This window comes from Streptomyces sp. NPDC059828 (assembly GCF_042731955.1).
Classification (GTDB): Bacteria; Actinomycetota; Actinomycetes; order Streptomycetales; family Streptomycetaceae; genus Streptomyces.
This window is the reverse complement of sequence record NZ_JBHWIW010000010.1, coordinates 55,957-112,487: the sequence shown is the minus strand read 5'-3', so window position 1 is coordinate 112,487 and position 56,531 is coordinate 55,957. Positions and strand designations below refer to the sequence as shown.

The 56,531-nt window shown below is 70.3% G+C and carries 54 protein-coding genes, 1 tRNA gene and 1 pseudogene (2 of these 56 only partly in view); 20 read left to right on the top strand and 36 right to left on the bottom strand.

Features of this window, described 5'->3' with window-relative positions:
• The 5 genes from rsmA to rsmI all read right to left on the bottom strand — a co-directional run.
• Positions 1–343, bottom strand: the start of a protein-coding gene (rsmA, locus tag ACFV6V_RS09150; RefSeq protein WP_385561351.1) for a 16S rRNA (adenine(1518)-N(6)/adenine(1519)-N(6))-dimethyltransferase RsmA. 530 nt of this gene lie to the left of the window's left edge; 343 of the gene's 873 nt are visible here — the first part of the coding sequence; the start codon lies at positions 341–343; the stop codon falls past the left edge of the window.
• The gene (locus ACFV6V_RS09145) at positions 340–1,665 is read right to left on the bottom strand and encodes a ubiquitin-like domain-containing protein (RefSeq protein ID WP_385561348.1); all 1,326 of its coding nucleotides are present in this window, start codon (positions 1,663–1,665) and stop codon (positions 340–342) included. Before ACFV6V_RS09145 ends, rsmA begins: the two co-directional genes overlap by 4 nt.
• A gap of 111 nt (positions 1,666–1,776) precedes the next feature.
• A complete protein-coding gene (locus ACFV6V_RS09140) occupies positions 1,777–2,658 on the bottom strand; it encodes a TatD family hydrolase (RefSeq protein WP_385561345.1) in 882 nt (293 codons plus the stop codon).
• Positions 2,659–2,752: 94 nt separating this feature from the next.
• Positions 2,753–3,226 carry a hypothetical protein gene (locus tag ACFV6V_RS09135; protein ID WP_385561342.1) on the bottom strand — a complete coding sequence of 158 codons (474 nt, stop codon included), beginning with the start codon at positions 3,224–3,226 and terminating at the stop codon, positions 2,753–2,755.
• Between the two features lie 218 nt (positions 3,227–3,444).
• Entirely contained in the window at positions 3,445–4,302 is an 858-nt protein-coding gene (gene rsmI / locus ACFV6V_RS09130) for a 16S rRNA (cytidine(1402)-2'-O)-methyltransferase (protein ID WP_385561339.1), read from the bottom strand.
• 102 nt (positions 4,303–4,404) lie between these two features.
• Here rsmI and ACFV6V_RS09125 point away from each other — a divergent pair, with 102 nt between their 5' ends.
• The 4 genes from ACFV6V_RS09125 to ACFV6V_RS09110 all read left to right on the top strand — a co-directional run bounded on the left by ACFV6V_RS09125 (position 4,405) and on the right by ACFV6V_RS09110 (position 10,174).
• Positions 4,405–6,135: a dolichyl-phosphate-mannose--protein mannosyltransferase gene (locus tag ACFV6V_RS09125; RefSeq protein ID WP_385561336.1), complete on the top strand. Its 1,731-nt coding sequence runs from the start codon at positions 4,405–4,407 to the stop codon at positions 6,133–6,135.
• A 270-nt stretch (positions 6,136–6,405) separates the two neighbouring features.
• A complete protein-coding gene (locus ACFV6V_RS09120) occupies positions 6,406–7,317 on the top strand; it encodes an LPXTG cell wall anchor domain-containing protein (RefSeq protein ID WP_385561332.1) in 912 nt (303 codons plus the stop codon).
• 228 nt (positions 7,318–7,545) lie between these two features.
• On the top strand, positions 7,546–9,174 hold the full coding sequence (locus ACFV6V_RS09115) for a penicillin-binding transpeptidase domain-containing protein (protein ID WP_385561330.1): 1,629 nt from the start codon (positions 7,546–7,548) through the stop codon (positions 9,172–9,174).
• Positions 9,175–9,322: 148 nt separating this feature from the next.
• Positions 9,323–10,174, top strand: coding sequence for an EamA family transporter (locus ACFV6V_RS09110; protein ID WP_385561327.1), 852 nt, complete (start codon positions 9,323–9,325; stop codon positions 10,172–10,174).
• A 113-nt stretch (positions 10,175–10,287) separates the two neighbouring features.
• On the opposite strand, the gene ACFV6V_RS09105 is transcribed toward ACFV6V_RS09110, so the two are convergent.
• The 4 genes from ACFV6V_RS09105 to ACFV6V_RS09090 all read right to left on the bottom strand — a co-directional run bounded on the left by ACFV6V_RS09105 (position 10,288) and on the right by ACFV6V_RS09090 (position 14,189).
• Positions 10,288–11,460, bottom strand: coding sequence for a serine hydrolase domain-containing protein (locus ACFV6V_RS09105; RefSeq protein ID WP_385561324.1), 1,173 nt, complete (start codon positions 11,458–11,460; stop codon positions 10,288–10,290).
• Between the two features lie 80 nt (positions 11,461–11,540).
• Positions 11,541–12,326 carry an energy-coupling factor ABC transporter ATP-binding protein gene (locus ACFV6V_RS09100; protein WP_385561322.1) on the bottom strand — a complete coding sequence of 262 codons (786 nt, stop codon included), beginning with the start codon at positions 12,324–12,326 and terminating at the stop codon, positions 11,541–11,543.
• Positions 12,323–13,084, bottom strand: a complete 762-nt coding sequence (gene cbiQ, locus ACFV6V_RS09095) for a cobalt ECF transporter T component CbiQ (protein WP_385561319.1) — start codon at positions 13,082–13,084, stop codon at positions 12,323–12,325. The genes ACFV6V_RS09100 and cbiQ overlap by 4 nt, the downstream gene beginning before the upstream one ends.
• 1 nt (position 13,085) lies before the next feature.
• Positions 13,086–14,189, bottom strand: a complete 1,104-nt coding sequence (locus tag ACFV6V_RS09090) for an energy-coupling factor ABC transporter permease (protein ID WP_385561316.1) — start codon at positions 14,187–14,189, stop codon at positions 13,086–13,088.
• A 184-nt stretch (positions 14,190–14,373) separates the two neighbouring features.
• Here ACFV6V_RS09090 and ACFV6V_RS09085 point away from each other — a divergent pair, with 184 nt between their 5' ends.
• A complete protein-coding gene (locus tag ACFV6V_RS09085; protein ID WP_385561313.1) occupies positions 14,374–14,739 on the top strand; it encodes an SsgA family sporulation/cell division regulator in 366 nt (121 codons plus the stop codon).
• A 72-nt stretch (positions 14,740–14,811) separates the two neighbouring features.
• Here the strand turns inward: ACFV6V_RS09085 and ACFV6V_RS09080 are convergent, their stop codons facing one another.
• Both ACFV6V_RS09080 and ACFV6V_RS09075 read right to left on the bottom strand, forming a co-directional pair.
• Positions 14,812–17,100: an MMPL family transporter gene (locus ACFV6V_RS09080; protein ID WP_385561310.1), complete on the bottom strand. Its 2,289-nt coding sequence runs from the start codon at positions 17,098–17,100 to the stop codon at positions 14,812–14,814.
• 111 nt (positions 17,101–17,211) lie between these two features.
• Complete coding sequence (locus ACFV6V_RS09075; RefSeq protein ID WP_385561307.1) at positions 17,212–17,805, bottom strand: TetR/AcrR family transcriptional regulator; 594 nt, start codon at positions 17,803–17,805, stop codon at positions 17,212–17,214.
• A 194-nt stretch (positions 17,806–17,999) separates the two neighbouring features.
• Between ACFV6V_RS09075 and ACFV6V_RS09070 the strand changes: the two genes are divergently transcribed.
• Positions 18,000–21,281, top strand: coding sequence for a S41 family peptidase (locus ACFV6V_RS09070; protein WP_385561304.1), 3,282 nt, complete (start codon positions 18,000–18,002; stop codon positions 21,279–21,281).
• Between the two features lie 87 nt (positions 21,282–21,368).
• Here ACFV6V_RS09070 and ACFV6V_RS09065 read toward each other — a convergent pair whose 3' ends face one another.
• The 4 genes from ACFV6V_RS09065 to ACFV6V_RS09050 all read right to left on the bottom strand — a co-directional run bounded on the left by ACFV6V_RS09065 (position 21,369) and on the right by ACFV6V_RS09050 (position 25,165).
• Positions 21,369–21,605, bottom strand: coding sequence for a hypothetical protein (locus ACFV6V_RS09065; protein ID WP_361281274.1), 237 nt, complete (start codon positions 21,603–21,605; stop codon positions 21,369–21,371).
• Positions 21,606–21,732: 127 nt separating this feature from the next.
• Entirely contained in the window at positions 21,733–22,614 is an 882-nt protein-coding gene (locus tag ACFV6V_RS09060) for an SDR family oxidoreductase (protein ID WP_385561301.1), read from the bottom strand.
• Positions 22,611–23,561 (bottom strand): alpha/beta fold hydrolase, encoded by a 951-nt coding sequence (locus ACFV6V_RS09055; protein WP_385561298.1) that lies wholly within the window; start codon positions 23,559–23,561, stop codon positions 22,611–22,613. The genes ACFV6V_RS09060 and ACFV6V_RS09055 overlap by 4 nt, the downstream gene beginning before the upstream one ends.
• Positions 23,558–25,165 (bottom strand): flavin-containing monooxygenase, encoded by a 1,608-nt coding sequence (locus ACFV6V_RS09050; protein ID WP_385561295.1) that lies wholly within the window; start codon positions 25,163–25,165, stop codon positions 23,558–23,560. Before ACFV6V_RS09050 ends, ACFV6V_RS09055 begins: the two co-directional genes overlap by 4 nt.
• Before the next feature lie 198 nt (positions 25,166–25,363).
• Between ACFV6V_RS09050 and ACFV6V_RS09045 the strand changes: the two genes are divergently transcribed.
• Positions 25,364–26,014 carry a MerR family transcriptional regulator gene (locus ACFV6V_RS09045; protein ID WP_385561444.1) on the top strand — a complete coding sequence of 217 codons (651 nt, stop codon included), beginning with the start codon at positions 25,364–25,366 and terminating at the stop codon, positions 26,012–26,014.
• 67 nt (positions 26,015–26,081) lie between these two features.
• Here ACFV6V_RS09045 and ACFV6V_RS09040 read toward each other — a convergent pair whose 3' ends face one another.
• On the bottom strand, positions 26,082–26,891 hold the full coding sequence (locus ACFV6V_RS09040) for an exodeoxyribonuclease III (RefSeq protein WP_385561292.1): 810 nt from the start codon (positions 26,889–26,891) through the stop codon (positions 26,082–26,084).
• A 49-nt stretch (positions 26,892–26,940) separates the two neighbouring features.
• Between ACFV6V_RS09040 and ACFV6V_RS09035 the strand changes: the two genes are divergently transcribed.
• Positions 26,941–27,417: a GNAT family N-acetyltransferase gene (locus ACFV6V_RS09035; protein WP_385561289.1), complete on the top strand. Its 477-nt coding sequence runs from the start codon at positions 26,941–26,943 to the stop codon at positions 27,415–27,417.
• Positions 27,418–27,547: 130 nt separating this feature from the next.
• Entirely contained in the window at positions 27,548–28,525 is a 978-nt protein-coding gene (locus ACFV6V_RS09030) for a trypsin-like serine peptidase (RefSeq protein ID WP_385561286.1), read from the top strand.
• 74 nt (positions 28,526–28,599) lie between these two features.
• Here the strand turns inward: ACFV6V_RS09030 and ACFV6V_RS09025 are convergent, their stop codons facing one another.
• Positions 28,600–29,802 (bottom strand): PucR family transcriptional regulator, encoded by a 1,203-nt coding sequence (locus ACFV6V_RS09025; protein WP_385561283.1) that lies wholly within the window; start codon positions 29,800–29,802, stop codon positions 28,600–28,602.
• 135 nt (positions 29,803–29,937) lie between these two features.
• Between ACFV6V_RS09025 and ACFV6V_RS09020 the strand changes: the two genes are divergently transcribed.
• Positions 29,938–31,122 (top strand): lactate 2-monooxygenase, encoded by a 1,185-nt coding sequence (locus ACFV6V_RS09020; protein WP_385561280.1) that lies wholly within the window; start codon positions 29,938–29,940, stop codon positions 31,120–31,122.
• On the top strand, positions 31,119–32,105 hold the full coding sequence (locus ACFV6V_RS09015) for a 2-hydroxyacid dehydrogenase (protein WP_385561278.1): 987 nt from the start codon (positions 31,119–31,121) through the stop codon (positions 32,103–32,105). The genes ACFV6V_RS09020 and ACFV6V_RS09015 overlap by 4 nt, the downstream gene beginning before the upstream one ends.
• A 178-nt stretch (positions 32,106–32,283) precedes the next feature.
• Here ACFV6V_RS09015 and ACFV6V_RS09010 read toward each other — a convergent pair whose 3' ends face one another.
• The 3 genes from ACFV6V_RS09010 to ACFV6V_RS09000 all read right to left on the bottom strand — a co-directional run bounded on the left by ACFV6V_RS09010 (position 32,284) and on the right by ACFV6V_RS09000 (position 35,121).
• Positions 32,284–33,240 (bottom strand): aldo/keto reductase family oxidoreductase, encoded by a 957-nt coding sequence (locus ACFV6V_RS09010; protein WP_385561275.1) that lies wholly within the window; start codon positions 33,238–33,240, stop codon positions 32,284–32,286.
• A 26-nt stretch (positions 33,241–33,266) separates the two neighbouring features.
• The gene (locus ACFV6V_RS09005) at positions 33,267–33,671 is read right to left on the bottom strand and encodes a pyridoxamine 5'-phosphate oxidase family protein (protein ID WP_385561272.1); all 405 of its coding nucleotides are present in this window, start codon (positions 33,669–33,671) and stop codon (positions 33,267–33,269) included.
• 286 nt (positions 33,672–33,957) lie between these two features.
• Positions 33,958–35,121 carry a nuclear transport factor 2 family protein gene (locus ACFV6V_RS09000; RefSeq protein WP_385561270.1) on the bottom strand — a complete coding sequence of 388 codons (1,164 nt, stop codon included), beginning with the start codon at positions 35,119–35,121 and terminating at the stop codon, positions 33,958–33,960.
• Positions 35,122–35,216: 95 nt separating this feature from the next.
• Between ACFV6V_RS09000 and ACFV6V_RS08995 the strand changes: the two genes are divergently transcribed.
• Positions 35,217–36,152, top strand: coding sequence for a LysR family transcriptional regulator (locus ACFV6V_RS08995; protein WP_385561267.1), 936 nt, complete (start codon positions 35,217–35,219; stop codon positions 36,150–36,152).
• Positions 36,153–36,318: 166 nt separating this feature from the next.
• Here ACFV6V_RS08995 and ACFV6V_RS08990 read toward each other — a convergent pair.
• The 7 genes from ACFV6V_RS08990 to galU form a co-directional block, all read right to left on the bottom strand.
• Positions 36,319–36,392, bottom strand: a tRNA-Ala gene (locus ACFV6V_RS08990).
• Positions 36,393–36,499: 107 nt separating this feature from the next.
• Positions 36,500–37,522: a hypothetical protein gene (locus tag ACFV6V_RS08985; protein ID WP_385561264.1), complete on the bottom strand. Its 1,023-nt coding sequence runs from the start codon at positions 37,520–37,522 to the stop codon at positions 36,500–36,502.
• A gap of 142 nt (positions 37,523–37,664) precedes the next feature.
• Complete coding sequence (locus tag ACFV6V_RS08980) at positions 37,665–38,270, bottom strand: GNAT family N-acetyltransferase (protein WP_385561261.1); 606 nt, start codon at positions 38,268–38,270, stop codon at positions 37,665–37,667.
• 17 nt (positions 38,271–38,287) lie between these two features.
• Positions 38,288–38,812: a molybdenum cofactor biosynthesis protein B gene (locus tag ACFV6V_RS08975; protein WP_385561259.1), complete on the bottom strand. Its 525-nt coding sequence runs from the start codon at positions 38,810–38,812 to the stop codon at positions 38,288–38,290.
• Positions 38,809–39,312, bottom strand: coding sequence for a cyclic pyranopterin monophosphate synthase MoaC (gene moaC, locus ACFV6V_RS08970; protein WP_385561256.1), 504 nt, complete (start codon positions 39,310–39,312; stop codon positions 38,809–38,811). The genes ACFV6V_RS08975 and moaC overlap by 4 nt, the downstream gene beginning before the upstream one ends.
• A 55-nt stretch (positions 39,313–39,367) precedes the next feature.
• The gene (gene glp, locus ACFV6V_RS08965) at positions 39,368–40,765 is read right to left on the bottom strand and encodes a gephyrin-like molybdotransferase Glp (RefSeq protein ID WP_385561441.1); all 1,398 of its coding nucleotides are present in this window, start codon (positions 40,763–40,765) and stop codon (positions 39,368–39,370) included.
• 19 nt (positions 40,766–40,784) lie between these two features.
• Positions 40,785–41,696 (bottom strand): UTP--glucose-1-phosphate uridylyltransferase GalU, encoded by a 912-nt coding sequence (galU, locus tag ACFV6V_RS08960; protein WP_385561253.1) that lies wholly within the window; start codon positions 41,694–41,696, stop codon positions 40,785–40,787.
• A gap of 95 nt (positions 41,697–41,791) precedes the next feature.
• Here galU and ACFV6V_RS08955 point away from each other — a divergent pair, with 95 nt between their 5' ends.
• On the top strand, positions 41,792–42,403 hold the full coding sequence (locus ACFV6V_RS08955; protein WP_385561250.1) for a 5-formyltetrahydrofolate cyclo-ligase: 612 nt from the start codon (positions 41,792–41,794) through the stop codon (positions 42,401–42,403).
• 45 nt (positions 42,404–42,448) lie between these two features.
• Here the strand turns inward: ACFV6V_RS08955 and ACFV6V_RS08950 are convergent, their stop codons facing one another.
• The gene (locus ACFV6V_RS08950; protein WP_385561247.1) at positions 42,449–45,298 is read right to left on the bottom strand and encodes a penicillin acylase family protein; all 2,850 of its coding nucleotides are present in this window, start codon (positions 45,296–45,298) and stop codon (positions 42,449–42,451) included.
• 193 nt (positions 45,299–45,491) lie between these two features.
• On the opposite strand from ACFV6V_RS08950, the gene ACFV6V_RS08945 reads away from it, so the two are divergent.
• From ACFV6V_RS08945 to ACFV6V_RS08925, 5 genes are all read left to right on the top strand, one after another.
• On the top strand, positions 45,492–47,069 hold the full coding sequence (locus ACFV6V_RS08945) for a potassium/proton antiporter (RefSeq protein ID WP_385561439.1): 1,578 nt from the start codon (positions 45,492–45,494) through the stop codon (positions 47,067–47,069).
• A 329-nt stretch (positions 47,070–47,398) separates the two neighbouring features.
• Positions 47,399–48,670, top strand: a complete 1,272-nt coding sequence (locus tag ACFV6V_RS08940; RefSeq protein WP_385561245.1) for an MFS transporter — start codon at positions 47,399–47,401, stop codon at positions 48,668–48,670.
• 68 nt (positions 48,671–48,738) lie between these two features.
• Positions 48,739–49,083: an FmdB family zinc ribbon protein gene (locus tag ACFV6V_RS08935; protein ID WP_385561242.1), complete on the top strand. Its 345-nt coding sequence runs from the start codon at positions 48,739–48,741 to the stop codon at positions 49,081–49,083.
• 105 nt (positions 49,084–49,188) lie between these two features.
• Positions 49,189–50,067, top strand: a complete 879-nt coding sequence (locus ACFV6V_RS08930) for an S-methyl-5'-thioadenosine phosphorylase (protein ID WP_385561239.1) — start codon at positions 49,189–49,191, stop codon at positions 50,065–50,067.
• Between the two features lie 155 nt (positions 50,068–50,222).
• On the top strand, positions 50,223–50,906 hold the full coding sequence (locus ACFV6V_RS08925; protein ID WP_385561236.1) for an RcpC/CpaB family pilus assembly protein: 684 nt from the start codon (positions 50,223–50,225) through the stop codon (positions 50,904–50,906).
• Between the two features lie 4 nt (positions 50,907–50,910).
• Here the strand turns inward: ACFV6V_RS08925 and ACFV6V_RS08920 are convergent, their stop codons facing one another.
• Complete coding sequence (locus ACFV6V_RS08920) at positions 50,911–51,123, bottom strand: hypothetical protein (RefSeq protein ID WP_385561234.1); 213 nt, start codon at positions 51,121–51,123, stop codon at positions 50,911–50,913.
• Between the two features lie 135 nt (positions 51,124–51,258).
• On the opposite strand from ACFV6V_RS08920, the pseudogene ACFV6V_RS08915 reads away from it, so the two are divergent.
• Positions 51,259–51,504, top strand: a pseudogene (locus ACFV6V_RS08915) (low temperature requirement protein A); the annotation flags it as partial.
• A gap of 151 nt (positions 51,505–51,655) precedes the next feature.
• On the opposite strand, the gene ACFV6V_RS08910 reads toward ACFV6V_RS08915, so the two are convergent.
• From ACFV6V_RS08910 to ACFV6V_RS08880, 7 genes are all read right to left on the bottom strand, one after another.
• On the bottom strand, positions 51,656–52,582 hold the full coding sequence (locus tag ACFV6V_RS08910; protein WP_385561231.1) for a hypothetical protein: 927 nt from the start codon (positions 52,580–52,582) through the stop codon (positions 51,656–51,658).
• Positions 52,583–52,641: 59 nt separating this feature from the next.
• Complete coding sequence (locus ACFV6V_RS08905) at positions 52,642–53,097, bottom strand: NUDIX domain-containing protein (protein WP_385561228.1); 456 nt, start codon at positions 53,095–53,097, stop codon at positions 52,642–52,644.
• 151 nt (positions 53,098–53,248) lie between these two features.
• A complete protein-coding gene (locus tag ACFV6V_RS08900; RefSeq protein ID WP_385561225.1) occupies positions 53,249–54,424 on the bottom strand; it encodes a methyltransferase domain-containing protein in 1,176 nt (391 codons plus the stop codon).
• 10 nt (positions 54,425–54,434) lie between these two features.
• Positions 54,435–54,578: a hypothetical protein gene (locus ACFV6V_RS08895; protein WP_385561223.1), complete on the bottom strand. Its 144-nt coding sequence runs from the start codon at positions 54,576–54,578 to the stop codon at positions 54,435–54,437.
• Between the two features lie 199 nt (positions 54,579–54,777).
• Complete coding sequence (locus ACFV6V_RS08890) at positions 54,778–55,221, bottom strand: hypothetical protein (protein ID WP_385561220.1); 444 nt, start codon at positions 55,219–55,221, stop codon at positions 54,778–54,780.
• A gap of 280 nt (positions 55,222–55,501) precedes the next feature.
• Positions 55,502–55,645, bottom strand: a complete 144-nt coding sequence (locus tag ACFV6V_RS08885) for a hypothetical protein (RefSeq protein ID WP_385561216.1) — start codon at positions 55,643–55,645, stop codon at positions 55,502–55,504.
• The gene (locus ACFV6V_RS08880) at positions 55,642–55,884 is read right to left on the bottom strand and encodes a hypothetical protein (RefSeq protein WP_385561213.1); all 243 of its coding nucleotides are present in this window, start codon (positions 55,882–55,884) and stop codon (positions 55,642–55,644) included. The genes ACFV6V_RS08885 and ACFV6V_RS08880 overlap by 4 nt, the downstream gene beginning before the upstream one ends.
• 134 nt (positions 55,885–56,018) lie before the next feature.
• On the opposite strand from ACFV6V_RS08880, the gene ACFV6V_RS08875 reads away from it, so the two are divergent.
• Positions 56,019–56,531 carry the 5' portion of a helix-turn-helix domain-containing protein gene (locus ACFV6V_RS08875; RefSeq protein WP_385561211.1) on the top strand. The gene runs 342 nt beyond the window's last position, so 513 of the gene's 855 nt are visible here — the first part of the coding sequence; it begins with the start codon at positions 56,019–56,021; its stop codon lies off the right edge, out of view.

Here is a 56,531-nt window from a genome sequence, read left to right as displayed (position 1 = left end):
TGTGCAGGGCGTCGCAGTGGACCAGCGCGAAACGGTCCTTCTTCTGCGGCATCCGCGCGGCGATCGTCGTGGGCAGCGCGGCGGCGAGCACATCGTCGATCTCGACGGCCGTCACCCGGTCCGCGGCCTCCAGCAGCGCGAGGGTGAGCGAGCCCAGCCCGGGGCCGACCTCCACCACCACGTCGTCGGGCCGGACCTCGGCGGTGCGGACGATCCTGCGGACGGTGTTGGCGTCGATGACGAAGTTCTGGCCGCGCTGCTTGGTGGGGCGTACGCCAAGCGCTGCGGCCAGTTCTCGGATGTCGGCGGGGCCGAGGAGGGCATCGGGATCGGTGGTGCTCACCGGTACAGCCTACGGCCGCAGTGCGGCCACGGGTTCGACCCCCGCTGTGAGTAGAGCTTCTTCGCCCGGTACGTCTGCTCGGTGGCAGGGGCGTCCTGGGGCCGCCCCCGGCCGCCCATCGAGCGCCAGGTGCGCTTGTCGAACTGATAGAGCCCGCCGTACGTGCCCGACGGATCGACCGCTCCCGCCCTGCCCCCGGACTCGCACGCGGCCAGCCCGTCCCAGTCGAGGCCCTCGGCGCCACTGACCCTGCCGCCGGACCCGGCGCTGAAGCCGGCCCTGATCTGCTGGTCAGGGAGCCGCCTGGGCCTGGTGCCGACTCTGACCCGCTCGGCGCGCGGCTTGCGCACCAGCTCCTCCGCGATCTTCCGCGGCCGGCCCTCCCGGACCCCGTTGACGGTGCGTACGGCGAAGGTGGTCCGGCGCACACCGTGCCGTCCCCGCTGCTCGACGCGCTCGGTGCCGGAGGCCAGGGCGGGGTCCTCCACCCTGACGGTGGCGTACGGGACGTGCTCCTCGCGGGCCTCCTCGCCGGTGGCGATGCGCAGGACGGTGATCGTCTGGCCGTCGCGCGGGAAGCTGCCGGGCGGCACGGACGTGGCGTCCTCACCGCCGAGGCGGAAACCGGCCGCGCCGACGGCCTCCCGAACGGTGGCCGCGTTGGTGTGGACCGTACGGGCGCGGCCGTCGGCCCGCACGGTGATCTCACGCTCGGTGCGTACGTCGAGGCTGAGGCCCCTGCGCGAGATAGGCCGCGAACGGGACACGGACAGGTACGCGCCATCGGCTCGCACCCCGAGCTGGTCCAGCGCGTCCTCGACCGTGTGGGCCGTGGTCCACACCTGGCGGCGGTGGCCGTCGAGGCTGAGGGTGACGGGGCGGCCGTAGCGGACGACGATCTCGTCCCCGTCGGCCAGGGACGTGCCGGGAGCCGGGGCCACGATGTCGTGGTCGCCGAAGGCCACGCCCTCCTCACCGAGCAGCTCGGCCACGTCACCGGCGAAGGTGTGCAGGCTGCGCGGCACGCCGTCGACGGTGAGCAGCACGGCCTTGTCGGCGGCGACGAAGGCGGAGGTGCCACCGGCGAGCAGGGCGATCACGAGGGCCTGCGGGAGAAGGCGGCGCAGATTCAGATTCAGGCTCAGATTCAGGGTCCGGCCCAGGTGCAGGCCCTGACCCTGCCGGGGACCTCTGCGGCCCGCCGCCGTGCGGCGCCGGGCGGCACAGTGCTCACCGGCGCGGGCGCCGCCCGTCCCCGTATCGGGTTCGGTGGCGGCGCGGGCGCCGGCCGCGGTGCGGTGACTACCCTGCGAAGTGCTCACGACGCCGGGACCCTAGCCGAGGACGGTCACTCTCCCAAGCAACCCGGCTACTTGGTGTCGCGAGCCGTATGCGGCCGCGAGCGGCCTCCAAGGGCGGGTGCGGGAACCCGCTCAGTAGCCGAAAGCGCAGGCCGTGTTGGCTGCGATGGCCTCCGCCATGGCGTCCTCGTCGATCCCCCGGACCTCCGCCATGGCACGCAGCGTGACCGGAATCAGATACGGCGCGTTGGGCCGCCCGCGGTAGGGCGCGGGGGTCAGATAAGGGGCGTCGGTCTCCACCAGAACGAGCTGCAGCGGTGCGACGGCAAGCGCGTCGCGGAGGGGCTGGGCGTTCTTGAACGTCACGTTGCCGGCGAACGACATGTAGTAGCCGGCGTCCGCGCAGATCCGGGCCATATCGACGTCACCCGAATAGCAGTGGAACACGGTCCGTTCGGGGGCGCCTTCCTCGGCGAGAATGCGCAGAACATCGTCGTGCGCGTCCCGGTCGTGAATGACGAGTGCTTTTCCGTGCCGTTTGGCGATCTCGATATGGGCGCGGAACGACGCTTCTTGTGACGCGATGCCTTCGGGGCCGGTGCGGAAATAGTCGAGCCCCGTTTCGCCGACGGCCCGCACCTGGTGGAGCCCGGCGAGCCGGTCGATCTCGGCGAGCGCCTCGTCGAGCGCGGAAGTCCCACCCGCATCACGGGCCTCCCGCCGGGACGGACTTCCCCCGGGATCGCCCAGCACGATGCGCGGGGCCTCGTTGGGGTGCAGGGCGACGGCGGCGTGCACGTTCTCGTACGTGGCCGCGGTCTCCGCCGCCCAGCGGGAGCCCTTGATGTCGCAGCCCACCTGCACGACGGTCGTCACACCGACCGACGCGGCCTTCGCGAGGCCCTCTTCGACGGTCCCGCTCTGCATGTCCAGATGGGTGTGCGAGTCGGCGACCGGCACCCGCAGGGGTGCCGGTGGCGGCGGAGGGGTGGTGTTGTCGTTCCGGGGGCTCATGACCGCGATCCTAGGCGCGCCACGGAGACGCCCCCGAACCGCCCACCGTCTGTCATCAGTTGACTACCGTGGGCCACTTCCCCGCGGTGGAGGGCTACTTCTCGAGCCGATCGTGGCGGGAGGAGCGGAACAGCGCGGCCAGCCGCCTGCGCTTGGCGGGCCTGGGCTCACGGGCGGACCCTGCGGCGGCCTGCGCGGCAGCGGGTTGGGCGGTGACGGGCCGGGCGGCTTCTCGCGCCGCCTTCCTGGACGAGGTGTATGTCGCGGGCACGGGACCGGCGATGCCGGGCGCGACGGGGTAGTGGTAGTGCTCGTTCAGGGGGTTCACCACCGACGAGACCTGACCCGCGCGCATGATGCGCACCGTGTGCCCCTCGCAGTTGAGGCAGGTGGGCCGGCTGAGCGGCGAGGGAACGCGTATGCCGTCCGCCTTGTAGATGACGAAGTCGTTTCCCGAGGCGTCGGTGTGGTGTTCTATCTCGTACGCCTGCTCCCAGCCGTAACCGCAGCGCATACAGGCGAAGGCATAGGCTTCGCACACGATCCGGATACCCGCGATGTCGCTCATGTGAGCTCCTCTCCACCGGACCAGTGGACGCCCTTTTCGACGGAAGCGCATCAGCGCCCGCCGATTGATGGAAGGAAGGAGGAGGAGATTTAGCCATCCCATGCCAGAAAGGCTCACCACACGGTCTGTGCTTTGCCTTTCAGGTTAGTCTCTTTACCTTGGCGTTCCCGCGGTGCACCCTTGCCGGTTTCTCTCGGCGCTCACGTGGATACCTTTTGTCACCGCTGGCCACCGGCCGCGGTCTTCGCCGCGACCACGGCGTCGAACACCTCCCGCTTGGGCAGCCCCGCTTCCGCGGCCACGGCGGCGATCGCCTCCTTGCGCCGCTCGCCCGCCTCCTCGCGCACCCGCACCCTGCGCACCAGTTCGTCCGCACTCAGCTCCGCGGGCCCGGTGTCCGGGGCGCCGGCGACGACGACGGTGATCTCGCCGCGTACGCCCTCCGCCGCCCAGGCCGCGAGATCGGCGAGACCACCCCGCTTGACCTCCTCGTACGTCTTCGTCAGCTCGCGGCAGACGGCCGCCCTGCGCTCGGCGCCGAACACCTCCGCCATGGCGGCGAGGGTGTCGTCGAGCCGGTGGGGGGCCTCGAAGTAGACGAGAGTGCGCCGCTCGCCGGCGACCTCACGCAGCCGGCCGAGCCGTTCACCGGCCTTGCGTGGCAGGAAACCCTCGAAGCAGAAGCGGTCCACGGGCAGTCCGGACAGCGCGAGCGCCGTGAGCACCGCGGAGGGACCCGGCACGGCGGTGACCCTGATGTCCTTCTCGACGGCCGCAGCGACCAGCCGGTAGCCGGGGTCGGACACCGAAGGCATGCCCGCGTCGGTCACCAGCAGCACCCGCGCCCCGCCCTCCAGGGCCTCGACCAGCTCGGGCGTACGGGCCGACTCGTTGCCCTCGAAGTACGACACGACCCGGCCGCGTGTCTGCACCCCGAGCGCCTGGGTGAGACGGCGCAGCCGCCGGGTGTCCTCGGCGGCCACCACATCGGCGGTCTCCAGCTCGGCCGCCAGCCGCGGCGGCGCGTCCGCCACATCGCCGATGGGCGTCCCCGCCAGTACGAGCGTTCCAGTCACCGATCCAGTCCCAGTCACGGACCCATCCTCGCAGGACGGCACACCTCCTCCCGCGCCGTGTGCGCCACCCGCGCGCACAGCCGCGTTCCCTACGATGGCGCGGTGACCAGTACTGCCCCACGCGCCCTGCCGGGAAAGGAAGCCGTGGAACAACCAGCGCAGCCACACTCCTGGCAGCAGCGCCTACGCGCATTCGGCTATGTCCCGCGGCCCGTCATCGGACTGCGGGACCGTCTTGTGCCGCCGTACACCCGGCCGTCGGGGCGGGTGTGGGCGCAGCTCGGTGTCCCCCCGACGGCCGCACCGGCCGTCGGACGGCTGATGGCCTGGGCCGGTCCGCTGCTGGTGGCGCTGGTCGCCGGGGTGCTGCGGTTCTGGCACCTGGGCAGCCCGAAGGCGGTGATATTCGACGAGACGTACTACGCGAAGGACGCCTGGGCCCTGGTCAAGCAGGGCTACGAGGCGTCCTGGCCCAAGGACATCGACAAGTCGATTCTGGCGAACCCCGACGCGGTGCCCGTGCCGGTGGAGCCCGGCTATGTGGTGCACCCGCCGGTCGGCAAGTGGGTCATCGGCCTGGGTGAGCAGCTCTTCGGCTTCACGCCGTTCGGCTGGCGGTTCATGGTGGCGCTGCTCGGCACGCTGTCGGTGCTGATGCTCTGCCGGATCGGGCGGCGGCTGCTGCGCTCGACGTTCCTGGGGTGCCTGGCGGGCGCGCTGCTCGCCGTGGACGGACTGCACTTCGTGATGAGCCGCACGGCGCTACTCGACCTGGTGCTGATGTTCTTCGTCCTGGCCGCCTTCGGTTGCCTCCTCATCGACCGCGACCTGGCCCGGGCCCGGCTGGCCGCCGCGCTGCCGGTGGACGCTGAGGGGGTGCTGCGCCCTGACGCCGGGGTCGCCGCCGGCCTCCGGCTCGGTTGGCGGCCCTGGCGGCTCACGGCCGGGCTGATGCTGGGCCTCGCCTGCGCCACCAAGTGGAACGGCCTCTACTTCCTGGCCGCCTTCGGCCTGCTGACGGTCCTGTGGGACGTGGGGGCCCGCCGCACGGCCGGCGGGGTGCGGCCGTACCGGGCGGTGCTGCGTCGCGACGTACTCCCGGCCTTCATGTCCACGATTCCGGTCGCGATCGTCACCTACGTGGCCTCCTGGACCGGCTGGATCGCCACGGACAAGGGCTACTTCCGCGACTGGGCGCGTACCGAGGGCGGCGACGGGGCCTGGTCCTGGCTGCCCGACTGGCTGCGGAGCCTGTGGCACTACGAGACCGTGGTGTACGACTTCCACGTCAGCCTGACGTCCGGTCACACCTACCAGTCCAACCCCTGGAGCTGGATCGTCCTGGGCCGCCCGGTCTCGTACTTCTACGAGGACCCGTCCGCGGGCCGATCCGGCTGCCCCGCGACCGCGGCGGACAAGTGCGCCCGCGAAGTCCTCGCGATGGGCACTCCCCTGCTGTGGTGGGCGGCCTGCTTCGCGCTGGCGTACGTGCTGTGGCGCTGGCTCTTCCGCCGCGACTGGCGGGCGGGCGGGATCCTGTGCGGGGTGGTGGCGGGCTGGGTGCCGTGGTTCCTGTACCAGGAGCGCACGATCTTCCTCTTCTACGCGGTCGTCTTCGTGCCGTTCCTGTGCCTCGCGCTGGCGATGCTGATCGGCGCGATCATCGGCCCGCCCGGCTCGGACGAACGGCGCAGGACGATCGGCGCGGTGGGGGCGGGGGTGCTGGTCCTGCTCATCATCTGGAACTTCATCTACTTCTGGCCCATCTACACCGGGCAGGCGATCCCGATGGACGACTGGCGCAACAGGATGTGGCTGGACACCTGGGTCTAGCCGGGGTTCGGGGAGCAGGGGCGGTACAGCTGACGGTCCTACCGCCCATTTCGTGACCATGAGGTGATTCACACATCGGTCGCGCCCTCCATGGGCAACTATCCCGTTTCACGCGGTATGTCCACCAGGGGGAGCGATGACTCCGGTGTCGGCGCGGGAAATCCGGCGCGGCGGCGCTCATGTCCGGCCATAGCATCGCCGGGGCGCCACGCGCTGCGTGAACACTCCGCAGGCGTGGCCGCTTCACGACCACCGACCAGGGGGAACCTCTTGAAACTGCGACGCACTCTCGCGACCGCCATCGCCGCCGCCGTGACCACGCCGGTCGTACTCCTCTCCGCCACGCCCGCCTTCGCCCAGGAGAAGCCGGCCGCCTGGACGCAGAAGGCGACGCCGTCCGTGGAGGAGCTGAGGCAGGCGGTCGGTCTCGCGCAGAAGGAGTACGACGCCGCTGTCATCGCGGTGAAGGACGCCAACAACGTCTTCGATTCCATGGCCACGGCCACCTTCCCTCTGACGGTCGCTGCCCGGGAGGCGTGGGCTGCGGCGAAGGCCGCCGCCACCGCCAAGGCCGAGGCGGACCGGGCCGTCGTGGAGGCCCAGTCCAAGCTGGACAGCACCACCACCGACGAGGAGAAGGCCGCCGCGCAGCAGGCGCTCGACGAGGCCCGGACGGCCGCCGAGACCGCCGCCGCGGCGAAGACGGCCGCCGACGCCAAGGCCAAGGAGGCCGTCACCGCCCGCGACGACGCCTTTGTGGCCCAGGCCCGGGCGATCGAGGTCCTCCGACGGGCGGGGGACGCGGCGAAGCAGAAGCTGGAGGATGCCAAGAAGGCGCTCGCGGAGGCCGAGAAGGCACTCGCCGGCGGCGAGGGTGCGGGGCAGGAGAGCGGAAAGCCCGGCGAGGCCGGCGGTCCGGGTAAGCCCGGCGGGACTGCCGGCACCGAGGGGCAGAGTGGAGCCACCGGCACCACGGGGAAGACGAGCACCCCCGACGCCCCCGCCCTCAGCGCCCAGGGAGGCTCGTCCGAGACCGCGGTGACCGGATCCGGCGGCGCGCTCGCCACGACCGGTTCGAGCAGCGCCATGCCCGCGATCGCCCTCGCGGGTGGCGTGGCTCTCGCGCTCGGCGCCGGGGCCGTGGTCGTCACTCGCCGCCGCAAGGCCGCCGCCGACGCCTGACGCACGGGACGAAGGCAGCCGGGGCCGTCCTGACGGCCCCGGCTCCTCGCTCTGCGGCGCCGGGGACGTGACGCGCCGCACCCTCGCTCCTGCCCCGATTCCGGTCCGGTAACGACCATCCCCGTTGCCACGTAGGCCACTTAGGGTGAGCCAGACCACTTGAACGCGTTCACATCATGGCCAGGTGACCATCGCGACCGGTGGTCGCCACGGGGGAAGGACCAGGCAATGCGCAGTGGAGCGAAAGTCGCCATAGTCGGCGCGGTGTTCGCCGTTTTCACAGCGGGGGTGGCGTACGGAGCGTACGACTTGGTGACGGACGACGAGAGCGGCGGCGAAGACGGCACCGGGACCCTGTCCGCGTCGGAGAGAAGCGGGCCGCCCAGCGCAGAGGAGATCCAGGCGACCGCGAAGGAGTTCCTCGCGGCCTGGGCGCGGGGGGACGCGGAGGCGGCCGCCGATCTGACCAACAACGCGGCCGAGGCGCGGCCCGCGCTCACCGGGTACGGCAGCACCGCGCACATAGGCGAGGTGAAGCTGACGCCGGGCAGGCCGGCGGGCACGAAGGTGCCGTTCGGCGTGAGCGCGGTGGTCTCGTACCAGGGGCAGAGCAAGCCGCTGGCGTACAACTCCTCGCTCACCGTCGTACGGGGACTGACCACGGGCAGGCCGCTGGTGGACTGGCAGCCGGGGGTGCTGCACCCGGAGCTGCGCAAGGGGGAGTCGCTACGGACCGGGACCGCGACCGCGCCGCCGATCAAGGCGGTCGACCGCAACGGCCAGGAGCTGACCAAGGAGAAGTACCCCTCGCTCGGGCCGATTCTGGAGGAGCTGCGCGAGCGCTACGGCGACAAGGCGGGCGGCAAGGCGGGGGTGGAGCTGGTCGTGGAGAGCGGCCAGGCGGACGCGCCGGACCGGACGCTGCTCGCCCTGTCCAAGGGCGAGCCCGGCGAGCTGCCCACCACCCTCGACGCCGACGTACAGGCGGCGGCCGAGAAAGCCGTGATGCGGTACGGCAATTCCTCGGTGGTGGCGATACAGCCGAGCACCGGAGCGGTGCGGGCGGTCGCCAACAACCGCGACGGGCGCTGGAACGCGGCCTTCCAGGGCAAGCAGGCCCCCGGCTCGACCATGAAGATCGCCACCTCGGCGATGCTGATGGAGAAGGGCCTCGTCGACGCGGGACGCACCGTCGAGTGCCCCAAGGACGCCGTCTACCACGGCCGGACCTTCCACAATCTGAGCAATTTCACCATCGAGGGCAAGTCCTTCGCCGAGAGCTTCGCCCGTTCCTGCAACACCGCCTTCATCAAGCTGATCGACGACGCGAAGGACGACGCCGCGCTGCCGAAGGAGGCGCGCGAGGTGTTCGGTATCGGGCTCGAGTGGCAGACCGGCATCACGTCCTTCGACGGAAGCGTGCCGGAAGAAACCCAGGGCGAGGCGGCAGCCCAGTACATCGGGCAGGGAACCGTTCAGATGAACGCCCTGAACATGGCGTCCATCACCGCGACCGCGAAGAACGGCACGTTCAAGCAGCCCATCATCGTGCCGCTGGACCTCGACGGCCGCGAGCGGGTCACCGCGGCGCGCAGTCTGCCCGGCTCCGTGGCCGGGCAGTTGCGGGAGATGATGCGCCGCACCGCGACCAGCGGCACCGCCGCCAATGCGATGAGGCAGGTCGGCGGGGACAAGGGAGCGAAGACCGGCTCTGCGGAAGTGGACGGGAACGCCACGTCCAACAGCTGGTTCACCGGCTTCGCGGACGACCTGGCGGCAGCGGCGGTCGTGGACTCGGGCGGCCACGGCGGCGACGCGGCGGGCCCGCTGGTGGCGTCGGTGCTGAACGCGGACTGAGCGAGGACGGGGCGGACAGAACGGACGGCGGGGGCGGGCACCCGGGCGCATGGCCCGTACAGCTAACGGTTAGCGTGCGGACCATGAGTGCTCCGGAGTTCCCCGCCCGCTTGCCGCTACCCGCCACCGGGTGCGGGGTGACCGGCACGTGACCCCGCTCGTCGCGGCGGCTGTGCTGCTGGCCGCCTTCACCCACGCCACCTGGAACGCGCTCGCGCACACCGTCAAGGACCAGCTCGTCGCGTTCACCCTGATCGGAGGCTGCTCGACGTCGATCGCCGCGGTGGCCGCCTGTTTCACCCCGCTGCCGCAGGCCGGGGCCTGGCCCTACCTGGTGGCGTCCGCCCTGCTGCACGTCGGTTACCAGGTGCTGCTGATGCGGTCGTTCACGCTCGGTGACTTCGGTCAGATGTACCCGATCGCCCGGGGCACGGCCCCGCTGGTGGTGACGGTACTCGCCGCGGTCTTCGTCGGCGAGAGCCTGACGACCTGGCAGCTCACCGGCGTCGCGGTCGCCTCCGCCGGCCTGGTCGGCGTGGCCCTGTGGGGCTTTCGCGGCGCGGGCACCCGTCCGCACTGGCCCGCGCTGCTGGCCGCGCTCGCCACCGGGCTCTCGATCGCCGCGTACACGGTCGTCGACGGTGTCGGTGTGCGCGCCTCGGGCACCCCCATCGGCTATATCGCCTGGCTGATGCTCATGCAGGGCCTGGTGATCCCGGCCTACGCCGGGTACCGCTTCCGCGGCACCCTCCTGGCCCGCCTGCGCCCCCACGCGGCCCGCGGCTTCCTCGGGGCGGTGCTGTCCCTCGTCGCGTACTCCCTGGTGCTCTGGGCCCAGACACGCGCCGCACTGGCCCCGATCGCCGCCCTGCGGGAGTCGTCGATCATCGTCGGCGCGGCGATAGGCGCGCTGTTCTTCAAGGAACGCTTCGGGGGTCCGCGCATCGTGGCGGCGGGGCTGATGGTGGTGGGCATCGGGCTGATGCTGAGGGCGGGCTGACGGCGGCGGCCGCACACCTCGCCGCGTGGGTGTCGCGGGAGTACCCGGCGGGCCGCGCGGGACCTCGGCTCGTCGACCCGCGGTGGGACTGACGTGGGGGACCGTCACGACGGTCAGAGCGCCGCCCGCACCGCCCGCACCGCCCGCACCAGTGCCTGGGCCCGGGGGTCCGCCGTGACGCCCTTGCGCATGCCGTTGGTGACGTAGCCGAAGGCGATGCCCGACTCGGGGTCCGCGAAGCCCAGGGAGCCGCCTCGGCCCGGGTGGCCGAAGGAGCCGGGGCCCAGCAGTGGGGAGGCCGGGCCGTGGAGCATGAAGCCCAGGCCGAAGCGGGTGCCGATGACGAGGACCCGGTCGAGGCCGGCCGACTCCTCGGTGCGGGCGAGGGTGAGGGTCGCCGGGGCGAACAGGCGGTGGCCGTCGTCAACGGCGCCGATGGTGGCCGCGTAGAAGCGGGCCAGGGCACGGGCCGTGGAAATCCCGCCCGACGCGGGGAGTTCGGCGGCGCGGTAGCGGGGGTCGTTCTCGTCCGGCAGCGGGTCGATCGCGCCGAAGGCGCGACGCGTCAGCGACTCCGGGTCGCGGTAGGCGTCCGTGACGGACCGCTTGGGCCGCAGCTTCAGCCCGCCGCCCGCAGCCGTGGGCGGTTCGTCGACCGGGCCGATGCGGCCCGCGCGGTGCGCCTCGTCGGAGGGGAGGCCCACCCAGAAGTCCAGGTCGAGCGGGCGGGCTATCTCCTCGGCGATCCAGCGGCCGATGGTGCGTCCGGTGACCCTGCGGACGAGTTCGGACAGCAGCCAGCTGTACGTCTGGGCGTGGTAGCCGTGATCCGTTCCGGGCTCCCAGACCGGCGCCTGCGCGGCGACCGCGAGCGCGCCCGATGTGCCGTCGATGGCCTCGTCCGCGGTGAGGGGCCGGTCGAGCACGGGGACCCCGGCCCGGTGTGCCAGCAGATGCCGTACGAGGGCCCGGTCCTTGCCGGCGGCCTTGAACTCGGGCCAGTACGTGCCCACCGGGGCGTCCAGGTCGAGCTGCCCCCGCTGGTGCAGCAGCAGCGGTACGGAGGCGGCGACGCCCTTGGTCGCCGAGCGGACGACCTGGGCGGTGTCGACGGCCCACGGGGCGGTGCCGTCGACATCGCGGGTGCCGCCCCAGAGGTCCACGACCTTCCGGCCGTCGCGATAGACGGCGAGGGCCGCCCCGCGCTCCCCTCGCTGATCGAAGTTGCGCACGAACGCCTCCCGGACCGGCTCGAAGCCGTCCGTCACCGTGCCCTGGACGTCCACGTGCCACGCTCCCCGCTGTTCCGGCGTACTACACAGCACCATGGTGCAACGTGCACGGCCGCGCGTGGGTTCCGGGTCGGTTACGCCTCCGCCGGCACCGACCGCGGGTCGAAGCCGAACGGCAGCTCGAGCCGGTGCGCCCGCATCAGCTGCGGGTCGCCGAGCAGCTCCCGCGTCGTACCGTCCGCCACGATCACCCCGTCACTGAGGATCACCGAACGCGGGCACAGCTCCAGGGCGTACGGCAGATCGTGCGTGACCATCAGCACGGTGACGTCCAGCGAGCGCAGGATGTCGGCGAGCTCGCGGCGCGAGGCCGGGTCGAGGTTGGACGAGGGCTCGTCCAGGACCAGGATCTCCGGCTCCATGGCGAGCACGGTCGCCACGGCGACCCGGCGGCGCTGGCCGAAGGAGAGGTGGTGCGGCGGGCGTTCGATGTGCTCGGTCATGCCGACCCGGTCGAGTGCTCCCCGTACCCGCGCCTCCAGCTCGGCGCCGCGCAGTCCCGCCGCGGCCGGGCCGAAGGCCACGTCCTCCCTGACCGTCGGCATGAAGAGCTGGTCGTCCGGGTCCTGGAAGACGATGCCGACCTTGCGGCGGATCTCGGCCATGTGCTGCTTGCCGACCGGCAGTCCGGCGACGCTGACGCCGCCCACGCCACCGCCGAGGATGCCGTTGAGGTGCAGCACGAGAGTCGTCTTGCCCGCTCCGTTCGGCCCGAGCAGGGCCACCCGCTCACCGCGGGCGATGGTCAGATCGACACCGAACAGCGCCTGGTGGCCGTCGGGGTAGGCGTACGCGAGCCCGCGCACCTCGAGGGACGGCGAGGACGCAGGCCGTGCGTCGGACGGGGACGGGGAGGTCATAGGGTCCACCCAAGCAGACACACCGCGAGCGCCGCGCACGGGAGTGCGGCTGCATACGCCCACTGCGCGCGGGACCCCGCCACCTCGTCGATCACCGGCATGGTGCCCCGGTAGCCACGGCTGAGCATGGCCAGGTGCACCCGTTCGCCGCGCTCGTAGGAGCGGATGAACAGTGCTCCCGCGGACTTGGCGAGCACGCCCCAGTGGCTCACGCCCCGTGCCTCGAAGCCGCGTGAGCGGCGGGCGATGGACATGCGCCGCATCTCGTCCGTGATGACGTCGCCGTAGCGGATCATGAAGGAGGCGATCTGCACCATCAGCGGCGGCAGCTTGAGCCGCTGAAGCCCGAGGAGCAGCGAGCGCAGCTCGGTGGTCGAAGCGAGCAGCACGGATGTGGCGACGCCCAGGGTCGCCTTGGCGAGGACGTTCCAGGCTCCCCACAACCCCGGCACGGAGAGCGGGATTCCGAGCAGCTCGGTGCGCTCGCCCGGCACCACGAACGGCATGAGCAGGGCGAAGGCCACGAACGGGACCTCGACCAGCAGCCTGCGCAGCACCAGGCCCACGGGGATACGGGCCACCGCCGTGACCGCGCCCAGCAGCACGGCGTACAGGCCGAAGGCCCAGACCGCCTCGCGCGGGGTGGAGACCACCACGATCACGAAGCCGAGGGCTGCCGCGATCTTGCAGTGCGGGGGCAGCCGGTGCACCGGCGAGTCCCCGTGCCGGTACAGCTTGTGGCTGTGACCCGCACCCATGTCAGACGGATTCCTTCTGAGCGGCTCCCGACTGCGCCTGCGCGTCACCGTCCTGGGCTCCGCCCTGCCGGCGGCGCTTGACCGCCCAGACCAGCCCGCTGCCGACCGCCGCCGTGGCGCCGACGCCGATCACTCCGGCGAGACCGCCGGAGAGCCGTACGTTCTCGACGTCCTTGATCCCGTAGTCGGCCAGCGGGGAGTCGGCCGCCGCGTGCTCCTCGACGTTCCTGTCGATGCCCTTGTCGGCGGCGACCTTCTCCAGGCCGTCCGGGTTGGCCGAGGCGTAGAAGGACACGAAGCCGGCCAGCACGAGGGAGGTCACCAGGCCCGCGATCCACACCGGGCGGGGGGACGCGGCGGGCGGGGCCGTGGCGGGTGCGGGCGCGGCGTCCACCAGCTCGCCGCCCACCCGCAGCTTGAGCGGGGCGGACAGCCCGCGGGCCCCGTAGACGAGGTCCGGGCGCACGGCGAGCACGGCGCCGACCGTCGCGGCGGTGATCAGGGCCTCGCCGAGGCCGATCAGCACATGGACGCCGACCATGGCGGTCAGCACGGTGCCGACCGGGACGTCGGTGGTGCCGCCGATCGCGTAGATCAGGGTGAAGGCGACGGCGGCGGCGGGCACGGAGACCAGGGCGGCGACGAAGGAGGCCGCGGTCACCGAGCTGCGCCTCCTGGGCAGCACCCTCAGCAGACCGCGGAAGAGCGCGTAGGCGACGACCACCGTGACGCCGCCCATGACCGTGATGTTGACGCCGAGCGCGCTGAGGCCACCGTCGGCGAACAGGACGCTCTGGAGCAGCAGGACGACGGACATGCAGACGATGCCCGTATAGGGGCCGACGAGTATCGCGGCCAGGGCGCCGCCCAGGAGATGGCCGCTGGTGCCGGCCGCGACCGGGAAGTTCAGCATCTGGACGGCGAAGATGAAGGCGGCGACGAGGCCCGCGAGCGGGGCCGTGCGGTCCGCTCCGAGGTCGGTGCCGGGATTCATGGCGGCGAGCTCCCGGCGGGCACCGCGCAGGCTGACGGCCACGGCACCTGCGGCAACGACACCGGTGACCGCCGAGACGGGAAGGTCGATGAATCCGTCGGGGACATGCATGGCGGGCTCCGCTTCCGGGACAGGTTCCGGCCGTCCTGACCGGGGCAACCGTCCGATAATGCGCCCTATTGCGACCTCTTTGCAAGAGCGCCCTAACGACAGGAACAAGTGACACGCCCGAGGTTTCAGAGAGAAAATACGGGACATTAAATGACAAACAATGTCACTTGCGAGGAGCCGACCGATGTCTTCCCTAGTCGAGCCCCCCTCCGTCGAAGAGCACGCGAAGGCCCGGATCGTCAACGACGCCCCCCATTTTCGGTCGGTCCCCGTGGCACTCCGCTACGACGGCGCACACGATCCGGATGCCGTGCACGTCGTCTTCCCGAGCGGTAGCGACTGGACCTTCCGCCGCGATCTTCTGGAGAGCGGGCTGCGGGCCCCCGCCCGGCGCGGGGATGTCGCGGTCTGGCCGTGCGGCCGGGCCCAGGTGGTGGTCGAGCTGCACTCCCCCGAAGGGGTCGCGGTGATCCAGTTCGACTCACGGCCCCTGATGCGCTTCCTGCGCCTGACCCACGCGGAGGTGGCCGCTCCCGTCAGCGGATCCTGACGGAGGCGGCCACCTATGGCGTGCTGTGTGCCCAGGCTTGTGCGTGCTGCCTGCTGAGGCGCGGCGGCCTGCTCAGGCGCGTACGAGCTCACGCTCCTTGTCGTCCTCGTCGCGTCCGTCGCCGTCGGCAGCCTGCTCGCCGTCCATCTCACGCAGCCGCTCGCCCTCCACGTCCACGCTCGGCAGCGCCTTGTCCAGCCAGCGCGGCAGCCACCAGGCCTTGCCGCCCAGCAGGGCCAGCACCGCGGGCACGATCGCCATCCGCACGAGGAACGCGTCGAACAGGACGGCGATGGCCAGACCGAAGCCGATCATCTTCACCATCTGCTCGGACGAGCCGATGAATCCCGCGAACACCGCGATCATGATCACCGCGGCGGCGGTGACAACCCGCGCCCCGTGCCGGAAGCCGGTGACGATGGCCTGGGCCGGCCGCTCGCCGTGGACGTACGCCTCACGCATCCGCGTGACGAGGAAGACCTCGTAGTCCATCGCCAGTCCGAAGACCACGCCCACCATGAAGATCGGCATCATCGACATCACCGGACCGGTCTGCTCGACACCGAACAGCGAGCCGAGCCAGCCCCACTGGAAGACCGCGACGACCGCGCCGAGCGCGGCGACCACGGAGAGCAGGAAGCCGAGTGCCGCCTTGAGGGGCACGAGGACCGACCGGAACACCACCATCAGCAGCAGGAACGCGAGGCCCACGACGAGCGCGAGGTAGGGCACCAGCGCGTCGTTCATCCGCTGCGAGAAGTCGATGTTCATCGCGGTGGCCCCGGTGACCTGGACGTTGTCACCGCTGGTGTCGCGGATGGTGTGGACGAGCTCCTCGGTCTCGGCGGAGCTCGGCCGGTCCTTCGGAATGACCGTGATCATGGCCGTGTCACCGGCCTTGTTGTACGTGGCCGGGGTGACCGCCGCGACCCCGTCGAGCTTGGAGATCTTCTTGGCGGTGCCGTCCGCCTCCGCCTTGTCCCCGTCCACGACCACCAGCAGCGGGCCGTTGAAGCCGGGGCCGAAGCCGTCGGAGAGCAGGTCGTACGCCTTGCGCTGAGTGGTGCTGGTGGGCTGGGAGCCGTCGTCCGGCAGGCCCAGCTCGAGTGATGCGGCGGGTACGGCGATGGCGCCGAGGCCCATGACGCCCACGAGGAGCACGGCGACCGGGTGCCGCAGCACGAACCTGGCCCAGCGGGTGCCCATGTTGGGCTTCTCGGCGGCGTGCTTGTGGCCGTGCTTGTCGAGCGTGCCCTGCTGGCCCGCCTCTCCGTTCTCTCCGTCCTCCCCGTTGCCTCCGCTCGCCCCGTTCCCGGCGGCGGTTGCTGCGGCTGCGGCCTTGCGGGCCTTGCGGCCGACGACCCGATTGCCCGCGAAGCCGAGCAGTGCCGGGATCAGGGTGAGCGCGATGAGCACGGCGATCACGACCGTACCGGCCGCGGCGAAGCCCATCTTGCTGAGCATCGGGATGTTGGCGACGGCGAGTCCGACGAGCGCGATGACGACGGTGAGCCCGGCGAAGACGACGGCGGATCCGGCCGTGCCGGTGGCCCGGCCCGCGGCCTCCTCGCGGTCGCGGCCCTCGGCCAGCTCGGCGCGGTAGCGGGACACGATGAACAGCGCGTAGTCGATACCGACGGCCAGGCCGATCATCGTCGCCAGGGTGGCCGTGGTGGAGCCCAGGTCGAGGACGCCGGACAGGGCGGTGATGGTGGAGACTCCGATGCCGACGCCTATCAGCGCGGTGAGCAGCGGGAGCCCGGCGGCGATCAGCGCGCCGAAGGTGATGACCAGCACGACCGCGGCGATGGCGACACCGATGACCTCGCTGGCGCCGGTCTCGGGCGCGGCTTGCAGCGCGTCACCGCCGATCTCGACGGTGAGTCCGGAGTCCTCGGCCTGCTCGGCGGCCTCGGTCAGCGCCTCACAGTCCTTCTCGTCCAGCTCCATGCCGCTGACCTTGTAGGACACCTGCGTGTAGGCGATGGTGCGGTCCTGGCTGATCGCCTTGACCTGGTACGGGTCCACGACGTCGGCGACCTGGTCGGAGCTGGTCCTCAGCTCCGCGACGACCTTCTTGACCTCGGCCTTGTTGGCCTTGTCGGTCATCTTCTCGCCCTTGGGCGCCTTGAAGACGACACGCGCGGTCGCCCCGTCGGCGCTCGTTCCGGGGAAGCGCTCGTCGATGAGGTCGAAGGCCTTCTGTGCCTCCGTGCCCGGCATGGAGAAGGAGCTGGAGGTGGCGGCGGGCGCGGCTGACGCGGCGAAGCCGGCAACCGCGAGCAGGGCCACCCAGACGAGTGCGACGAGTTTGCGGCGCCTGAAGGCGAACCGCCCGAGTTTGTAGAGGAACGTGGCCACGAGTACGGACTCCCGGTCAGGTCGTTGGGACAGCGGATGGGCAGGAGGAAATGACCAGCCGACGACGTGAGCGGTGACGCGTCAGGTGGGACTTTGTGTGGTTCGGGTGACTCAGGCGTCCTGGGCGGGGAGACCCAGGGCGGGCAGCACCACGGCGTCCAGATAGCTGTGGAGGAAGGCCGGGGTCATCGGCTGGTCCTCGATCAGCGGATGGGCGACGAAGGCGCCGACGAGCATGTGGGAGAGGAACTTCAGGGCGGGGTTGTCCGCGGAGATCTCCCCGCGGTCGATCGCCCGTTGCAGCATTCCGTCGAGCCCGGTGATCTCGGGCTCGATGAACAGTTCGCGCAGCGCCTGGAGCAGGTCGTCGTTCTCGTGGACCGCCCGGGAGAGGCCGCGCATCAGCGCGGTGTCCCGCTCCATCTGGCAGTCGTCGGAGAGCGCGACCATGGCGTGGAAGTCCCCGCGCAGGCTGCCGGTGTCGATCTCCGAGACGTCCACCGGCTTGCTGTTCCGCAGCGACCTGGCGACCAGCTCGGGCTTGCTCCCCCACTGGCGGTAGAGGGTGGCCTTGCTGGAGTGGGTACGGGCGGCCACGGCGTCCATGGTCAGGGCGTCGTAACCGACCTCGCACAGGAGGTCGAGCACCGCGTTGTACAGCTCTGCCTCGCGCTCCGGCGTGAGCCTGGTGCGTGACGTTGCCATACCGACCTCCCGAACGAAACTGTTTCGTACAGTACGAAGATATCCCCACTGTCGAGCGAAACGAAACCGTTTCGTACGTGTCCTCGACCACACCCCGTACCCACCCCAGGCCACACATCAGTGCTCTGGAGGTTGCCCGAACGCGCCCCCTTCCACGAGTTGCCGTGCCCCGTGCAGCCGGGAAGCATTGGGGGGTGAGTGAAGACCTCGCGTACCTCCGTTATCCGCATCTGCACGACGACTTGCTGTGCTTCGCGGCCGAGGACGATCTCTGGATCGCCCCCCTGGCCCGGGAGGGTGTGCGCCCGGACCGCGCCTGGCGGCTCACCGTGGACCGGACCAGGGTCGGCCACCCGCGCTTCTCGGCCGACGGCAGCCAGATCGCGTACACGACCTGGCGCAGTCTCGATCCCGAGATCCATCTGGTGCCGGTCGACGGCGGCCCCGGACGGCGGCTGACCTACTGGGGCTCGACCGACACGCGGGTGTGCGGCTGGGACCCGGACGGCAACATCCTCGCCGTTTCCTCGCACGGCCAGCCGTTCTCGTACTTCTCCTGGGCCTACAAGGTGCCCGCGGACGGCGCCCCCGGAAAACGGCTGCCCTGGGGCCCGGTCTCCGACATCGCCGTCGCCGACGTGGACGACGCCCACCGCAGCCTGCTGCTCACCGGGAAGCCTCCACACGAACCGGCCTCGTGGAAGCGCTACCGCGGCGGGGCGATGGGACGGCTGTATCTGCACGGCGAACGGCTGCTGCCGGACATCGGGGGCCACCTGGACTCCTGCATGTTCGTGGCCGGCCGGATCGCCTTCCTCTCCGACCACGAGGGTGTCGGCAATGTGTACTCCTGCCTGCCCGACGGCAGGGACCTGCGCCGGCACACCGACCACGACGCCTTCTACGCCCGGCACGCGTCGAGCGACGGGCGCCGCATCGTGTACCAGTGCGCGGGCGAGCTGTGGATCATCGAGGACCTGTCCCCCGGCACCGAGCCGCGCAGACTGGAGGTACGCCTCGGCGGGCAGCGCGCCGGGCGGCGGCCGTACCAGGTCCCGGCCGCGAGCCATGTCTCGGCGGTCGCGGTGGACACCACCGGCCGGGCCAGCGCGGTCTCGGTACGCGGCAGCCTGTACTGGCTGACGCACAGAGACGGACCGGCCCGGACCATCGCGGACACCCCGGGGGTACGGGTGCGCCTGCCCGAGATGCTGGGCAACGGCGCGCAGATCGCGTACGTCACCGATGCGGAAGGGGAGGACGCGATCGAGATCGCGGACCTGCCGCGGGCGAGCGGGGACCGGCCACCGCGACGCCTGGCCTCGGGGAAGCTCGGCCGGGTGCTGGAGATGCAGTCCGACCCGGCGGGTGAGCGGCTGGCGATCGCCTCGCATGACGGACGGCTGCTGGTACTCGATGTGACGGAGGAACAGGCGGACGCGGACGCCACCGATGAGGACGGCCGGCTCACCGAACTCATCCGCTCCGACAACGGCCCGGTCCGCGACCTCGCCTTCTCCCCTCACGGGAACTGGCTGACCTGGTCGCATCCCGGTATCGGCCGAACCCTGCGCCAGATCAAGATGGCCAGGACGGACGGCAGCAGCCCCCGCACGATCGTCGATGTGACCAACGGCCGCTTCGAGGACGAGAATCCGGTCTTCACCCGGGACGGCCGCTATCTGGCCTTCCTCTCCTGGCGTGGCTTCGACCCGGTGTACGACGTGCACACCGGCGACCTGTCCTTCCCGCTGGGCTGCCGCCCCTATCTGGTCCCTCTGTCATCGGCGACCCCGTCACCGTTCGCACTGCTGCCGGACGGCCGCCCGGCCGCGGGCGGGCTCGACCCGGACGACACCGACATCGGCGAGGGCACGGCGATGGTGGAGGTGGAGGGCCTGGGGAGCCGGGTGACGCCCTTCCCCGTGTCGGCCTCCAAGTACTCGGCGCTGTGCCCGGTCAGCGGTGGTGGTCTGGTCTGGCTTCGCTGGCCGATCTCGGGCGCCCTGGGCGAGACCTTCGCCAACCCGGCCGACCCCTCGACCCGGCCGACGCTGGAGTACTTCGACATCCCCAAGGCCCGTAAGACCGAACTGGTGGCGCATCTGGACGGGTTCTCGGTGAGCGGCGACGGGACGCGGCTGGTGGTGATGGACGACGGGGATCTGCGTGCCGCGCCCGCGACCGAGCCGGGCGACGGGGACTCGACCGTCTACATCGACATGCGCCGGATCCTGCACGACGTGGATCCGACCGCGGAGTGGCGGGGCGCGTACGAGGAGGCAGGGCGGCTGATCCGGGCGTACTTCTGGGACCCGAAGATGTGCGGGATCGACTGGGACGGTGTGCTCGCCCAGTACCGGCCCCTCGTCGAACGGGTCGCGTCTCCCGACGAGTTCGCCGATCTGATGCGCGAGGTCCTCGGCGAGCTGGGCACCTCGCACGCATACGTGACACCCGCGCGCCGCAACGAGGGCCCGCAGCACTACCAGCGGGCGATGGGCCTGCTCGGCGCCAACCTCGTACACCGCGACGACGGCTGGACGGTCAGCCGGATCCTGCCCGGCGACTCCTCCGACTCCAAGGCCCGCTCCCCACTGGCCGGTACGGGCATCCGCGAAGGCGCGGTGCTCACCCACGTCGACGGCCGCCCCGTGGACCCGGTGGCGGGCCCCTTCCCGCTGCTGGCAGCGGCCGGCGGCACGACCGTGGAGCTGACCTTCCAGCCACCGGGCGGCGAAGGCACCCCGCGCCGGGTCGCGATCGTGCCCCTGGTGGACGAACGCCCGCTCCGCTACCAGGACTGGGTCGCCAAACGCCGCGCGGTGGTCCGCGAAGTGAGCGGTGGGCTGTGCGGCTACCTGCACATCCCGGACATGGGCGGCTCGGGCTGGGCGCAGTTCAACCGCGACGTACGGATGGAGGTGTCCCGCCCCGCCCTGATCGTGGACGTCCGGGGCAACGCGGGCGGCCACATCAGCGAACTGGTCGTCGAGAAGCTGATCCGCCCGGTCCTCGGCTGGGACCTGACCCGCAACGCCCAGCCCGTGTCGTACACCTCCACCGCTCCGCTCGGCCCGGTCGTGGCCCTCGCCGACGAGGCAACCTCGTCCGACGGCGACATGATCACCGCCGCCTTCAAGCTCCTCGGCCTGGGGCCCGTGGTCGGCCAGCGCACCTGGGGTGGCGTCGTGGGCATGACCGGCCGCCACCGTCTCGGCGACGGCACGGTGATCACGGTCCCGATGAACGCGGCCTGGTTCGACGCGTACGGCTGGGGCGTCGAGAACCACGGCGTGGACCCGGACATCTTCGCCGAACGCCCCCCGCTCGACTGGGCCGAGGGCCGCCGCACCGACCTGGACACCGCGGTCCGGGTCGCCCTCGACCGCCTCGAGGAACACCCGGCGGCAACCCCGCCCGGCTACGACAACGTGCCCGACCTGCGCCGCCCGAAGCTGCCTCCGCGAAGCTGACGAACCGGGGCGCACCCCGTGCACAGGGTGCGCCCCTTCGCGTCAGCCTCGTACTGCTCCACCGCTCATCGCGGTGACCGCGTCGCGTCAGGCGTCGTGGTCCCGGTGCATGCGGCTCTGCGCCTCGTGCTCGGGGCGACGGTCGTGGTCGCCCATCTCGCGGGGCGTCTGCTTGCCCCGCGGCGACTGCGGCGAGCGCTGCTCATGGCGCTGCGGCGACTGGGGGCGCTGCGGCTCTTCCGGCCTGCCCTTGCTGCCCGGCTTCTGCTTGCCCTGGTCGGCGAGCTTCGCGGCCTTGTCCTTGAACTGGTCCTGAATACCCATCTGGTTCACTCCTAGAAGGGTCTGAGAGGTGAGGGGACCCCTGAGGGGCCCCCGGCTGTAGGGAGCCCCTTGTGGGGCTCCCCGGCCTCAACCAGCCTGGCACGCACGGAAACTCTGCGCATTTCGATCAGTTACGCTGCGTACGTTCCTGCTCGTCAGCCGCCCCGCCGGCCCCTACCAGGCCCGTCCTCACCCCGGCGAGCCGGGACGCGAAGTGCTTCATGTCCCGCTGTCCGGCGAGCGCGATCAGGCCGGGCAGATATCCGCGCACCGACTGCATGCCCCGCAGCCACCACTGCCCGTAGACGTGCGGCGAGCGGCGCTCGATGCCCGCGACGATACGGTCCACGGCCGGTCCGAGCGGATAGGTGCGGTTCGAGGGCCACGGCAGGCGCTGCCTCAACTCCCGCATCACGTCGTCTTGGTCGGCTCCGCGCACCATGTCCGTATCGGTCCACGAGAGATACGCGACCCCGACCCCGACGCCCCGGTGGCCGACCTCTCCGCGCAGGCTGTGGGCGAATGCCTCGACTCCCGCCTTGGACGCGCAGTACGCCGTCATCATCGGCGCCGGGGTGATGGCGGCGAGGGACGCGATCTGGAGGAAGTAGCCGCGGCTCTCCAGCAGCACGGGCAGGAAGGCACGGCAGGTGACCGCGCTGCCGATCAGATTGACCTCGATGACACGGCGCCATGAGGCGGGGTCGGATTCGGCGAACGGACCGCCGGACGCCACGCCCGCGTTGGCGACGACGATGTCGACCTTCCCGAACCGCTCCTTGACCTCCTGGGCGACCCGAGCCATCGCCGCCTCGTCGGTGACATCGGCATGCCAGTAGTCGGCATCGGTGTGCAGACGGGCGGCGACGTCCTTCAACTCGTCCGGTTCGAGGCCGACCAGCGCGATCCTTGCGCCGCGCGCCGACAGTTTGCGGGCGAGCAGCTCGCCGACTCCGCGCGCCGCGCCGGTGACGACGGCGACCTGTCCTTCGAGAGCGACCCTGCTCATACCGCCTGCTCCTCTGCCTTGGGGGATGCGTCCGGGCATACGTCCAGGTATACGTCCGCGAGCGACCTGATCAGGGCCGTCACCGCCTCCGGTGCCTCCACCGGCGTCATGTGCCCCATGCCGGGGAGCTCGGTCACGTCCACGCACTGCGGCAGCGCCTCGGCCATCGCCCGGGCGTGGACGACGGGGGTGAGCCGGTCGGCGGTGCCGGCGATCACGGCGGTCGGTACGGTCAACCGCCGGACGCCCGCGTCGAGATCGAGCTCCTCCAGCACCCCTGCCCAGGCCACCCGGGTCCCCCTCGGGCAGGCGTGCACGATACGGGCGCACTCGTCGACCCGCGCGGGCGCGGAGCCCGGGCCCATGGTCGCGTACCGCAGGATCCGCCTGGAGACCGGAGTGACGGGGCCGAGCGGGGCGGACGAACCGAGGATCGCGGCGGTCAGCCGGGTACGCAGCCGGCCCGGGCGCATCGGCAGCACCAGCGACTCGTGCACCAGCCGCGAGCTGCCGGTGCTGCACAGCAGGACTGCCGCCGTGTGCTCGGTGAACCGTGGCCGTCCGGCAGCCGCCATGATCGTCATCCCGCCCATGGAGTGCCCGGCGAGCACGGCCTTGGTGCCCCGTTCGAGCGTGGCGGCGAGCACCGCCTCCAGGTCGTCCGCGAGCGCTTCGGTGCTGTGGCCGCCCCGGGCGGCGGCGGGGCTGCGGCCGTGGCCGCGCTGGTCGTAGGCGATCACACGGTGATCGGCGGCGAGGTCCCGTATCTGGGCCGCCCAGAAGTGGGTGGAACAGGTCCAGCCGTGGGAGAGGACGACGACGGGGGCGTCCTCGGGGCCGTGCAGTTCCACATGGATGCGGGCACCGTCGGCGGAGACCGCGGTCAGCTCGCGGGCCGCGACCGGCGGTGGCACGGCCGGACCGGTGCGCTTCATCAGACGGCTCACTTCGCCTCCTCGGCGGGCAGATCGGCTGTTCCGGAGGTCTGGTCAGGGTGGTCGCGGGAGGTACGCGGCGGGCGGATCACCTCGTACTCCGCGAGGTCCACCTCCCGGGTCGCCCGCCGGAACTCCCCTGTCGTGCCGGGCCAGATGGTGGTGTTGCGACCGCTCGCGTCGAGGTACCAGCTCGTGCAGCCACCGGTGTTCCACACCGTGCGCTGCATGCGCGTCTGCACCCGCCGGTTCCAGGCTCCGACGGCCGAGGGGCGTGCGGCGAGCGCGATCCGGCCGCCCAGCACGTCCAACTGACGCAGAAAGTCGGCCATGTAGTTGAGCTGGGACTCGATCATCAGGATCATCGAGCTGTTGCCCAGGCCGGTGTTGGGCCCGATGATCGTCATCCAGTTGGGGAAGCCCGCCGCGGTCGCACCGCGCAGCGACTGCATCCCGCTCTTCCACGCGTCGGCCAGGGTGATGCCTTCGGCGCCCACCACCCGCTCGGCGATCGGCATGTCGGTGACATGGAAGCCGGTGCCGAAGATGATCGCGTCGACCTCGGCCTCGGTCCCGTCGGCGGCGACGACGGTGCTCCCGCGCACCTCCGCCAGCCCCGAGGCCACGACGTCCACATTGGGTCTGGCCAGCGCCGGGTAGTAGTCGCTGGACAGCAGGATCCGCTTGCAGCCGATGCGGTAGGACGGGGTCAGCTTCGCCCGGAGCTCCGGGTCCTTGATGGACGCCGCCATGTTGGCCCTGGCGAGGGACTCGATCAGGCCGAGCTGGTTCGGCCGCTTGGTGAAGGCGCTGACCTGCAACTCCCTCATACCCCAGAGCAGTCCGCGGCGTACCGACTGGGTGACCGGAAGCTGGCGGTGCAGCAGCCGCTCGACCCCGGTGATCCGCCGGTCCATCCGGCGCATCACCCATGGCGGGGTGCGCTGGAACAACGTCAGCCGGCCGACCTGCGGCTGGATCGCCGGCACGATCTGGATCGCGGAGGCGCCGGTCCCGACCATCGCGACCCGCTTTCCGCGCAGGTCGAAGTCGTGGTCCCAGCGGGCGGAGTGGAAGACCCTGCCGGGGAACTCGGCGAGCCCGGGGATCTCGGGCATCTTGGGGTCGGACAGCGGGCCGGTGGCGGAGACCACCACATCGGCGGTCAGCGTTCCCGCGGTGGTCTCGATCTCCCAGCGCAGGGCGTCGCCGTCCCAGCGCATCATCGTCACCTCGTGGTGGAAGCGGATGTGCGGCCGGAGGCGGAAGGTGTCGGTGACATGCTCCAGATACGCCCGGATGTGCTCCTGCCCGGAAAAGGTGCGCGGCCAGTCGGGGTTGGGGGCGAACGAGAACGAGTAGAGGTGGGAGGGCACGTCGCAGGCGCAGCCCGGATAACTGTTGTCGCGCCAGGTGCCGCCGACGGAGCCGGACCGTTCCAGGACCACGAAGTCGGTGATCCCCTCCCGGCGCAGCCTGACCGCCGCGCCCAGGCCGCCGAATCCGGATCCGATCACCGCCACGCGTACGTGCTCGTGCCGTCCGCCCCGCTCATGCCGTGCGTGCTCGTGCTGCCCGCCCCGCTCATGCCGTGCGCGCTCGTGTCGCTGGCCCATGCCGCCGCCCCTCCCGTCCCGCAAACACCCGCCGAACCCCGCCAGCAATCACTGGCATGGTGGGGAGAGTAGAGCCTCGGCATACCCAGCGGTAGGGGGCGGACCGAACAAGTTACCCGCGGTACAACATACGCTTGGCGACGTGACGGACGAGCAGCGCGAGGATAGCGAGACCCGCGGATGACCCGCGAATACCGCATGGCGGAGCTGGCCAAGGAGGCCGGGATCACGGTGCGCACCCTGCGCTTCTACCGCGAGCGCGGACTGATACCGCCGCCCCGCAGAGAGGGCCGTATCGCCTGGTACGACGACCGCCACCTGGCCCGTCTGCGCACCATCGCGGCCCTGCTGGAACGCGGCCACACGCTGAGCGGTATCGCCGATCTGGCCGCGGCCTTCGACAGCGGCCGGGACGTGGGCGAGGTGCTCGGGCTCGGCGAACCCACCGAGGAGACCCCGGTGCGGCTCACCCCGGAGCGCCTCGCGGACTACTTCGAAGGCGGCGAGGTCACCCCCGAGAATCTCGCCGCGGCGCTCGACCTCGGCTATCTGGCCACTGACGGCGAGGAGATCGTCCACATCAGCCGACGGCTGCTCGACGTCTCATCGGCCCTGGTGAAGGAGGGCGTGCCGCTCGCCGCTGTGCTGGCGGCCGGCCGCCAGGTGCGCACCCACGCGGAGTCGCTGGCGGAGCTGTTCGCCGACCTGCTCCGCACGCACGCTTCCGGCGCCGACATCGCGCGGCTGCGCCCGCTGGCGAAGAGCGTGGTGGAGGCGGAGCTGTCCATGGCCCTGGATCGGCGACTGCGCGAGGAGCCACCGGCCCAGTCCCCGGTCGAGGGCGACTGAGACCACGCCGTCCCTTGGCCCCTGCGGGAGCGTCGGCGCGGCGGCCTCGTGCCGCCTGCCCAGCGCGCTACACCTCGAAGACCGCCGTCACCGGAGCATGGTCGCTCCAGCGCTCGGCATGGCTGGCCGCCCGCTCCACGTACGCCTTGACGCACTTCCCCGCGAGCCGGGGCGTGCCCACGAGCAGGTCGATGCGCCAGCCGGTGTCGTTGTCGAAGGCGCGGCCCCGGTAGGACCACCACGAGTACGGGCCTTCCTGGTCGGGGTGCATCGCCCGGACGACGTCCACATAACCGGCGTCGTCAGCGCCGGAGCCGTAGACCCGGCTGAGCCAGTCGCGCTCCTCGGGGAGGAAGCCGGAGTTCTTCTTGTTGCCCTTCCAGTTCTTGAGGTCGGGCTCCTGGTGGGCGATGTTCCAGTCGCCGCAGACCAGCACGTCCCGGCCCCCGGCCGCCGCCCGCTCCTTCAGGGCCTTCAGATAGGGCAGGAATTCGGCCATGAAGCGGTACTTCTCGTCCTGCCGCTCGGTGCCGACCTCGCCCGACGGGAGGTAGAGGCTGGCGACGGTGACACCGGGGAGGTCGACCTCCACATACCGGCCCGTGCCGTCGAACTCCTCGCTGCCGAATCCGCCGCGCACCGCGTCCGGCTCGCGCCGCGAGTAGACGGCGACACCCGCGCGGCCCTTGGCGGCCGAGGGCACATGGGTGACATGCCAGCCCTCGGGCTCACGTACCTCCTCAGGGAGCTGGTGCGCCTCGGCGCGTACTTCCTGGAGGCAGATGACGTCGGCTGAGGTTCCTGCGAGCCACTCGGCGAAGCCCTTCTTGGCGGCAGCACGCAGACCGTTCACATTCACGGAGGTCACTGTGAGCATCCCGGCACTGTATCCGAGACACCTAGTGCACAAATGTACGATCGGTCGCATGGAAATCCGGCCGACCGCCTTCGACCATCCCGACGCCGTCAAGCTCAACGACGAGGTACAGCTCGAGTACGTCGCACGCTACGGCGGAGGCGACGCCACCGTGCTCGACCCGGCGATGTTCGTGCCGCCGCGCGGTCTCTACCTCATCGCCTACGACGGGCTGGGGCGGCCGGTCGCCACCGGCGCCTGGCGTGCCCAGGACGAGAACGACGAGGCGTACTCGGACGGCGACGCCGAGATCAAGCGCATGTACGTGGCGCCTGCGGCCCGCGGCCTCGGTCTGGCCCGGCGGATCCTGGCGCTGCTGGAGGAGGACGCGCGCGCGGCGGGGCGCAGCCGGATGGTGCTGGAGACCGGCACGGAACAGCCGGAGGCGATCGCGCTGTACACGTCCAGCGGCTACGAGCCGTGCGCGAAATTCGGCCACTACAGGCACGGCGACCTGAGCCGCTGCTTCGCGAAGCCGCTCACGTAAACATGCATCGTTCACCGATGGAGAATCTGACGCGCCCCTGACAGAATCAGTGCTGTCATGGCACTCTGCCTCACGCACGGCATTCCGCACCGCTCTCATCCCCCACCTGCCCCGGCAGAAGGAGACATGCGTGAGACGCCATCGCACAGCCGCAGGCATTCTGTTAGCCGTCGGCGCACTGCTCACGGGCGGCCTGACCACCGCCGCCACGGCCAACGCCGCCGGCACCACCCCGGCGCCCGTCCCGACCCGTGGCGCATCGGCCGCCGAGCAGCAGCAGGCCCGTACCTTCTGGACCGCCGACCGGATGCGCAGCGCCACCCCGCTCGACCTGCTTCTGACCCCGAGCCAGGCGAAGAAGCTCAAGGCCCCGAAGCAGGGCGCCACGACGACGACCGTCGCCTCAACGGCCGCCGCCCCCACCGCCTTCCCGCAGGCGGGTGGCGCCTGGACCGGCGGCGGGGCCGTGGTGAAGACCTCGGGACGGGTGTTCTTCACCTTCCAGGGCCGTACGGCCTCCTGCTCCGGAAACGCCGTGACCAGCCAGAACGCCAGCACGGTCATCACGGCCGGGCACTGCGTCAAGTACCAGGGCAGCTGGCACACCAACTGGGTCTTCGTCCCCGCTTACGACAACGGCCAGGCGCCCTACGGCCAGTGGACCGCCTCCAAGACGCTGACCACCCCGCAGTGGGAGGCCACGGAGGACATCAACTACGACATCGGCGCCGCGGTGGTCGCCCCGCTGAACGGCCAGAAGCTCACCGCGGTGACCGGTGCGCAGGGCGTCCAGTTCAACGGCGGCTACAACCAGAAGATGTACGCGTTCGGCTTCCCGGCAGCGGCCCCGTACGACGGCACGAAGCTGATCTATTGCAGCGGCAACAGTTCCAAGGACTGGCTGTTCACCCAGGACCACGGCATCGCGTGCAACATGACCGGTGGCTCCAGCGGCGGCCCCTGGTTCGCCGGGTTCAACGAGTCGACCGGCACCGGCCTCCAGGCGTCGGTGAACAGCTTCGGCTACGTCTTCATCCCGAACCGCATGTTCGGTCCGTACTTCGGCAACGACGCGAAGGCGCTGTACGACAAGGCGCAGGCGTCCTGAGCACGTGAGCGTCTGAGGCACACGCGGCGGGCCGGTGGGATTCCGTTCCCACCGGCCTCGCCTCTCCGCGCGCGTCAACCGCCCGCCCCCGTCATCACCGTGCGGGCGATGTCGAGGGTGAGCCGCTGCCAGGGATCACGCGGATCGCGCCCCGTGAGCTCGCGGATGCGGCGGAGCCGGTAGCGCAGGGACTGCGGGTGCAGATGCAGAGCCCGCGCGGCGGCAGTGGCCGAGCCCGCGTCCACGTACGCGGTCAGGGCCACCAGCAGATGCCGCTGGCCGGGGTGGGCGAGCGGCCCGAGCACGAGGCGGCCGATCCGGTCGGGGGCCGCGACGGGGTGCCCGGCCAGCAGGGCGAGTACATGCGCGTCGGCCTCCGTGAGCACCCGTTCCGGGTGGTGGGCGTGCACGGGCGCGGTGTCCAGCGCATCCACGGCGAGGCGGTGGGCGACGGCGATCCGGTCCAGGCTCTCGCCCCCGACGGCGCAGCCCCGCCAGCCGCGTTCCCGCAGGGCCTTGGGGACATCGGCGACGGCGGCGGGCAGCAGAAGCACGGCCCGCGGACCACGGGTGGTCGCGATCGGTGTGCTCGCGCCACCGGTGGGTGCGGTGTCGGGCCTGAGCGAGGCGAGCAGACCGGTCGCCGCGTCCAGGGTGATGTACGGCCCGCCGTCCGGATCGACCTGCTCGGCCACCAGCAGGCAGTACGGGTCGGGGAGCTGGACCCCGAGCCGGGCCGCCCGGTCGGTGAGCGCACCGACCGAGGCGTGCCGCCCCGCGATGAGATCGTCGAGCAGCAGCCGCAGGGCCCGGTCGCGATCACCCGCCAGATGCTCGCTGGCCGCCGCGTACGCCGTGGCCATCACCTCGGAGAGCGTGTCGAGCGCCGCCAGCAGCTGCCGGGTGAGCGCGAAGGCATCGTGCGCCGTGAGCCGGGGAGCGTGGGCGGCGATCTCGTCCACGATCACTGCCGCCGCGACCCGGTAGGCGCGCAGCACGGCCTGCACCGGGCGGCCATCCGCGGCACGCGCCGCCGCGATCCCCCGGAACCGTCGCAGGTCCGCGTGCCCCAGCTCACCGTCATCGGCCCACAGCCGCAGCAGCCGCTCCAGCGCCCAGGCCGCGATGGCGCGGACCTCCGGCAGTCTGCTGCCGTCGAGCGCGGCGTACGCCGGGACCTGCCTGTGCACCACGTCGGTGATCCGCTCGACCACCCGCTCGACCACCCGCGGATCGTCGGCCAGCCCCTGCACGACCCGTTCCCGCTCACTTGTCACCTGGTGATAATCGCAGCGGCCCGATGTGCGCACCAGCACGGCCGCGTCTGGACGCCCCTTGTCACTGTCGCCAGGATCGGCACGTGCAGCGCGCGCAGTCTCACGAGTCTCAAGGACGAGAGGCGGACCACAGGTATGGCCACGCACTGGGCGGACTTCCAGTACGAGATCTATCTCCACGGCATGACCGGGGCCGTACCGCGGCTGCCCACCGATCTGAGCAGGCTTGAGGAGCTGGCCGAACACCGCCTCGGCCCGGGCCCCTTCGGCTACGTGGCGGGGAGCGCGGGCACCGGCAGCACCGCCCGCGCCAACCGCGCAGCCCTGGACCGCTGGCGCATCGTGCCGCGCATGCTGCGGGACGTGCACGAGCGGGATCTGTCGGTCGAGCTGCTGGGACGGTCGATCCCTGCACCGCTGGCGCTCGCCCCCGTGGGGGTGCTGTCGATCATGCACCCGGACGCGGAGTGCGCCGCAGCCCGCGCGGCGGCTGCCCGCGGAGTGCCGTACATCCTGTCCTCGGCGTCGAGTACACCCATGGAACAGGTCGCCGAGGCGATGGGCGACGGCGAACGCTGGTTCCAGCTCTACTGGGCCAAGGACCGTGAAGTGACGGCCAGCTTCCTGGCGCGGGCGAAGGCGGCCGGTTTCACCGCACTGTTCGTCACCCTGGACACTCCGCTGCTGGCCTGGCGCCCCCGCGATCTCGACCAGGCGTATCTGCCGTTCCTGCACGGGGTGGGCACGGCCAACTACTTCAGCGACCCGGCCTTCCGGGCGGGTCTCGCCAAGCCGGTGCACGAGGACCCGAACGCGGCCGTGATGCACTTCGTGGGCATGTTCGCCGACCCCGCCAAGACCTGGCCGGACCTCGCTTTCCTGCGAGAGCACTGGGACGGGCCGATCGTGCTCAAGGGCATCCTGCACCCGGACGACGCCCGGCTCGCTGCGGACGCGGGCATGGACGGCGTGGTGGTCTCCAACCACGGCGGCCGGCAGGTCGCTGGGTCCGTGGCCGCGGCGGATGCACTGCCACGCGTGGCCGAAGCGGTCGGCGACCGGCTCACGGTGCTCTTCGACAGCGGCATCCGCACCGGTGACGACATCGTCAAGGCCCTTGCCCTCGGTGCCCGCGGAGTGCTGGTGGGCCGCCCGTACGCATACGGCCTCGGCCTCGACGGCCAGGCGGGCGTGGAGCACGTCATCCGCTGTCTCCTCGCCGAGTTCGACCTCACTCTCGCCCTGTCCGGACACTCCGGCCCCGCCTCGCTGAGCCCCGACGACCTCGTCTCCGACACCCCTGTGGAGGGATCCGCATGACCGCCCCCGCCGATGCCGCCAAGAACATACTCGCCGTGGTCCCCCCTCACATGGGCGGCCGTGCCGCCGGGGCCGCGCTCGCCGGGCTCGTCCCCGGCGCCCGGGTGACGGTAGTGGAGGCCACGGACGAGGACCCCGCCGCCCTGCGCGAGGCACATGTCGTCATCACCGGCCTCGGGCCGGTCACCGCGGACCACATCGCCGCCGCGCCCTCGCTGGAGCTGGTGCAGTGCGCGAGCCACGGCTACGACTACGTCGACAAGGACGCCGCGCGCGCCCGCGCCATCCCCGTCTGCAACATCGGCTCCAGCGGCGCGGAGAAGCAGAACGTGGCCGAGCAGGTCTTCGCCCTGATGCTCGCCCTCGCCAAGCAGCTGGTCCCGGCCCACACCGCGCTCGTGGACGCCGACTGGGCTCTGCCGCGACTCCAACAGTCGATCACCGAGCTGTCCGGCAAGACCCTCGGTATCGTCGGCCTGGGCCACATCGGCCAGGAAGTCGCCCGCCGTGCGCTCGCGTTCGACATGACCATCCTGTACACCGGTCCACGCCGGGTCTCCCCGGAGACCGAGGCCCTTCTCGGCGACGCCCGCCACGTCCCCCTGGAGGATCTGCTGCGCATCTCCGACTACATCAGCCTCCATGCGCCGCTGACCGACGAGACACGTCATCTGATCAACGCTGAACGCCTCACCCTGCTCAAGCCCACCTCCTTCCTCGTCAACACCGCCCGCGGCGCCCTCGTCGACCAGGACGCCCTCGCCGACGCCCTGACCGCAGGCACCCTGGCGGGCGCGGGCATCGACGTCTTCGACCCCGAACCCCCGACCGCCGCCCTGCGCCTGCTGAAGGCTCCGAACGTGGTGCTGTCCCCCCACGTCGGCGGCGTCACCCGGGAGACCCTGGTCCGCATCGCCCTGGCAGCGCTCCAGAACGTCATCGACCACCTGGACGGCAAGCCGCCGCGCGACGTGACTCCCTGACGGCTGTCCTCTTCAGCGCGCCACGCACCCGGGAAGCAGGGACACCCAGGCACGGGGCGCGCTGATCGAGGCGCATGACTGCGGGCGGCTGTACCGGATCCGGGCACCTGTGGCATCGGGCACGGGAACTCCCCCGCGAGCGTCTGACTCCCCCGTCCGTCTGGCTCCCCCTCCTGCCTCAGGGCAGCGGAACCCCGCGTGCCGCCAGCCAGATCGCGTACCACTCCTCGTGACTGAGCTCGGGTCTCCGGCCCACGGCTCCCCGGCAGGCGCGGATGCGCTCCGGACTTGCCGTGCCGATCACCGGTGCGATCCGCGCGGGGTGCCGCTGCAACCACCACAGCAGGATCGTCTCCGGCGTCGTGCCCTTCTCCTCGGCCAGGGAGGCTATGAGGCGCGCGGTGGCGTGCTCCTGCGGGCTGTCCTGGCGTCCGGTGAACCGTCCCTGCGCCAACGCGCCCCATGCCTGGAGCTCGATCCCCTGCTCCCGGCAGAATTCGAGCGTCCCGAGGGGGAAGCCGTTCGCCGCCGCCTCGGATGTGTTGACGGCGACCCCGGCTTCGAGCCAGTCGCGGCGCTGCAGACTCATCTCCAACTGATTGGCCACGATGGGCACTTCCAGGCGCGCCTGGAGCGGGGCGATCTGCGCCGCCCCCATGTTGGACACCCCGAACCGCCGCACCATGCCCTGCCGGTGCAGTGACGTCAGCGCCTCGGCGATGTCGTCGGGGTCGGCCAGCGGATCCGGCCGGTGCAGCAGCAACACGTCGATGACATCGGTGCGCAGCCGCTTCAGGCTCTCCTCGACCCGCCGCGCGATGGTCTGCCCGCGCAGGTCGTAGATCCCGGGATTCGCGCCGTCGGCGAGCCGGATACCGCATTTGGTCTGTATGACGATCCGCTCACGCAGCCCCGGGGTGCGGGCGAGCACCTCCCCGAAGACGGATTCGGCCTTCCCGTGCCGGTAGATGTCGGCGTGGTCGAAGGTGGTGATCCCGATTTCGAGCGCGGCCATGACAGCGGCCTCAGCCGCGGCGATGTCCACGGCGCCGTAGGCCTCGGCAGCCCACGTGCCGCCAAGCCCCATGCACCCGTACAGCAGTTGCCCGCCCTCGGGCGTCCTCTTCGCCGTCACCCCACGTCACCCTTCGCACAATTCCCTCAGACGTTGCCCATGGCACGGTCCAACGCGATCTCGACAAGTATGCGATCGGGGTCAGGACCCGGTGTGCGGCCGTATCTCTCGGCGTACCGCGCCACGGCGTCGGCGACGGCCTCCGGCTCGGTGCGCACACGGGCGACGCCCTCCAGCGTGGCCCAGCGCCCGCGGTCCGCCTGGCAGACCGCGACCCGCGCGGGCCTCGCCCCGGAGGCCACGAGATGGGCGACCTTCCTGCTCGCCTTGCGCGTGACGATCCTGGCGATTCCGGCGGCGGGGTCGTAGGTCACCCCTACCGGAACGACATGCGGGCTTCCGTCCGGACGCAGTGTCGTCAGCGTGCACAGGTGCGGCTCCTTCCAGAAAGCGAGGTACTCGGGACCGGGGGCGCGTGGGTCGATGGCCACGACGCCAGATTAGCCCGCCCCACTTTGCACTTGCCAAGGGCTTGGCTAGAACTCACCAGACGACACAAGCCTGCCGCCTCACCTACCCCCAAGTACCCCCAAGGCGGCACCAGCCTCACAGCCCCCGCACGACCCGTGGTCCGCGAAGACCCCCTGAACACCGAAACCCCGCCCGGTCGGTCCGAGCGGGGCCCCCAGCGTGCCGGCCGGCCCGAAGCCGCATTCACCGGCCCGGACACCCGATCCACCGCGAGAACAGAGCTCGCGGTAAACCGCTCCCGTCTGCTCAGGTTTGCCGGTGATAAGCCTTGTTGGCGATGCGCCAGCCGTCGTCGACACGGACCAGCAGGAAGATGTCGGTGAACGTGTCCGCACCGTGCCGGAGCGTCATGGTCGCGGTCGCGACCGTTTCATGGACGTCAATGGCGTCGATACAGCGGGAGCGCGTCGCTTCGTCGGAGGCCGGCTTCCCCTGGAAGACAGGAAGACCGCAGTACTCGTCCAAGGGCCACGAGACGAAAGCGCCTTCCCGGATTCCCTCGATGTGAGCGGTCGGCAGGAAGGCGTCGCGGAAATGACTCGCGTCGCCGGTCGCATGCCCGCGGATGTAGGCGCGGAGCGGCTCGAGCACGGCGTCGTCCACTGCGGGAGCGGTGGCCGCAAAGGCGATGTCGGCCTCAGGGTCGGCAGAAGCGCCGGCCAGATCAGCCGCACTGCGCAGAGGGGCGTCCGAGGCGGCCGCCAGCAGAGCCATGTCCTTGGCCAGTGCACCGATCGTGAATTCCGCCGCGGCAGCGGCCGGCTGGTCGGCGAGGAAAGCTCGCTTGCGCGCCACCAGCCCTCCGAGCTGACCCAGCTCGAGGACGTCCAGCACCTGGGCACGGGGCAGTCCGAGGGCATCGGCCTGGCGCAGTGACTCACGCAGCGCGAGGACGGCACCGGCGAGGCTGCTGTTGGCGACCAGCTTGAGTGCGGCGGCGGCGGCCGCGTCATCGACGCGTCGCACGGTGCCCAGCGCTGCCAGCACCGGGCGGGCTCGATCGAGGGTGTCCTGCTCGGCGGCGGCGAGAATGGACAGGGTTCCGGCGGCGACAACCGGCACCGAGCCGACCACGGGAGCGTGCACGTAGGACGAGCCGAACTCCCGTGCCAGCTCGGATGCTTCGGCCGGAGCGATGGTGCTGGTGTTCAGCACGATCGCGTCCGTGCGCAACGAGTCACGGACCTCGTCGAGCACTTCCCGGCAGGCCGGGCCGTCGAACAACGCAAGGAGTACGAGGTCGGCCTTCGCCACGGCGTCGTTCGGGTCCCCGGTCGTGGTGACTCCGTCCGAGCTGTGCCCGGAACGTGTCCAGCCGACAACGTCCCAGCCCTGCGCGGACAGCCGGGTCGCGAACGCGGTGCCCATCCGCCCCAGGCCGAGTACGGCGATGGTCTTTGGAGTGGTCATACGCGCCAGCGTGGTGCATCACCACTGCTGCGACAAGCGCAGAAGCCGCAGGACAGCCCTGCGGGACGCGCATATCGAAAAGGCATACTGAGACCATGGAACTGACGGTGTGGCGAACCTTCGTGACGGTTTGCCGGCTCGGTTCGCTCTCGGCGGCAGCCGCCGAACTGCATCACACGCAGTCCGCCGTATCCCGCCAGATCGCCGGACTGGAGCGGCAACTCGGCGTGCCCCTGATGGAGCGCCATGCGCGCGGCGTGCGCCCGACACCGGCCGGCGAGGTGTTCCGCCACCACGCCCTGGCCACGCTCAACGAGGCCGACCGCGCCGTGCGCGCCGCGAGAGACGCCGGCGGCAGAGCGTACAACCGTCCGTTGACCGTCGGTGCGACACCCTCTCTTGCCGCAGGGGTCGTCCCCGAGGCCATCCGGGGCCTGCTGAAGCAGACCGGATCCATCCGCTGGAGCCTGCTTCCCGGACTGAGCGCCCAACTGCACCAGCGCGTGATCGCCGGAGATCTCGACATCGCCGTCGTCACCGACGCACCACCAGGGCTGCCCCACGACATGCGGGTCGAACGCCGGTTCCTCGGGCTTGACGACATGGTCGTCGCACTGCCCGTCGACCATCCCCAGGCCGGGAGCGGTCCTGTGCACATGCGGAGGCTGGCCGACGAGATCTGGGTCGAGGACAACGACGGCTCGGCAGCGCTCCTGCGCCAGCACGCCGCCCGCGCCGGAGTCAGCGCCCGCATAGACCTCACCGCGGCCGATCTGCTCGGCAAGCTGGCCCTGGTCGCCACCGGCCATGCCATCGCGCTGATCCCCGGCGTGCTGACCCGCGCGCTACGGACCGACGTCACCACCGTGGGCCTGGTCGACCCCCCGACCCGCGGCATCTACACGATCACACCACGCCGCGCCCCCCACCCCTGCGCAGCGCCCCTGCGCGACCGGCTCGCGGCAGCCTTCGCCTCATTTCCCGACCCGGTCCGCGGTGACTCCCGCCCGGGAATGTCCGTGGGACCGTGAATGATCCGTGCCGTGACCAAGGGTTCGCGCGAGCACCTGAGGCTCGCTCCTGGCGACACCCGACATGCACCCGCGCATCGCGCCGCGGATCCATTGCTGCATTTCACTGCCGTACGGCACGACAAAGCCCCTGCCGGATTTCTCCGGCAGGGGCTTTGACCTGTTGTGGACCTGAGGGGATTTGAACCCCTGACCCCCTCGATGCGAACGAGGTGCGCTACCAGTCTGCGCCACAGGCCCTTGCAACGAGTGAAACCCTAGCATCCCGATCGGGGTGCTTGGAAATCCGTTCCTCGCAGGTCACCCGAGGCACGGTTCCCAAGGCGCTCCGGGCTTCTCGGTGAAGGTCACTCGTTGGCCGCGCGGGGGCGGTCGTCGTCGGCGTACTGGTCGAAGAGCGGGGTGCGGCCGTGGTCGCGGGTGCGGCGCGAGGGTGGGCTGGTGCGCTGGCGGGGCGGGGCCGGGGGGGCCGGTTCGACCGTGGAGGAGCGGGACGCGCTCCAGGTGTCGGGATCCGTGACATCGATGCCGCCGCCTGCGCGGGGAGCCACCGGGGCGGTGACGTACGTGGGAAGGGGCACCGGGACCGGGTCCCAGCTGTCGCCGCGGGCCGGGCCGGGATCGCGCTGCTGGTCGACCCATTCGGCGTGGTCGGTCTGCTCGACCAGGGCGCGGCGGCCCGCCTCCTGGGGGGAGATCCTCGGGGTCGGCTCCGGGGCGGGGTGCGCCTCGGTCTGCTCGTCCGCTTCCACAGCGGCGGGCTGCCGGATACGGGCGCCCTTCTCCCGCAGGCGCTGTGCGGCTGCCTCGGCACGGCGCCGGTCCATGACGTAGACGAACCGGCGGCGCTCCTGCGCCCGCAGATGCGCGATGTAGGCGCTGAGCAGGATCGCCGGGGCTGCCGGTGCCCACAGGAAGTGGAGCCCTCCGACCGCGGCGACGATCGCGCCGAGAGTGAAGGCGAAGAAGAGCAGCACCGTGGTGCGCCTACGGCGCGCAAGCGCCTTCGAGCGCCGGGCCCGCGCTGCGGCCGCCCCGTTGGGGCGCGGTCCACGCGCAGGGGGCCGGATGCGCGCCTCGGTACGGGCCGGGGGCGCGGCGAAGGACCGGACGTCGACGGAACTCGGTGGTTCCGTCCCGGCGTCCGGATCGGCGTCGGCAACCGCCTCGTCCTCCGCGGTGCGCTCGCGCAGCTCCTTGGCGTACCGGCGCTCCATACCTGCCCGGCCGGAAAGGAGCCGGATGGCGGTGCTGAAGCGTTCCGTCGGACGGGCCTCGTTGAGCTCGTCCTGCCTGCGGAGCCACATGGGCACCAAGTAGGCGGCCCAGGCCCCGACGATGACTGCGTAGATGAGGCCGCTGCTGCTCACGCCTCACACCGTAGAGGGGTTCGCGCGACGGCATCGGCCAATTGGCCCGGTGTGTCGCACGATCTGGCTGATATCACTGACTTTTTTTGTGATTCTTAGGATCGCCTGACGATCGAGTCGTACATAAATTCGAACACCTTTTTCATTTCTCGCGTCGGGCTCCGCGTCCCTGGTGCCAGCGGCGCAGCAGTCCCTCCGGTACCTCCTCGGCGGTGAGCGCGAAGACCAGATGGTCCCGCCACGCGCCGTCGATATGGAGATAGCGGGGCCGCAGGCCCTCTTCCCGGAATCCGAGTTTCTCGACGACCCTGCGGCTCGGACCGTTCTCGGGCCGGATACACACCTCGATACGGTGCAGCCCGACCGCGCGGAAGCAGTGGTCGACGGCGAGCGCGACGGCCGTCGGCATGACCCCGCGTCCGGCGACATCACGGTCGACCCAGTAGCCCACGTGGCCCGAGCACATCGAACCCCAGGTGATCCCGGCCACCGTCAGCTGTCCGACCAGCCGTCCCTGGTACTCGACCACGAAGGGCAGCATCCGGCCGGAGTGGGCCTCGGCCCGCAGATGGCGGACCATCTGTCGGTAGGTGGGGCGCTGCGCCATGGGCGCACCCGGGGCCGGGGGCGGGATCGTCGCCTCCCAGGGGCGCAGCCAGTCCCGGTTGCGCTGGTTCACCTCGCGCCAGGCACGCTGGTCGCGCAGCTTTATCGGGCGGAGGGTGACATCACCGTCCGTCAGAACCACGGGCCAGCTGTGGGTGTTCAGAGCGAGCTCCCGGGGTGGCCCGAGGTTCTCGGGTGGTCGCCGCCGTGGATCTGGTCCACGGCATGCGGCAGGATCCGGGCGAGGACGTCGAGCCCGTCCCGTACCCCGCCCGCCGATCCCGGCAGGTTGACGATCAGGGTCCGGCCGCCCGCGACACCGGCGAGGCCGCGGGAGAGTGCCGCCGTGGGGACTTTGGCCAGCCCATGGGCCCGGATGGCCTCCGGAATGCCGGGGATCTCGTAGTCCAGCACCCGGCGGGTGGCGTCAGGAGTCCGGTCGGTCGGTGAGACGCCCGTGCCCCCGGTGGTGAGGATGACGTCGTACGCCGCGGCGACACCTTCGCGGAGGGCGGTCTCGACCGGGTCGCCGTCGGGAACGACCCTGGGGCCGTCGGCCTCGAAGCCCATCGCGACGAGCCCCTCGACGAGCAGGGGACCGCCCTTGTCCTCGTACACACCGGCGGAGGCGCGGTTCGACGCGGTCACGACCAGGGCGCGATACCGGCGGGCGCCGGGGCTCACCGTCCGTCCTCCCCAGCGACCTCCGGGCGCGACCAGTCTCCCGACTTGCCGCCGGTCTTCTCCTCGACCCGTACATCGGTGATGACCGCGGCCTTGTCCACGGCCTTGACCATGTCGACGACGGTCAGCGCCGCGACCGAGACCGCTGTCAGGGCCTCCATCTCGACCCCCGTCCGGTCCGTGGTCTTCACGGTCGCCCGGATCTCCACGGCGTCGTCGGCCACAGCGAGATCCAGCTTCACACCGGAGAGCGCAAGCGGATGGCACAGCGGGATCAGCTCAGGAGTGCGCTTGGCGCCCATGATGCCCGCGATACGGGCGGTGGCCAGGGCGTCACCCTTGGGCACGCCCTCGCCGCGCAGCAGCTCGACGACGCGTGGCGAGACGAGGACCCGGCCGCTCGCGCGTGCGGTGCGCGCGGTGACGTCCTTCTCGGAGACATCGACCATGCGGGCCGCCCCCGCCTCGTCGATGTGGGTGAGTCCTTGCTGCGCACTCATTGCTGTGGCTCCCGGTCACTGTGTGGTGAGACACCGTACCGCCACGGCGGGGCGCTCAGCCGAGCAGGATCACCTCCGTCTCGGTGCCCGGCTCAAGGGAGGTGACGGCCTCGGGGACCACGATGAGCGAGTCGGCTTGAGCGAGGGCCGCGACCAGATGGGATCCGCTGCCGCCGACCGGGGTGACGGTGCCCTTCTCCGCATCGTAGGCACCTCGCAGGAACTGGCGCTTGCCGGCAGGAGAGAACAGCGCCTTGTCGGCACGCAGCTCGGCGCGCACCTGCGGGCGGTGGACGTCCTTCAGACCCATCAGGGCGCGAATGGCGGGGCGTACGAACAGCTCGAAGGACACATACGACGAGACCGGGTTGCCCGGCAGCGCCAGCAGAGGGGTGCGGTCGGGACCGATCGGGCCGAAGCCCTGCGGTTTACCCGGCTGCATGGCGAGCGTACGGAAGCTCACCCCCGTGGCCTGCTTCTCCGTGCCGCGCTCCTCTTCCGCGTCGGCGGTCTCGCCGTGCGTGTCGCCGACCGTCGAGAGCGCCTCCTTGACGACGTCGTACGCGCCGACGCTGACCCCACCGGTGGTGACCATCAGATCGGCGCGGACCAGCTGGTCCTCGATGGTGGCGCGCAGCTCGGCGGCGTCGTCGGTGACCGCTCCGACGCGATAGGCGATGGCCCCCGCGTCCCTGGCCGCCGCGGTCAGAGCGAAACTGTTGGAGTCGTAGATCTTGGCCTCGCTCAGCTCCTCCCCCGGCTGGACCAGCTCACTGCCCGTGGAGAGCACGACCACGCGCGGACGGGGGCGCACCCGGACGGTGCCTCGGCCGATCGCGGCGAGCAGGCCGATCTGCGGAGGGCCGAGAACCATGCCGGCCGCCAGGGCGAGGTCGCCGGAGCGCACATCGCTGCCGCGGGCCCTGACGTGGGCCCGTGGGCCCGCGGGCCGGTGGACTCTGACCTCGCCGCTCGCACCTTCGGGAGCGTGCCCGGCCGGGCGCATGGCCGTGGCGGCACCTTCGCCGCCGCCCCCGTCGGTCCACTCGACCGGTACGACGGTCTCGGCGCCGGGCGGCAGCGGCGCACCGGTCATGATGCGGGCCGCCTGCCCCGGGCCCACTTCGCCACCGCCGCTCAGCCCGCCGCTGCCCGCGGCCACGTCCCCGATGACCGTGAGGACCGCGGGGAACTCCTCGCTCGCGCCCGCGATATCGGCCACCCGGACCGCGTAGCCGTCCATCGAGCTGTTGTCGAAGGGCGGCAGGTCGACGGGTACGGTCACGTCCTCGACCAGGACGCAGCCCTGGGCGTCGAGCAGTTGCAGCTCGATCGGTTCCAGCGGGCGGACCGTGGCGAGGATGTCCTCCAGGTGCTCGTCCACTGACCACACCGCGGCAGCGTGTGCGTCCGTACGGTCCTTGCGGCCGCCACCCTGGCCTGCGGACGGAATTGCCGTACTGCTCAAAGTGCTACATCTCCTCGGTGACGTAACGGCGGAGCCAGGCCCGGAAGTCCGGTCCCAGGTCTTCACGTTCGCACGCGAGTCTGACAATGGCACGCAGGTAGTCGCCGCGGTCGCCGGTGTCGTAGCGCCGGCCCTTGAACACGACGCCGTGCACGGGGCCGCCGACCTTCTCGTCGACGGCGAGCTTCTGGAGCGCGTCGGTCAGCTGGATCTCGCCACCGCGGCCCGGCTCGGTCTTCCGGAGTATCTCGAAGATCGCGGGGTCGAGGACATAGCGGCCGATGACCGCGTAGTTGCTCGGCGCCTCGGCCGGGTCGGGCTTCTCGACCAGACCCGTGACCCGGACCACGTCCGCTTCACCGGTGGGCTCGATGGCGGCGCAGCCGTAGAGCCCGATCTGGGACGGCTCGACCTCCATGAGAGCGATGACGCTGCCGCCTTCACGCTCCTGGATGTCGACCATGCGCGACAGCAGCGGGTCGCGCGGGTCGATCAGGTCGTCACCCAGCAGTACGGCGAAAGGCTGGTCCCCCACGTGCGGCGCCGCGCACAGCACGGCGTGGCCGAGGCCCCTGGGGTCACCCTGGCGCACATAGTGCATCGTGGCGAGGTCGCTGGACTCCTGCACCTTGCCGAGACGCTGGGCGTCGCCCTTGCGCCGCAGCGCCTCCTCCAGCTCGTAGTTGCGGTCGAAGTGGTCCTCGAGGGGCCGCTTGTTCCGGCCGGTGACCATGAGGACGTCCGACAGGCCGGCGCCCACCGCCTCCTCGACGACGTACTGGATGGCGGGCTTGTCGACTACAGGCAGCATCTCCTTGGGAGTGGCCTTTGTCGCGGGCAGGAACCGGGTTCCCAGGCCCGCGGCGGGGATGACAGCCTTGCTGATCCTGGGGCTGTTCCTGTGCGACTCAGTCATGCGGAGCACCCTATCGGGTGGCTTTGGGAGCAGGATGAGCCTCCGGTTAACTTTCCTCTCATAAAGGCGCATTGACTGAGGTTTGCGAGGCTGCTGTGGAAGGCGATCCGTCCGACCTGTCCGGAAAGAGCGCGAAAGAGGCTCTGCGTCGTGAACTGCTCGGCGCCCGGCGCCTGCTGGCCGCCGAGGATGCCGTGGAAGCCGCGGCGGTTCTCGCCCGGCACGCGCTCGAACTCCCGGAGCTCACCTCCGCCCGCACCGTGGCCGCCTATGTGTCGGTGGGGCGCGAGCCCGGCACCCGCGCGCTGCTCGACGCTCTGCGCGCGAGGGGCGTACGCGTGCTGCTCCCCGTGCTGATGGCCGACAACGACCTCGACTGGGCGGAGTACGAAGGCGCGGACCGGCTGGCGGCCGCCGGGCGCGGGCTACTGGAACCGGACGGCCCGCGACTCGGACCCGAGGCCGTCCTCGATGCGCAGGCCGTGCTGCTGCCCGGGCTCGCGGTCGACGAGCGGGGCCTGCGCCTCGGCCGCGGTGGGGGCTCGTACGACCGTGTCCTCGCCCGGCTCGAAGCCGGGTCCGCCCGCCCGGCCCTCGTCGTGCTCCTCTACGCGAACGAGGTGGTCGCGCGGGTCCCGGAGGAACCGCACGACCACCCCGTACACGCGGTGGTGACGCCGGAGGGCGTCCGCAGGTTCGCAGTCTGAGCGGCCTGAGCGATCTCAGCGGCCTGCCCGGTCAGCGCCTGCCGGTCACGGACTCAGGGTCAGCGTGTCCTCCGTCTTCGCGGCGACCGCCTGCTCCCCGTAGGCCCAGTCCAGGAGCTCGCCCCTGGCCCACTTCTCCGTCTGGTCGGTGTAGTGCGTGTGATACGCGTGCCCGGAGGCGCCGGCCAGATTGATCCAGCGGGACTTGTCCCAGTCTCCGACGTTGACGATCATCCGCATCGACGGCACCCAGATCACCTCGTAGCCGCCCGCCGCGTTCCAACCGGTCGCGTTGACCGCGGCCTCGCCGCCGCCGAGGTTCCACGGCCCACGGTTGAGCATCCACTGCAAGAAGCCCGGGCCGCTGGTGCCGAGGGTCTGGTTCTTCAGGGTCAGCTGGTGCAGCCGGCCCCAGTTCCAGCTGGAGACGTCCTTGCCGAGCTTGGCCGTGAGCTCCCAGCGGGCGTCGTCCAGCGCCCGCGCCAGCAGCTGGTCACGGGTCGCGGTGGCGGTCTCCTGGCGGTTCGGCGGGGTCTGCCACCACTCGCTGGCCTCGTTCTTCAGCAGCCCGCGTACCACCTCGTACCAGCGGTCACCGCCGTCCGGCTGGGCCGACGAGGCCTCGCGCTGCCCGCACTCGCGTACCAGGCGGCTCAGGTCGTCGACCGGGCCCGTGCTGTCGGCGGGGCGGACGTTGAGGCACTCGTCCTTGACCCTGAGCTCCTTGGGCAGCTTGTTGCCGAAGGCCAGCTTGAGGAGGTTGCGCCAGACCGCGTTGAAGTACGCGGCGGCCCCCGAGTCCGGCTCCTGTGTGTAGTCCCAGCCCTCAAGAAGCTTCTGGGCCTCGCGCACATAGGGGTCGGACACATCGACCTTCAGCAGATAAGGGGTCAGCAACCTGGCGATCTCGCTGCTGTTGTCCATCTGCATGGTGCGCATGTCATCCGTCGAGATCTTCCCGCCGTCCTTGATCTTCGACTCGATGAGGTCGTTGATCCGCTGACTGCGGGAGCCGTAGCCGTAGTCCGATGTGATCGGGTACGGGTACTTCCTGGCGTCCACGACGGACTGGTTGGCGGTCACGATGTAGCCGCGCTGAGGGTCGTACTCGTACGGCAGCTCGTCGAAGGGGATGTAGCCCTTCCAGTCGGACGTCGGATCCCAGCCGGGCGTCGGCATCGAGCCGTCGTACTTCTTGGAGCGTACGGGGATCCTGCCGGGTGCCTGGTAGCCGATGTGGCCCTTGGTGTCGGCGTAGATCAGGTTCTGGGACGGAACCTCGAAGTCCTTGGCCGCGGCCCTGAAGCCCTTCCAGTCCTTGGCGCGGTTGATCCTGAAGACCGCGTCCATGGACTTGCCCGGACTCAGCGCGGTCCACTTCAGCGCCACCGCATAGCCCTCACCACGGTCCGGGGCGGCGCCCTTGATGGGGGCACGCTCGCCGACCGTCTCGAGCTCCTCGCTGCGGTCGGAGATCAGCGGACCGTGCTGGGTCTCGCGGACCAGGATCGTGTGGCTCTGCCCGCCCGCGACCTTGATGGTCTCCTCGCGGGTCGTGAACGGCTTGACCTTGCTGCCGGAGGTGTAACCCCGCTCGGTGACGCGCTCCAGGTAGAGGTCGGTGACGTCGGCGCCGAGGTTGGTGAAGCCCCAGGCGATGTCCTGGTTGTGTCCGATGATCACGCCCGGCATGCCCGAGAAGGTGTAGCCGGCGACATCGAAGGTGCAGTCGTCCGAGACCGCCCGGCAGTGCAGCCCCATCTGGGACCAGAGCGAGGGCAGCTGCGGCGCGAGGTGCGGGTCGTTGGCGAGCAGCGGCTTGCCGGTGGTGGTGAGGTCGCCGGAGACGACCCAGGAGTTGGAGCCGATGCCGTTGCCGTTGGGGCCGAGCGGGGTCGGGACCTTGTCGAGGGAGTCGGCGACCCGGGAGAGGGACGAGAGCGAAGCGATCGCGTTCATCTGCGACTGCGTGCCCTGGGACGAACCCGGGGCGCCGTCTCCGGTCGCGGCCGAGGCATCGGCGCCGGTCCCGTTGCTTCCGCTGTTCCCGGCGTTGCCGCCGTTGCCGTCCGACTGCGAGGACTGCTGCCGGGAAGCCGGGTCCGCCTTCGGGTCCCACTTCCCGCTGTCGACGGCCCCGCCCTGGACGATCGGCTGATGCAGCTCGTACGGATAGTCCGGGTAGAGCTCCTTGATCTGCTGAGCGCTCAGCCTGCTGCTCATCAGCGACCGGTCGATCTCGTCCTGCATGTTGCCGCGCAGGTCCCAGGCCATCGCCTTGAGCCAGGCCACCGAGTCGACCGGTGACCACTTCTCCGGCTTGTAGTCGTTCGTGAAGCCGAGCGCGGCGTACTCGACCGAGATGTCGTCGTTCTCCCGCCCGGCGAGATAGGCGTTGACCCCGTCGGCGTACGCCTGGAGGTACTCCTTGGTCTCCTTCGACAGGACGTTGTCGTACTCCTGCTGGGCCACCCTGCGCCAGCCGAGAGTCCGCAGGTAGGCGTCCGTGTCGACCTGGCCGGAGCCGAACATCTCGGAGAGCCGACCGGCGGTCACATGGCGGCGGACGTCCATCTCCCAGAAGCGGTCCTGGGCGTGTACGTATCCCTGTGCGCGGAACAGGTCCTCGTCGCTGTTCGCGTAGATCTGCGGGATCCCGTTGCCGTCCCGCTTCACCTCGACACGGCCCGACAGACCGGGGAGCTCGATCGTCCCGGTCGTCTGCGGGAACGAGGCGCGTACCGTGCTCAGGCCCCAGTACGAGCCCCAGCCGACGGTCCCGATCAGCGCCAGCACCAGCACGATCACGATCAGACGGGCGCGTCGCCCCTTCTTCTTAACGGGCGCTTCGACCGCCGGGGCGGCTGCCTCGGGGGCGGCTGTTGAGGAGGGCATCGCTGTCCTTCGAGGGGCAGGGTGGTCCAGGTGAGTGCTGGAGCAACCATAGGCGCAGCGCGAAACCCGCCCGGACGCGGTATCAGTAACGCCATATCGACATCGCCACAAGATCGCAGCTATCGAACTGGCGATCCAATCGATCACCGAAGCGTCAAGAAAGCGTTAACGATTAGGTAAGGTAACGAAGTGTCTGGCGAGGTGTCGCCCCGGAGGAACGTTCCGGCGCGGCAGACATGAGGGGAAGGATCGGCCACTGACTGTCCACCAGCTCAATGAACTCCTGCTCATCTGCTCGCTCGTCCTGCTCATCGCCGTCGCGGCGGTGCGTGTCTCGTCCCGGAGCGGGCTGCCGAGCCTGCTGCTGTACCTGGGCATCGGGATCGCCATAGGGCAGGACGGGTTTTTCCACGTCAAGTTCGACAACGCCGAACTGACGCAGGTGATCGGCTATGCCGCACTCGTGGTGATCCTGGCCGAGGGTGGCCTGGGCACCAAGTGGAAGGAGGTCAAACCGGCACTGCCCGCGGCGGCTTCACTGTCGCTCGTCGGCGTGGCGGTGAGCGTGGGCATCACCGCGGCCGGTGCGCACTATCTGGTCGGGCTGGAGTGGCGCCAGGCTCTCATCATCGGCGCGGTCGTCTCCTCCACGGACGCCGCCGCGGTCTTCTCCGTGCTGCGCAAGGTGCCACTGCCCTCGCGCATCACGGGCACGCTGGAAGCCGAGTCGGGTTTCAACGACGCCCCGGTCGTCATCCTTGTCGTGGCCTTCTCGACGGCCGGTCCGGTGGAGGACTGGTACGTCCTCATCGGCAAGATCATGCTCGAACTGGCGATCGGCGCCGCCATCGGCCTCGCCATGGGCTTCCTGGGCGCCTACGCCCTGCGCCATGTGGCTCTGCCCGCCTCCGGCCTCTACCCGATCGCCGTCATGGCGATCGCCGTGACGGCGTACGCGGCGGGCGCCATCGCCCACGGCAGCGGGTTCCTCGCCGTCTACCTGGCCGCTGTGGTGCTCGGCAACTCGAAGCTCCCGCACTGGCCCGCCACCCGGGGCTTCGCCGAGGGCCTCGGCTGGCTCGCCCAGATCGGCATGTTCGTCCTGCTCGGCCTGCTGGTGACACCGCACGAGCTCGTGCACGACTTCTGGACGGCCGTCACCATCGGCCTGGTCCTGACCATGGTGGCAAGGCCGATGTCGGTGTTCCTCAGCCTGCTCCCGTTCAGGATCGCCTGGCAGGAGAAGGCGCTGATGTCATGGGCCGGTCTGCGCGGAGCGGTCCCCATCATCCTGGCGACCATCCCGATGGTCTACGAGATCGAGTACAGCAGGCGGATCTTCAACATCGTCTTCGTGCTCGTCGTCGTCTACACCCTGGTGCAGGGGCCGACACTGCCCTGGCTGGCGAAGGCCCTGAGGCTCGGCGACGGGAGCGAGGCGGCCGACCTCGGCATCGAGTCGGCGCCCCTGGAGCGGCTGCGCGGGCATCTGCTGTCCGTCGCGATCCCGGCGAAGTCGCGGATGCACGGTGTCGAGGTCGCCGAGCTCAGGCTGCCCGCGGGTGCCGCCGTCACCCTCGTCGTGCGCGAGGGCAAGAGCTTCGTACCGATGCCGTCCACCGTGCTGCGCCGCGGGGACGAGCTGCTGGTGGTGGCGACGGACCCGGTGCGGGATGCGACGGAGGCGCGGCTACGGGCGGTCGGGCAGGGCGGAAAACTGGCCGGCTGGCTGGGGACCGGGCGCGGAGGCTCAGGGCCGGGCCGCCGTTGAGGCTCGGCTTCCCCTGCGCGGCCGTTCCCGGGTCCCTCTGAGGCCGAGCCACCCATGGAAGGCCCGGCCTCCCGGCCGACGCCCCGGGCAATCCCAGGGAACCGTCACAGTCCTCGCACATTTCAGAGGAAGATCCCTCCTCGCCCCTGTACCATGAAGGCACACAGCACGACCAACTCTGCCTGACGCAGAGCTGGCGCGACCGTATGGCGGCCGATCTTCCCTTCAGCGGACACCGGTATCTACCGCAGTTACGCGCAAGAGGACAGCTCTCGGCCTCCTCCCGGCATCCCGGGTGGGCGCTACCAGGCGGCAGAAAGGCAAGGACCGTGGAGTCCACGGTCGCTCCTGACAAGCGCCCCGGTTACGGGCAGCTGCTCCGCACCCCCGGAGCCTGGACATTCCTGCTTCCCGGATTCGCAGCCCGGCAGCCCTTCGCGATGCTCACGATCAGCATCGTGCTGCTGGTCCAGCACACCACCGGCTCGTACGGCACCGCCGGGGCCGTGGCCGCCGTCACCGGCGTCGCGATGGCGCTGTTCGCACCCCAGAGCGGCAAGCTCGCCGACCGCTTCGGCCAGCGCACCGTACTGCTGCCCGGCGTGGCCGTGCACGCCGTCTCCGGCGTGGCGCTGACCGCTCTGGCACTGGCGGACGCACCCCTGTGGGCGCTGTTCGCGGCAGCCGTGCCCACTGGTGCGTCGGTGCCCCAGGTCAGCCCGATGGTGCGGGCCCGCTGGGCGGCGAAGCTCGGCGGCTCGCGTCTGATGCCGACGGCGGCGGCGTTCGAGTCCGTCACGGACGAGTTCACCTTCGTGGTCGGACCGGTGCTGGCCACGGCCCTGTGCACCGGCGTACACCCCGCTGCCGGTCTGTTCACCGAGGCCGCTCTCACCCTGGTCGGCGGATTGCTCTTCGCGGCCCAGCGCCGCACCCAGCCGCCGTTCGGCCGCCCGGACGCCCACGAGCGGGTGCAGCGCACCTCGGCACTGTCCGTGCCGGGCGTGCGGGTGCTCGCCGTGACGTTCCTCGGGATCGGCTCCGTCTTCGGCGGAATGCAGGTTTCGCTCGCCGCCTTCACAGAGGAGATCGGGCAGCCTGGGATCAGTGGACTGCTGTACGGGATGTTCGCGGCCGGCAACATGCTGGCCGGCGTCGCCGTGGGCGCCATCGCCTGGAAGTCCGGCCCGCGACGCCGGCTGGTGCTCGGGTACCTGGGACTGACGGCCGCCGCGTCCCTGCTGTGGACGGCCGACTCCATCGTCACCCTCGGCGTGCTCGGCCTGTTCGTCGGCCTGTGCATCGCGCCCGCGCTGATCGCCGGCTTCACACTCGTCGAACCGCTCGTGCCGGCCTCTGCCCGTACCGAGGCGTTCACGTGGCTGACCGGTGCGGTGGCCCTCGGGCAGGCTGCCGCGGTGACGGTCGCGGGGCGTCTTGCGGACGCGTTCGGTTCGGGCACCTCGTTCCTGGTGCCTCTGGTGGGCACGGCACTCGCGCTGATCACCCTGGTGGCACTGCGTTCGCGGCTCGTTCCGCAGGCGCACAGCCGGACCGTCGCACGTGGTGTCGGTCACCGCGTGCCCGTGGCAGTGGACTGATCCGGCGGAATACGTCACTATGGATCGTCGTTAGCACTCATTGAGTGTGAGTGCCAGGAGGAAGACAAGTGCCGACCTACCAGTACCAGTGCACCGAGTGCGGCGAGGGCCTCGAGGCGGTGCAGAAGTTCACCGATGACGCCCTGACGGAGTGCCCGAACTGCAAGGGCCGCCTGAAGAAGGTGTTCTCGGCGGTCGGCATCGTGTTCAAGGGCTCCGGCTTCTACCGCAACGACAGTCGCGGTTCGTCGTCGAGCAGCTCGCCCGCGCCGTCCGCGAAGTCGTCGTCGGACGCGAAGCCCGCATCGTCGAGCTCGTCCAGCGACTCCGGCAGTTCCAGCAGCTCGAGCAACTCCGGCAGTTCCAGCAGCTCCAGCAGCACGACCGCTTCCAGCGGATCGTCCGCCGCGTAGGCGCCGCACAGCCGACGGTCATTCCAAGGCCCCATCCGTTTGCCGAACGTTCGTTCGCAGCGGGCGGGGCCTTCGGCATTTCACCGCACGGCTACTGTGATCGCCATGGCCAACGCAGAGGACACACAGCGCGAGACCACCCGCGAGACACCCCTTCACGCCGAGATCGGCGTGATCGGGGGTTCTGGGTTCTACTCGTTCCTGGAGAACGTCACCGAGGTGGAGGTACCGACTCCCTACGGCAGCCCCAGTGACTCGCTGTTCCTCGGTGAGGTCGCCGGACGGCGCGTCGCCTTCCTCCCCCGGCACGGGCGCGGCCATCACCTGCCGCCCCACCGCATCAACTTCCGGGCCAACCTGTGGGCCCTGCGCTCCGTCGGGGTCCGGCAGGTGCTGGCGCCCTGCGCGGTGGGCGGCCTGCGGACCGAGTACGGGCCGGGCACACTGCTCGTCCCGGACCAGCTTGTGGACCGGACGAAGTCACGTCACGACACGTACTACGACGGCGAGCCGCTGGCAGGAGGCTCGGCGCCCAACGTGGTCCATGTGTCCCTGGCGGACCCGTACTGCCCCGAAGGACGGAAAGTGACCCTCGCGGCGGCCCGCGGGCGAGACTGGGAGCCTGTCGACGGCGGAACGCTGGTGGTGGTCGAGGGTCCGCGCTTCGGTACGCGCGCCGAGTCGCGCTGGCATGCGGCGATGGGCTGGTCCGTGGTCGGCATGACCGGCCACCCGGAAGCGGCGCTCGCCCGTGAGCTGGAGCTCTGCTACACGTCGATGGCCCTCGTGACGGACCTCGACGCGGGCGCCGAGACGGGCGACGGGGTCTCGCACGGCGAAGTCATGAAGGTCTTCGCCGCGAACGTGGACCGGCTGCGCGGAATCGTCTTCGACGCGGTGGCCGGGCTCCAGACGACCGGGGAGCGTGCCTGCCTGTGCTCGAAGGCTCTGGACGGGCTGGACACCGGCATAGAACTCCCCTGACGATCCCCCCGCTCACCCCGCGTTCACTCCGCGGGGTGAGCGAGTTTTCCACAAGCGGCGACTGCTCCACAGGCCCGGGCAGGACGGCGGCGGAGCGGGGATCGTGAGGTGCCTGCGGAACGGCTCCGCGGCACCTCACGAAGGGCGGTCCGAAGATGTCGCTGCTTTCTCGCCAGGAGCACGAAGTCCCGTGGGAACGGGACTTCTCGCGCGGCCCGGACACGCGCCGGCACCAGCACGCGCGTCAGCCCGGGCATCAGGTCGAGCGTCAGGTCGGGCAGGGACATCCGGCCCTGCCGCCGTCCTCACCGGCCCCGGAGCCGCTGGGAATGCCGCGCTTCGCGCCGCTGTGCGTGCGGACCGGGTGGCAGCGAGCACGGCTGGGGCGTGCGCTGCGCCGACGGCGGCGTGCACTGGCCGCCGGGCTCGCGGTGACCGCGGCGACGCTGGCGGCCTGGGGTCCCGAGGGTCTCGGCGCTGCTGTCGCGCAGCCGCCTCACGCGGGCGCGGCCGCGCGGAAGCCGGCGCACCCACCGCCTCGGGTGGAGGTCGTCTCCGCCCCCGTGCGCATCGCGGACGCGGAGACCGTGCGGCTGCTGCGGCCGGGAGACCGGGTCGACGTGATCGCCGCAGCCGGTTCCCCCGGCTTCGGGGCGGGTGCCCCTCCTGACGCTGCCGCCCGTGTCATCGCGACCGGCGCACGGGTGCTGCGGGTTCCGCGGCCTGAAGGGGCGCAGCCGGACGGCGGGGCGCTGGTGGTCCTGTCGGTCCCCCGCCCAGTCGCGTCGGCACTGGCCGGCGCCGGTACGACATCACGCCTGGCGGTGGTGCTGTGCTGAGGGCTCAGAGGTGGTGCGGGGGCTTCTCGTCGAGGAAGCGGGCGAGATCCGCGGCACTGCCGGCGCCCGGCACCGAAGGCCGCTCGCCCCATCCACGGTCCGTGTCGTCGGAGGACTGCTGGTCCAGCGGATCATCGAAGATCAGCGCCGCTGCGGGGCGGGGCTCGGGCCCGGGCTCATCCGCATCGCGCGCTCCGGAGGTGGGGGCGGTGCTCATACGCCCAGCATATGCCGGGCACGAGCCAAGCTGCCGCCATGGCCATGACGAGCGGGTGCGGCCGCGGCCTCGGCGCCACGTGAGGAGGGCGGCGGGCAAGGGTGCGAACTCAGCCCTTTCTGCTGTGCTGGACCTATGACGTCCACACCCACATCGGCAGCAGACGACCGGTTCAGGCCCGTGCGCCGTATGCGTGCGCGCAGCCGGGACGAGGAGCACCGCGCCGCCACGCCCCTGGAGCTGTTCTTCGACCTGTGCTTCGTCGTGGCCGTCGGACAGGCCGGGATCCAGCTGGTGCACGCGCTCGCCGAGGGACATGTCAGCGAGGGCATCCTCGGCTATCTGTTCGTCTTCTTCGGCGTTTTCTGGGCGTGGACCAACGGAGCACTACCTAGCAAGTGAGCATACTGCGCGCCTCGGTAAGGGCACTGCCAGAGTTCGCTACAGGTCCCACAGAGCTTCTGTACGACGTTTTGAGGCCCCGCCCATGCGCCACGGGGGCAGCACACGGACGGGGCCGCTGAGGGACCGCTCAGGCGGTCAGGCCGGGATCGAAGTACCCCGGCGTTCGGAACAGGCCCATGAAGCTACCGGGGCCGTGTCTGTCGTCCAGCCACCGGCCCAGCTCGGCCACGTCCCCGCTGATGATGGCCGCGAGAAGGCGCGCGTGGCACTCGCTCTCTTCCTCTGGGGCGAACTCCGCAAGGAAGTGCCGGTAACGCCTGTTGACGCCCCTCTCGTAGCGGCTGAGTGCCGTTGCGTATCGCGTCTGCTCTTCACTTCCCAGCACGCCCACCACGCGCCCGGCGTCCTCTTCGGTTAGCGTCCCCGTCACGTCCCGGAACGCGAGCGAGCCGAGAACGTCTGAGGGCTCCGTCACGCCGAACCGTTCTGCCGTCTGTCGGGTGATGGCGCGCGCCTCTTTGTCGCACGCTCCTTCCATCACGACTCCGAGATTCCGCGTGTGCTGGCTACCGTGCTGGTCGGCAGCCGAGTAGGACTGACCGCTTGTACGGCGGTAGTTGATTCCGTACTGAGTTCGGACCGGTACGCCTCCCACTTCCACGTACCGCCGACGCGATCCGTAGTGAAGACAGTCGTGGGCGTACGCCCGAAGCAGGTCGAGAAGTGCGAGCGCGGGACGCTCGGGGCTCCGGCGTTCCATCGGTCCGTACATGGTGATGACGGCCACCATTTGAAGGTGCCGATATCCCTGGTCCGGGTGGTGGAATCCGCCGAACGCACCGACCCGCGAGGATTCGCAGCCGACCAACACACGGTTGAGCGGCAGCATCTTCGCCAGCCCGTAAGCGGCGTACCGGCGTTTGGTGTTCTCAACTCCGGCGTGAAACGGCGTGGTGTCGATTCCGTCAGCCGCCCACCGGGTGAGCACTTCTGACAGGGGTCGGAACACATGGGCGGGGTGTTTTCCAGTGAGCGACGACGCGTCGGCACGCATGGCCGCGAGTCCTGCCATTGCCCTAGCGCCGTTCACCGACTCGTTCGGGGCCAGCTCCGTTAAGTCAGGCTGCCCGACTTGATGAGCTGGATGTGGCTCTCTTGCATCCCCTCGGGGAGCGCATCCGGGCTGAACCATTTCGCCTCCAGAATCTCGAAGCCGTCGAGCTTGAGAGTTCCACCCACGTGAAGCGCTTCGTAGGCGATTTCCACGCGGAGCTTGTAGCCGCTGGTTACCTGAACCAGTCGTCCCGGCACAACTTCAAGGCCGGTTTCTTCTCGAACTTCCCGAACGATGGTCTTCGGGAATTCCTCGCTCTTGACTGCGTAACCGGTGGGCAGCCCCCATGGCCGGTCGGCGGGCCACATGCGGTGTTTGAGAAGCAAGACTTCACCCGCTTCGTTCCGTACCACGCCGGTCACGCCAATCATGAATTTGGCATGTGCGAGCCACAGAACGCGCCATTGCAGGGGGCCGCGAATGAGTTTCCATACTCGGGCAACGATTCGCTTCATGCGCACCCTTTCGGTAGGGCAAGCGCGGTGCGCTTGCGGTGCTGACTCAACCTATGCCGTGGGGTACGAGTCACGCCCTGGTTTTGCCTGCCCCGCCCGCACGCCATAGGAGAAGCGGCGGGCGGGGCCAACGTAGGGGCGCTCGGGCCCCTTACATACGCCTCGGGCCTACGGGGTTGTCTGGCTGGTCAAGCCAGACTTGTTGTCCGTTGCCGTCCACGGTAAGGCCGAACCGTTTGAACCCTGGTCGGTCTTGCTCGTCCCACCAGCGGTAAGCCTTCACCACCTCGTCCCAGAGATTCCGGGGTCCTGACTGGTAGACGTCGAATTCCTCGTGCCCTGGTACGAAGTCGGCGGTAGCCCACGACGTGACGGCCGTGTCCCGGAGCCACAGCGTGTAAGAGCCGTCGTCGTATGACTCCATCCACGGGAACGCCTCGGGCACTTGAACGCCGATTGCGAACATGACGTGCCAGTCCCCCACTGAATCCGGGGAAAGGCTGGTCATACTGCGCCGCCCGTCCGCTGGCCACTTCTGACCACCGAGGTATTCCCGGACATGGGTCCGCTGGACACGCTGAGCCCGGAGCCGCATGAATGCCGAGGATCCGACGAACTTGCCGGATGCGCTGCCGTCACCGGTTACAGCGAGTCGGGCAACGGCCTCTCCGCCGTATGTCGGTCCCCACGGGGCAACGATGATCCCGCCCGGTTTCGTCTGCGCGATCCATTGGAGGGGAACACGCCCGATGGAAGCCGTGGCGATCACGCGGTCATACGGGGCACCCTCGGGGTAACCCTCGCCCCCGTCCCCGATGATTGAGACCGGGTTATAGCCAGCGGAGTTCAGGCGCTTTCGCGCTTCGCTCGCGCTGTTCTTATCCACTTCCACGGTGACGACGTTCTCAGCGCCGACCCGGTGAGACAGAAGGGCGGCATTCCAGCCGGTCCCTGTGCCGATCTCAAGCACCCGTTGCCCGTCCTCGATGCTTAGCGCATCGAGCATCGAGAAGACCATGGTGGGCATCGAATTTGAGCTTGAGGGGACTTTGCCCTTGCCGGGTCCGGTGTACGCACCGTCGTCCCATTGCGTGGTGATGGGCGCGTCACAGTAGACCGCCTGCCACCACCTCTCGGGTTCGATGCTGCGGATCACTCGGTCGTCCTGCCGGTTCATTCCAGCCCGACCGGGCCAGATGACGTCCGGGATGAACAAGTGCCGGGGCACCGCATTGAATGCGGGCAACCAATCACGTGTGAGCGCTCCGGATTCCACGAGCGCGGAGGCGAGCCCCTGGGGGCCCGCCTCCTTTGTGCGTTCGGTCATTGGCGCGGGCTCACTTACCGTCGGCGGGGCCTTGGCCGTCGTTCGTGTTGCCGCCCTCGTCCGATCCGCCGCCTCCATGCTTGTTGCCGCTGTTGCTGTCGTCCTGCTGGCTTCCGCCCTGCCCGTCGCCGGTTCCTCCGCCACGGTTTCCCATTGGGATACTCCCCTTCTCTATGTCTGGTACTTCCTACATGACCCTGTGCCGTGAGGCACGGGTGCTTGAGCCCGGTTCGGCCGTCCACGGCCGCACGCTTATGGCGGCTGAACCGGGGGCTTGCCCCGTCCTTGCCGAGACTTCGAATGGCGGGGGGAGCCTCTTCGATCTCCGGCAAGGACGGGAGTCTGATCGGCAATCAGGCTGCCACGTAAGTGACTTCCTGCAATCGCCAGTCGGTTACGAAACTGCGCACCATGGGGCGCACCTCAAGCGCGTAGTAAAGATCGAGATCAGAATGACCCATCAGCCTGTCGGGGCCGCCCGACATAACCGCGAAAGAACGTCCGTCGACCAGCTCCGCCATTTGCCAATCCTGGGCGCGCTGATCGCCTGCCCACTTGCGGAGAATGTGCCCCGGGTTTGGAGCCTTCGGGTTGGCCTCTTGCAGCGCCTCGGGCGGCAATGGCCCCATGCCTGGAATGGGGTCTAGAGCGTTGGCTAGCCGTAGAGCTTGGCCTCTCAGCCATCGCACGGCAAGCCTTGGGCTCGTCGCACGGTAGCCGCCTAAAAACCATTCCATGCCGCCGTCTGGGTAGTAGGCCACCACCTCACACCAGTAGCCCTCTACGTAGGTGTTCACGCCCACTCCCCCCGAACAACGCGGTACGGGGCACCCGACAGAAGCCAGTACGTGAAGTGCTCTCGATTGTCCTTCCGATGGGTCTTGACCCATCCGGCTGCCGTCTTCTGCGCCTCAAGGTCGTTGGCTTCCTGCGCTACCGGGTCGTCATCCTTTCCGCCCTCGTACACCGGTCCCACTTCGTGGCATACGGCGCACTGCATTCGGAAGATCCGTGGCTCCCGATCAGGTTCGTGGTCCTCCTCCACACAGAAGCGCCGGAAGCCGTAGCGCTCTCGCATCACTGCTGCCTCAGTTTCTCTAGGTGCCTGTCGATTTCCGCCCCCAGCTTCGCCACCTGGTCGGCCAGCGTCTCAGCAGTCGTCGGCCCGTCGTCCTGGTCGTGGCCGTCCGTGGCGGGACGCTCAGGGGCGTTGGCGGTCACCGCTCCCCCTCCGGGACTCCCGCTCGCAGTGCGGCCGTGAGGGCACGTGCGGTGTCGACGTTGCAGCGTCCAAGGTCGATCAGCACGAGCGGCGTTGTGTCGCAGTACGCACACGGGTCAAGCCGCAAGGACGGGAGCGTGACTCCCGCTGCCTTGAGCGCGTCGGCCAGCTCGTTGCGCGCCTGTTCCCCTTCCTTGATCTGCTTGATCGCCGTCTCGGTTCTGCCTCTTGCTGCCATGACCACTCCGCGTGCTGCCGTCGGTGCCGGGCGGGCTCTGCGTTCCCACCATTGCCAAAAAAACGATGCAGGTACACGGAGGGCGTGTAACCAAATACCGTTAGTGAACAAGCACTTGAGAGGGGGTCACGACGATGGAGCTTGAGCCGGAAGAGGATGAGAAGCCCGGGTCACCTGCACAGATGTTGGCCAAACGCGCCAAGAAGGCACGGAAGCAGTACGGAGGGACGGGCCTGGCACTGCGGGCGCTGGGAACGAAGCTGGGGTTCCCGCACAGCTACCTGGCACGCGTCGAGAGCGGCGAGCAACTGCCGTCCCTTGCGCTGGCAGAGACCATGGACGACTTCTATGAGACAGATGGTCTGTTCACAGACCTCTTAGCCCTCACGCTTGCCGTCTCGGCAGAAACTCCGAAGTGGGGCCACAAGGTCCTTGAGGCAGAGAAACGTGCGGGACGTATCCAGACCTTCAACAGCAGCGTCGTCCCTGGCTTGCTTCAGACCGAGGCGTACACCACGGCGCTCTACACGGAGTCGATGCCAGGCAAGGACGCCGAGAACATCACTCTGCAAGTCGCCAAGCGCGCCCATCGCCGGGCGGTGCTGGACTCTGCCGTGCCGCCGCTCTACTGGGCGATCATGGACGAA

Coding starts and splice junctions, on each gene's coding strand:
- ACFV6V_RS08920 (WP_385561234.1), bottom strand. CDS start 51,123: ATGAGCACCGCCCCCACCTCCGGAGCGCGCGATGCGGATGAGCCCGGG.
- ACFV6V_RS09085 (WP_385561313.1), top strand. CDS start 14,374: ATGTCTTCCCTAGTCGAGCCCCCCTCCGTCGAAGAGCACGCGAAGGCC.
- ACFV6V_RS09000 (WP_385561270.1), bottom strand. CDS start 35,121: ATGACCACTCCAAAGACCATCGCCGTACTCGGCCTGGGGCGGATGGGC.
- ACFV6V_RS09040 (WP_385561292.1), bottom strand. CDS start 26,891: ATGCTCACAGTGACCTCCGTGAATGTGAACGGTCTGCGTGCTGCCGCC.
- ACFV6V_RS08905 (WP_385561228.1), bottom strand. CDS start 53,097: ATGAAGCGAATCGTTGCCCGAGTATGGAAACTCATTCGCGGCCCCCTG.
- ACFV6V_RS09090 (WP_385561316.1), bottom strand. CDS start 14,189: ATGCATGTCCCCGACGGATTCATCGACCTTCCCGTCTCGGCGGTCACC.
- ACFV6V_RS08925 (WP_385561236.1), top strand. CDS start 50,223: ATGTCGCTGCTTTCTCGCCAGGAGCACGAAGTCCCGTGGGAACGGGAC.
- ACFV6V_RS09140 (WP_385561345.1), bottom strand. CDS start 2,658: ATGAGCCCCCGGAACGACAACACCACCCCTCCGCCGCCACCGGCACCC.
- ACFV6V_RS09100 (WP_385561322.1), bottom strand. CDS start 12,326: ATGACCTCCCCGTCCCCGTCCGACGCACGGCCTGCGTCCTCGCCGTCC.
- galU (WP_385561253.1), bottom strand. CDS start 41,696: ATGACTGAGTCGCACAGGAACAGCCCCAGGATCAGCAAGGCTGTCATC.
- ACFV6V_RS09050 (WP_385561295.1), bottom strand. CDS start 25,165: ATGGGCCAGCGACACGAGCGCGCACGGCATGAGCGGGGCGGGCAGCAC.
- ACFV6V_RS09075 (WP_385561307.1), bottom strand. CDS start 17,805: ATGGCAACGTCACGCACCAGGCTCACGCCGGAGCGCGAGGCAGAGCTG.
- ACFV6V_RS09060 (WP_385561301.1), bottom strand. CDS start 22,614: ATGAGCAGGGTCGCTCTCGAAGGACAGGTCGCCGTCGTCACCGGCGCG.
- ACFV6V_RS08880 (WP_385561213.1), bottom strand. CDS start 55,884: ATGGCAGCAAGAGGCAGAACCGAGACGGCGATCAAGCAGATCAAGGAA.
- ACFV6V_RS08910 (WP_385561231.1), bottom strand. CDS start 52,582: ATGCGTGCCGACGCGTCGTCGCTCACTGGAAAACACCCCGCCCATGTG.
- ACFV6V_RS08930 (WP_385561239.1), top strand. CDS start 49,189: ATGGCCAACGCAGAGGACACACAGCGCGAGACCACCCGCGAGACACCC.
- ACFV6V_RS08995 (WP_385561267.1), top strand. CDS start 35,217: ATGGAACTGACGGTGTGGCGAACCTTCGTGACGGTTTGCCGGCTCGGT.
- ACFV6V_RS08950 (WP_385561247.1), bottom strand. CDS start 45,298: ATGCCCTCCTCAACAGCCGCCCCCGAGGCAGCCGCCCCGGCGGTCGAA.
- ACFV6V_RS09035 (WP_385561289.1), top strand. CDS start 26,941: ATGGAAATCCGGCCGACCGCCTTCGACCATCCCGACGCCGTCAAGCTC.
- moaC (WP_385561256.1), bottom strand. CDS start 39,312: ATGAGTGCGCAGCAAGGACTCACCCACATCGACGAGGCGGGGGCGGCC.
- ACFV6V_RS09015 (WP_385561278.1), top strand. CDS start 31,119: ATGACCGCCCCCGCCGATGCCGCCAAGAACATACTCGCCGTGGTCCCC.
- ACFV6V_RS09135 (WP_385561342.1), bottom strand. CDS start 3,226: ATGAGCGACATCGCGGGTATCCGGATCGTGTGCGAAGCCTATGCCTTC.
- ACFV6V_RS09020 (WP_385561280.1), top strand. CDS start 29,938: ATGGCCACGCACTGGGCGGACTTCCAGTACGAGATCTATCTCCACGGC.
- ACFV6V_RS09115 (WP_385561330.1), top strand. CDS start 7,546: ATGCGCAGTGGAGCGAAAGTCGCCATAGTCGGCGCGGTGTTCGCCGTT.
- ACFV6V_RS08895 (WP_385561223.1), bottom strand. CDS start 54,578: ATGGGAAACCGTGGCGGAGGAACCGGCGACGGGCAGGGCGGAAGCCAG.
- ACFV6V_RS09045 (WP_385561444.1), top strand. CDS start 25,364: ATGGCGGAGCTGGCCAAGGAGGCCGGGATCACGGTGCGCACCCTGCGC.
- ACFV6V_RS09065 (WP_361281274.1), bottom strand. CDS start 21,605: ATGGGTATTCAGGACCAGTTCAAGGACAAGGCCGCGAAGCTCGCCGAC.
- cbiQ (WP_385561319.1), bottom strand. CDS start 13,084: ATGGGTGCGGGTCACAGCCACAAGCTGTACCGGCACGGGGACTCGCCG.
- ACFV6V_RS08900 (WP_385561225.1), bottom strand. CDS start 54,424: ATGACCGAACGCACAAAGGAGGCGGGCCCCCAGGGGCTCGCCTCCGCG.